The 57,671-nt window shown below is 68.0% G+C and carries 49 protein-coding genes and 1 pseudogene (2 of these 50 cut by a window edge); 29 read left to right on the forward strand and 21 right to left on the reverse strand.

Annotated elements, in window-relative coordinates; genetic code table 11:
• Positions 1 to 407, forward strand: the 3' portion of a protein-coding gene (locus V2S85_RS15165) for a VOC family protein (protein ID WP_330703681.1). The gene continues 1 nt to the left of window position 1, outside the view; 407 of the gene's 408 nt are visible here — the last part of the coding sequence; the start codon is cut by the window's left edge — 2 of its three bases fall inside, at positions 1 to 2; it ends in the stop codon at positions 405 to 407.
• Positions 404 to 694 (forward strand): antibiotic biosynthesis monooxygenase family protein, encoded by a 291-nt coding sequence (locus tag V2S85_RS15170; protein WP_330703682.1) that lies wholly within the window; start codon positions 404 to 406, stop codon positions 692 to 694. The genes V2S85_RS15165 and V2S85_RS15170 overlap by 4 nt, the downstream gene beginning before the upstream one ends.
• A 242-nt stretch (positions 695 to 936) precedes the next feature.
• Here the strand turns inward: V2S85_RS15170 and V2S85_RS15175 are convergent, their stop codons facing one another.
• The 3 genes from V2S85_RS15175 to V2S85_RS15185 all read right to left on the reverse strand — a co-directional run bounded on the left by V2S85_RS15175 (position 937) and on the right by V2S85_RS15185 (position 5,467).
• Positions 937 to 2,589: an FAD-binding protein gene (locus tag V2S85_RS15175; protein ID WP_330703683.1), complete on the reverse strand. Its 1,653-nt coding sequence runs from the start codon at positions 2,587 to 2,589 to the stop codon at positions 937 to 939.
• A gap of 307 nt (positions 2,590 to 2,896) precedes the next feature.
• Positions 2,897 to 3,790 (reverse strand): AraC family transcriptional regulator, encoded by an 894-nt coding sequence (locus V2S85_RS15180; protein ID WP_330703684.1) that lies wholly within the window; start codon positions 3,788 to 3,790, stop codon positions 2,897 to 2,899.
• 177 nt (positions 3,791 to 3,967) lie between these two features.
• Positions 3,968 to 5,467, reverse strand: a complete 1,500-nt coding sequence (locus V2S85_RS15185) for an acyl-CoA synthetase (protein WP_330703685.1) — start codon at positions 5,465 to 5,467, stop codon at positions 3,968 to 3,970.
• Positions 5,468 to 5,685: 218 nt separating this feature from the next.
• Between V2S85_RS15185 and V2S85_RS15190 the strand changes: the two genes are divergently transcribed.
• Genes V2S85_RS15190 through V2S85_RS15215 form a run of 6 tightly spaced genes read left to right on the forward strand, consistent with a single transcriptional unit; the run spans position 5,686 to position 12,991 of the window.
• Positions 5,686 to 7,929, forward strand: a complete 2,244-nt coding sequence (locus V2S85_RS15190) for a TonB-dependent receptor (RefSeq protein ID WP_330703686.1) — start codon at positions 5,686 to 5,688, stop codon at positions 7,927 to 7,929.
• Positions 7,930 to 7,945: 16 nt separating this feature from the next.
• A complete protein-coding gene (locus V2S85_RS15195; protein WP_330703687.1) occupies positions 7,946 to 9,178 on the forward strand; it encodes a cytochrome P450 in 1,233 nt (410 codons plus the stop codon).
• 14 nt (positions 9,179 to 9,192) lie between these two features.
• Positions 9,193 to 10,650 (forward strand): aldehyde dehydrogenase family protein, encoded by a 1,458-nt coding sequence (locus V2S85_RS15200; protein ID WP_330703688.1) that lies wholly within the window; start codon positions 9,193 to 9,195, stop codon positions 10,648 to 10,650.
• Between the two features lie 17 nt (positions 10,651 to 10,667).
• The gene (locus tag V2S85_RS15205) at positions 10,668 to 11,075 is read left to right on the forward strand and encodes a GFA family protein (RefSeq protein ID WP_330703689.1); all 408 of its coding nucleotides are present in this window, start codon (positions 10,668 to 10,670) and stop codon (positions 11,073 to 11,075) included.
• Positions 11,072 to 11,875 carry an SDR family oxidoreductase gene (locus V2S85_RS15210; RefSeq protein WP_330703690.1) on the forward strand — a complete coding sequence of 268 codons (804 nt, stop codon included), beginning with the start codon at positions 11,072 to 11,074 and terminating at the stop codon, positions 11,873 to 11,875. Before V2S85_RS15205 ends, V2S85_RS15210 begins: the two co-directional genes overlap by 4 nt.
• Before the next feature lie 12 nt (positions 11,876 to 11,887).
• On the forward strand, positions 11,888 to 12,991 hold the full coding sequence (locus tag V2S85_RS15215; RefSeq protein WP_330703691.1) for an NAD(P)-dependent alcohol dehydrogenase: 1,104 nt from the start codon (positions 11,888 to 11,890) through the stop codon (positions 12,989 to 12,991).
• 89 nt (positions 12,992 to 13,080) lie between these two features.
• Here V2S85_RS15215 and V2S85_RS15220 read toward each other — a convergent pair whose 3' ends face one another.
• Positions 13,081 to 13,716, reverse strand: a complete 636-nt coding sequence (locus tag V2S85_RS15220) for a TetR/AcrR family transcriptional regulator (protein WP_330703692.1) — start codon at positions 13,714 to 13,716, stop codon at positions 13,081 to 13,083.
• A 144-nt stretch (positions 13,717 to 13,860) separates the two neighbouring features.
• On the opposite strand from V2S85_RS15220, the gene V2S85_RS15225 reads away from it, so the two are divergent.
• The 8 genes from V2S85_RS15225 to yaaA all read left to right on the forward strand — a co-directional run bounded on the left by V2S85_RS15225 (position 13,861) and on the right by yaaA (position 21,518).
• Positions 13,861 to 14,622 carry an SDR family NAD(P)-dependent oxidoreductase gene (locus V2S85_RS15225; protein WP_008833185.1) on the forward strand — a complete coding sequence of 254 codons (762 nt, stop codon included), beginning with the start codon at positions 13,861 to 13,863 and terminating at the stop codon, positions 14,620 to 14,622.
• Positions 14,619 to 15,809 (forward strand): acyl-CoA dehydrogenase family protein, encoded by a 1,191-nt coding sequence (locus tag V2S85_RS15230; protein WP_330703693.1) that lies wholly within the window; start codon positions 14,619 to 14,621, stop codon positions 15,807 to 15,809. The genes V2S85_RS15225 and V2S85_RS15230 overlap by 4 nt, the downstream gene beginning before the upstream one ends.
• A complete protein-coding gene (locus tag V2S85_RS15235) occupies positions 15,796 to 16,869 on the forward strand; it encodes a phosphotransferase (protein ID WP_330703694.1) in 1,074 nt (357 codons plus the stop codon). Before V2S85_RS15230 ends, V2S85_RS15235 begins: the two co-directional genes overlap by 14 nt.
• Positions 16,866 to 17,657 (forward strand): enoyl-CoA hydratase/isomerase family protein, encoded by a 792-nt coding sequence (locus V2S85_RS15240; RefSeq protein WP_330703695.1) that lies wholly within the window; start codon positions 16,866 to 16,868, stop codon positions 17,655 to 17,657. The genes V2S85_RS15235 and V2S85_RS15240 overlap by 4 nt, the downstream gene beginning before the upstream one ends.
• A gap of 2 nt (positions 17,658 to 17,659) precedes the next feature.
• Positions 17,660 to 18,820: an acetyl-CoA C-acetyltransferase gene (locus V2S85_RS15245; protein ID WP_330703696.1), complete on the forward strand. Its 1,161-nt coding sequence runs from the start codon at positions 17,660 to 17,662 to the stop codon at positions 18,818 to 18,820.
• Complete coding sequence (locus V2S85_RS15250) at positions 18,820 to 19,812, forward strand: nitronate monooxygenase family protein (RefSeq protein WP_330703697.1); 993 nt, start codon at positions 18,820 to 18,822, stop codon at positions 19,810 to 19,812. Before V2S85_RS15245 ends, V2S85_RS15250 begins: the two co-directional genes overlap by 1 nt.
• Complete coding sequence (locus V2S85_RS15255) at positions 19,809 to 20,582, forward strand: enoyl-CoA hydratase-related protein (RefSeq protein ID WP_330703698.1); 774 nt, start codon at positions 19,809 to 19,811, stop codon at positions 20,580 to 20,582. Before V2S85_RS15250 ends, V2S85_RS15255 begins: the two co-directional genes overlap by 4 nt.
• Before the next feature lie 183 nt (positions 20,583 to 20,765).
• On the forward strand, positions 20,766 to 21,518 hold the full coding sequence (gene yaaA / locus V2S85_RS15260; RefSeq protein WP_330703699.1) for a peroxide stress protein YaaA: 753 nt from the start codon (positions 20,766 to 20,768) through the stop codon (positions 21,516 to 21,518).
• A gap of 12 nt (positions 21,519 to 21,530) precedes the next feature.
• On the opposite strand, the gene V2S85_RS15265 is transcribed toward yaaA, so the two are convergent.
• Positions 21,531 to 22,223, reverse strand: coding sequence for a hypothetical protein (locus V2S85_RS15265; RefSeq protein ID WP_419198205.1), 693 nt, complete (start codon positions 22,221 to 22,223; stop codon positions 21,531 to 21,533).
• A 70-nt stretch (positions 22,224 to 22,293) separates the two neighbouring features.
• Between V2S85_RS15265 and V2S85_RS15270 the strand changes: the two genes are divergently transcribed.
• A complete protein-coding gene (locus tag V2S85_RS15270) occupies positions 22,294 to 23,172 on the forward strand; it encodes a 3'-5' exonuclease (protein WP_330703701.1) in 879 nt (292 codons plus the stop codon).
• A gap of 7 nt (positions 23,173 to 23,179) precedes the next feature.
• Here V2S85_RS15270 and V2S85_RS15275 read toward each other — a convergent pair whose 3' ends face one another.
• From V2S85_RS15275 to V2S85_RS15300, 6 genes are all read right to left on the reverse strand, one after another.
• Positions 23,180 to 23,953, reverse strand: a complete 774-nt coding sequence (locus tag V2S85_RS15275; protein ID WP_330703702.1) for an energy transducer TonB — start codon at positions 23,951 to 23,953, stop codon at positions 23,180 to 23,182.
• Between the two features lie 15 nt (positions 23,954 to 23,968).
• Entirely contained in the window at positions 23,969 to 24,559 is a 591-nt protein-coding gene (locus V2S85_RS15280; RefSeq protein ID WP_330703703.1) for a biliverdin-producing heme oxygenase, read from the reverse strand.
• A 26-nt stretch (positions 24,560 to 24,585) separates the two neighbouring features.
• Positions 24,586 to 28,155: a TonB-dependent receptor domain-containing protein gene (locus V2S85_RS15285; protein ID WP_330703704.1), complete on the reverse strand. Its 3,570-nt coding sequence runs from the start codon at positions 28,153 to 28,155 to the stop codon at positions 24,586 to 24,588.
• Between the two features lie 148 nt (positions 28,156 to 28,303).
• Positions 28,304 to 29,293 (reverse strand): FecR family protein, encoded by a 990-nt coding sequence (locus V2S85_RS15290; protein WP_330703705.1) that lies wholly within the window; start codon positions 29,291 to 29,293, stop codon positions 28,304 to 28,306.
• A 93-nt stretch (positions 29,294 to 29,386) separates the two neighbouring features.
• On the reverse strand, positions 29,387 to 29,917 hold the full coding sequence (locus tag V2S85_RS15295) for an RNA polymerase sigma factor (RefSeq protein WP_330703706.1): 531 nt from the start codon (positions 29,915 to 29,917) through the stop codon (positions 29,387 to 29,389).
• A gap of 157 nt (positions 29,918 to 30,074) precedes the next feature.
• Complete coding sequence (locus V2S85_RS15300) at positions 30,075 to 32,234, reverse strand: TonB-dependent receptor (protein ID WP_330703707.1); 2,160 nt, start codon at positions 32,232 to 32,234, stop codon at positions 30,075 to 30,077.
• A 228-nt stretch (positions 32,235 to 32,462) separates the two neighbouring features.
• Here V2S85_RS15300 and V2S85_RS15305 point away from each other — a divergent pair, with 228 nt between their 5' ends.
• From V2S85_RS15305 to V2S85_RS15330, 6 genes are all read left to right on the forward strand, one after another.
• Positions 32,463 to 33,503 carry an ornithine cyclodeaminase gene (locus V2S85_RS15305; protein ID WP_330703708.1) on the forward strand — a complete coding sequence of 347 codons (1,041 nt, stop codon included), beginning with the start codon at positions 32,463 to 32,465 and terminating at the stop codon, positions 33,501 to 33,503.
• Between the two features lie 262 nt (positions 33,504 to 33,765).
• Entirely contained in the window at positions 33,766 to 35,016 is a 1,251-nt protein-coding gene (locus tag V2S85_RS15310) for an FAD-dependent oxidoreductase (protein WP_330703709.1), read from the forward strand.
• A 59-nt stretch (positions 35,017 to 35,075) separates the two neighbouring features.
• Positions 35,076 to 36,563 (forward strand): aldehyde dehydrogenase, encoded by a 1,488-nt coding sequence (locus V2S85_RS15315; protein WP_330703710.1) that lies wholly within the window; start codon positions 35,076 to 35,078, stop codon positions 36,561 to 36,563.
• A gap of 142 nt (positions 36,564 to 36,705) precedes the next feature.
• Positions 36,706 to 37,470, forward strand: a complete 765-nt coding sequence (locus V2S85_RS15320) for an SDR family NAD(P)-dependent oxidoreductase (protein WP_330703711.1) — start codon at positions 36,706 to 36,708, stop codon at positions 37,468 to 37,470.
• A gap of 120 nt (positions 37,471 to 37,590) precedes the next feature.
• On the forward strand, positions 37,591 to 38,325 hold the full coding sequence (locus V2S85_RS15325; protein WP_330703712.1) for an IclR family transcriptional regulator: 735 nt from the start codon (positions 37,591 to 37,593) through the stop codon (positions 38,323 to 38,325).
• Between the two features lie 107 nt (positions 38,326 to 38,432).
• Positions 38,433 to 39,725 (forward strand): MFS transporter, encoded by a 1,293-nt coding sequence (locus V2S85_RS15330; RefSeq protein ID WP_330703713.1) that lies wholly within the window; start codon positions 38,433 to 38,435, stop codon positions 39,723 to 39,725.
• 3 nt (positions 39,726 to 39,728) lie between these two features.
• On the opposite strand, the gene V2S85_RS15335 is transcribed toward V2S85_RS15330, so the two are convergent.
• Positions 39,729 to 40,223 carry an Lrp/AsnC family transcriptional regulator gene (locus V2S85_RS15335; protein ID WP_330703714.1) on the reverse strand — a complete coding sequence of 165 codons (495 nt, stop codon included), beginning with the start codon at positions 40,221 to 40,223 and terminating at the stop codon, positions 39,729 to 39,731.
• 98 nt (positions 40,224 to 40,321) lie between these two features.
• Here V2S85_RS15335 and V2S85_RS15340 point away from each other — a divergent pair, with 98 nt between their 5' ends.
• Positions 40,322 to 42,673, forward strand: a complete 2,352-nt coding sequence (locus tag V2S85_RS15340) for a GH92 family glycosyl hydrolase (protein WP_419198204.1) — start codon at positions 40,322 to 40,324, stop codon at positions 42,671 to 42,673.
• Positions 42,670 to 44,097, forward strand: a complete 1,428-nt coding sequence (locus tag V2S85_RS15345; protein ID WP_330703715.1) for a glycoside hydrolase family 125 protein — start codon at positions 42,670 to 42,672, stop codon at positions 44,095 to 44,097. Before V2S85_RS15340 ends, V2S85_RS15345 begins: the two co-directional genes overlap by 4 nt.
• A 10-nt stretch (positions 44,098 to 44,107) precedes the next feature.
• Here the strand turns inward: V2S85_RS15345 and V2S85_RS15350 are convergent, their stop codons facing one another.
• The 5 genes from V2S85_RS15350 to hutI form a co-directional block, all read right to left on the reverse strand.
• Positions 44,108 to 44,644 carry a HutD family protein gene (locus tag V2S85_RS15350; RefSeq protein WP_330703716.1) on the reverse strand — a complete coding sequence of 179 codons (537 nt, stop codon included), beginning with the start codon at positions 44,642 to 44,644 and terminating at the stop codon, positions 44,108 to 44,110.
• A 139-nt stretch (positions 44,645 to 44,783) separates the two neighbouring features.
• Positions 44,784 to 46,448, reverse strand: coding sequence for a urocanate hydratase (hutU, locus tag V2S85_RS15355; RefSeq protein WP_330703717.1), 1,665 nt, complete (start codon positions 46,446 to 46,448; stop codon positions 44,784 to 44,786).
• 1 nt (position 46,449) lies between these two features.
• Positions 46,450 to 47,262, reverse strand: a complete 813-nt coding sequence (gene hutG / locus V2S85_RS15360) for an N-formylglutamate deformylase (RefSeq protein ID WP_330703718.1) — start codon at positions 47,260 to 47,262, stop codon at positions 46,450 to 46,452.
• Positions 47,259 to 48,788: a histidine ammonia-lyase gene (gene hutH, locus V2S85_RS15365; RefSeq protein WP_330703719.1), complete on the reverse strand. Its 1,530-nt coding sequence runs from the start codon at positions 48,786 to 48,788 to the stop codon at positions 47,259 to 47,261. Before hutH ends, hutG begins: the two co-directional genes overlap by 4 nt.
• The gene (hutI, locus tag V2S85_RS15370; RefSeq protein ID WP_330703720.1) at positions 48,785 to 49,981 is read right to left on the reverse strand and encodes an imidazolonepropionase; all 1,197 of its coding nucleotides are present in this window, start codon (positions 49,979 to 49,981) and stop codon (positions 48,785 to 48,787) included. Before hutI ends, hutH begins: the two co-directional genes overlap by 4 nt.
• An 89-nt stretch (positions 49,982 to 50,070) precedes the next feature.
• Between hutI and V2S85_RS15375 the strand changes: the two genes are divergently transcribed.
• Positions 50,071 to 51,462: a formimidoylglutamate deiminase gene (locus V2S85_RS15375; RefSeq protein WP_330703721.1), complete on the forward strand. Its 1,392-nt coding sequence runs from the start codon at positions 50,071 to 50,073 to the stop codon at positions 51,460 to 51,462.
• A 2-nt stretch (positions 51,463 to 51,464) separates the two neighbouring features.
• On the forward strand, positions 51,465 to 52,172 hold the full coding sequence (gene hutC, locus V2S85_RS15380) for a histidine utilization repressor (protein ID WP_330703722.1): 708 nt from the start codon (positions 51,465 to 51,467) through the stop codon (positions 52,170 to 52,172).
• A gap of 110 nt (positions 52,173 to 52,282) precedes the next feature.
• On the opposite strand, the gene V2S85_RS15385 is transcribed toward hutC, so the two are convergent.
• Positions 52,283 to 53,281, reverse strand: coding sequence for a DUF7064 domain-containing protein (locus V2S85_RS15385; RefSeq protein WP_330703723.1), 999 nt, complete (start codon positions 53,279 to 53,281; stop codon positions 52,283 to 52,285).
• 220 nt (positions 53,282 to 53,501) lie between these two features.
• On the opposite strand from V2S85_RS15385, the pseudogene V2S85_RS15390 reads away from it, so the two are divergent.
• A pseudogene (locus tag V2S85_RS15390) lies at positions 53,502 to 54,206 on the forward strand (alkene reductase); the annotation flags it as partial.
• 130 nt (positions 54,207 to 54,336) lie between these two features.
• The gene (locus V2S85_RS15395; RefSeq protein ID WP_330703741.1) at positions 54,337 to 54,549 is read left to right on the forward strand and encodes a hypothetical protein; all 213 of its coding nucleotides are present in this window, start codon (positions 54,337 to 54,339) and stop codon (positions 54,547 to 54,549) included.
• Here V2S85_RS15395 and V2S85_RS15400 read toward each other — a convergent pair whose 3' ends face one another.
• The 3 genes in view from V2S85_RS15400 to V2S85_RS15410 are tightly spaced (at most 26 nt apart) and all read right to left on the reverse strand, a layout consistent with a single transcriptional unit that may run on beyond the window.
• Positions 54,550 to 55,488 (reverse strand): NAD-dependent epimerase/dehydratase family protein, encoded by a 939-nt coding sequence (locus V2S85_RS15400; RefSeq protein WP_330703724.1) that lies wholly within the window; start codon positions 55,486 to 55,488, stop codon positions 54,550 to 54,552. It abuts the gene before it with no gap.
• Position 55,489: 1 nt separating this feature from the next.
• A complete protein-coding gene (locus V2S85_RS15405) occupies positions 55,490 to 55,981 on the reverse strand; it encodes a cupin domain-containing protein (protein WP_330703725.1) in 492 nt (163 codons plus the stop codon).
• A 26-nt stretch (positions 55,982 to 56,007) separates the two neighbouring features.
• Positions 56,008 to 57,671: the 3' portion of a TonB-dependent receptor gene (locus V2S85_RS15410; protein WP_330703726.1), read on the reverse strand. It continues 541 nt past the right edge of the window; 1,664 of the gene's 2,205 nt are visible here — the last part of the coding sequence; its start codon lies off the right edge, out of view; it ends in the stop codon at positions 56,008 to 56,010.

Consider the following 57,671-nt stretch of genomic DNA (forward strand, 5'->3'; position numbering starts at 1 on the left):
TGGCCGAATTCACCTTCCATCACGGCGGTGTCTCGGTGCCGAGCCTGGACGAGGCGCTGGAGTGGTACGGCCGGGTGCTGGGCTTCGCGGTCGAGAAGCGGTTCTACATCGCCCCGGCGAAGGCGCACGCGGCGATGGTCCGCAAGGGCCCGCTGCGCTTCGAACTGTTCGAGGTCGAAGGCGCCGCCCCGCTTCCCGAGGAGCGACGCTTTCCCCCCAGCGACCTCAGGACACACGGCAACAAGCACGTCGCCTTCCGGGTCGAGGATCTCGAGGAATTCCTTGCCGAGATGGAGGGCAAGGCGGTGGACGTTGCCTTCGTCGTACGCGAGGCTTTCGGCAAGGGCTGCTTCATCCGCGACTGCGCGGGCAACCTGATCGAGTTCGTCGAGGAACCCGACGCATGATCCGTGAAATCGCCGCGATCACCATAGACCCCGCCCGCGCCGCCGAATTCGAAGCGGCGGTGGCGGCGGCAAGGCCGCATTTCGAGGCGGCCAGGGGCTTCGTCTCGTTCGCGCTGGAACGTTCGATAGAGCGCCCGGAATGCTATCGCCTGGTCGTCGGCTGGGAGAGCGTGGAGGCGCACATGGTCGATTTCCGGGGCTCCGGCGGCTTCCAGGCGTGGCGTGATCTGGCTTCGCCGTTCTTCGTGGGGCCAGTGGCGGTGGAGCATCTCGCCAGGGTGATCTGAGCCCGGTTCGCAAGCCGGGCCGCCATCCCGGTCCGGGGAACCTTATCGACAGTGATCGATAGGCGCATCCCGCGGCTTCCTTTCGATGGAACGATCACGCCCGTTCCCTGTCAGAAGTCTTTCGCCTGCCGCCCGACCTGACAATGCCGCCCGAACAAGACATCCAGCGCGGCGGGTTCACCGACGTCGTCAGCCTTGCCGCGGCCTGACCGCCTGACCCTGCCGCGCGCCCGGCAACCGGGTCAGTGGTTCGGAATATGCGCGCCGAGGTGCTTGCCGGCGATGTAGCCGAATGTCATCCCCGGCCCCAGCGTGCCGCCGGCGCCGCCATAGGCTTCTCCCAGCACTGCGGCCATGGCGTTGCCCGCCGCGTAGAGGCCCGGAATCGGATTGCCGCTCCAGTCGAGAACCTGCGCATCCGCGTTGGTCTTCGGGCCGCCCGCTGTGCCCAGCGCTCCGGATTCCATCTTGACCGCGTAGAAGGGGCCCTGGTCGATCATTCCCAGCGTGCGGTAGGGCGGATCGAATTCGGCATCGCCCCACATATAGAAATTGTCGTAAGTGTTGTCGCCGCGATTGAAGTCGTCGTCGTGGCCCTTTCGCACCATGTCGTTGAAGCGGGCGACGGTGGCGGTCAGGCCAGCGGGGTCGATCCCGGCCTGGATGGCAAGTTCCTCGAGCGTGTCGGCCTGCATCATGAACGAAGGCGTGGGGCCGCCCGGCGCGGTGTTGAAGGTCTGGTACTTGCTGCGATAGCGCTGGTCGATGACGAGCCAGTACGGCAGGTTGGCATAAGAATGGGTGCCGGCGTCGAAGGCGTGGAGCGCCTTGCCCATGGCGTTGTAGTTCGCCGCCTCGTTGACGAAGCGCTTGCCGGCGCGGTTGACGAGGATGGCGCCGGGCCGCGCGCGCTCGTCGGAGCCGAGCAGGTAGTTGGGCTTGGCGGAGCGATGCTGGGGCTGGAATTCCAGCACGCTCTGTTGCCAGAAGGCATGCTGCATGTTGCCCAGCTGCGCGCCGGCCTCGATCGCCATCAGCAGGCCGTCGCCCTCGTTCTCGGGCACGCTGACGGGGCCGGTCAAGGGGCCGCGCAGGAAGGTCTTCACCAGCGTCTCGTTCCATTCGAAACCACCCGTGGCGATCACCACGCCGCGCCTGGCGCGTACGCGAAAATCGCGTCCGCTGGCGTCCTCCGCGACGACCCCGATCACCCGGTCGCCGTCCTTGACGAGCTTGCGCGCGCGCTTCTCGAATTCCACCGGGATGCCGCGATCGAGCACCGCCTTGAACAGCGATCCCGCCAGCGCCTGGCCGAGCCCCCGATAATCGCCGGCCTCGCGTTCGGCGAGGGTGGCGTCGTCCAGGGTGCCGTTGATCGCCTCCATCAGGCTGCCGCGCACCGGATAGGCCATCTTGGTGGGGTTGACGCGCGTGGCCCACTTGCCGAGCCGCTCGAACGAAAACGCCTCGTTGTCCAGCGAGCGCCCGCCGTCGGGCTTGGCGCCGGGCATATAGGGCTGGTAATCGGGGAAATCGGCGTAGGCGTGGAAACGCACGGGGGTCTGGTCGGAGAAGTAGCGGATCATCTCCGGCCCGTTCTCCATGAATGCCATCAGCGTATCGGGATCGAGCGCGCCGGGCGCGAGTGCGTCGAGATAGGCGACGACATCCTCGTCGGATTCGTCGATCCCGGCCTCTGTCTGGTAATGGTTGCCCGGAATCCAGAGCATGCCCCCGGACATTGCGGTGGTGCCGCCGACCATCCCGGTCTTTTCCAGGATGACGACGTCCTTCGCACCGAAGTCATGCGCGGTGATCGCCGCCGTCATCGCCGCCCCGCCCGAGCCGAGGACGACGACATCGGCCTCCAGATCCCATTCGAAGTCTTCAGTCATCGCTATCTCCCGGCGTCCCAGGATCCTGTCTAGGTACCGGTCCGATGCCGTTACCCGCGATCCTGTGGTCCGGGACTGTAGGTTTCCGAGTAGAGGCGCAGCTACTCCGAAAAGTCCTAGGGCGGCCTCGCCGTGCCTGGGGGTCAGGCCATGGCTTCGCGGAGGCAGAATTTGCTCAAGGCGAGGCGCATGACGTCTCCCGCCGCCGGGCACCTCGCGGGCAAGGTGCGCGCACTCGCCGATTTTCTCTCCGCCCATTTTCCGGGGCACGGCCGAATGGGGCCGGGGCCGGCAGGGGGCTACGGCGTCAGGACAGCGATCGCCGGTTGCGGTAGCAGGACGGCGTCTCCCCGCAGAACTTGAGGAAGGCGCGGTTGAAGCTGCTCTGGCTGCCGAAGCCCAGCAGTTCGGCGATCACGTTCATGGGTGCGTCGGACTGCGCCAGCATCTGCTGCGCCCGCTCCAGCCGCGTTTTGAGCACGAACTGGTGCGGGGTCATGTTGGTCGCCTTGCGAAACACGCGGCACAAATGCGAAGGCGTGATCCCGGCGTCGGCAGCCATCTTTTCCAGGCTGTGCTCGGCCTCCGGGTGGCGGCGGATCGTGTCCATCATGTGGTGGATGCGGTAGGAGGAGAACGCCGAAACCGGAAAGTCCGCCGCCGTGGTGCGCGCCGGACCGCGCAGCATGTGTGCCTTCAGCGCATCGATCAACGAGGCCACGTAGATGTCTCGCGCGCCGGATTCCGGTTCGTACAACTCGGCCAGGATCTGCCGCGAGAGCGCCGAGCCCAGCGGGTCGTTGAAGGCGAAGCGCATGCGCGAGAACTGGTCGAGCACCGAGGCGGAGCGCAGTTCGTCGGAATCGATGCTGAGGGTGATGACGTCCAGTTCGCCGTCGACCAGCCAGCGGGTCTGCATCGTCGCGGGAACGATCGTCGCGGCGCCGGGATAGGCGGCATCGTCGCTCCAGCCGTCGCGGTCCCAGGTTCGCACGTTGGCCTTGCCGGCAAGCTGCACCACGAACAGCGGGTCCGGCAGGCCGGGCAGGGCGTAGCTTCCCACGAACTGCCGCCAGCGGCTGAAACGCCAGCGTCCATCGCTCGATTCCAGGCTGACCTCGGGCCCGCGCCGCAGGGTATCCGCGATGATCGCCTCGCCATGCCAGGCCGAGGGTGAGGCGATGTTGCATGCCGTGATCATCGCACCGCTCCGGCCGGAGGCGGCGCAACACATATCACGGCGGCGTCAAATGGGGCGTCCATCGGCATCCTTTTCCCGGTCCGGCAGTCATGGCTGCTCTTTCGATCCGGACAGGATACCGCAAAACCACTGCAGCGCCTTGTCAAAAATACGCATGGATTTTGCCGAATCCTGACATCATCGCGTCCTGAACTCGTCGATCAGCTTGCGCTTCATGAGCTTTCCGGTGGGTTCGCGGGGAAGTTCGTCGCGGAATTCGAAGGTCTTTGGGGTCTTCACGCCGCCTAGCGCGGCGCGCGTAAAGGCGGTCAGTTCCTCGGCGAGAGCGGGCCCGGTGCCGACCCCATCGGCGGGGCGAACGACGGCGAGGACGCATTCGCCCATCTCCTCGTGCGGTACGCCGATGACGGCGACGTCGGCGACCTTTGGGTGGGTTATCAGGTGGTTCTCGATCTCCTGCGGATAGATGTTCACCCCGCCCGAGATGATCATGAAACTGCGCCGGTCGGTGAGGAACAGGTAGCCGTCGGCATCGATGTGGCCGACGTCGCCCAGCGTCGCCCAGCCCCGGTCATTGTGTGCCGTGGCGGTCTTCTGTGGATCGTTGTGGTAGACGAAGGAGGGCCCGTCGGCGAAGTAGATGTCGCCGGTTTCGCCGGGGGGCAGTTCGCGGCCTTCGGGGTCCACAACCTTCACCTTGCCCAGAACCGCCTTGCCGACCGAGCCGGGCCGCCCCAGCCACTCGGCCGAGGATAGCGCGGTGATCCCGCAGCATTCGGTGCCCGAATAGTATTCGTGGACGATCGGCCCCCACCAGTCGAGCATCGCCTGCTTGACCGGCACCGGGCAAGGCGCGGCGGCATGGATCACCGCGCGCAGCGAGGAATGATCGTGGCGCGCGCGGGCTTCGGGCGGGAGTTTCAGCAGCCGCACGAAGTGCGTCGGCACCCATGTCGCGTGGGTGATGCGGTGGCTCTCGATGAGCGCGAGCGCTTCCTCTGCATCGAAGCGCTCCATGATGACCACGGTGCCGCCGAGCCGGTGGATCGTCATCGCCCAGCGCAGCGGCGCTGCGTGGTAGAGCGGCGAGGTGGAGAGGTACACGGTGTCCTCGCCCATGCCGTAGAGCGCGGTGCCCATCGTTTCCAGCGGCGTCGTCTCGTCCAGCGGGCCTTGCGGGAGCGGCGGCTTCACGCCCTTCGGACGGCCCGTAGTGCCTGAGGAATAGAGCATGTCGGTGCCCGCGCTTTCGTCCTCCACCGGGGTTTGGGGATAATACGTGATCGCGCTGCGCCAGCGGCCGGCATCGTAGCTTTCCACCCCGGGCGCATCGCGCAGGGCCTCGGCGGCGAGGGGGGCGAGGCGGTCGGAGTGGACCAGCAGGCGCGCGCCGGAATCGCGCAGGATATAGGCGATGTCGGCCGCGCCCAGCTTGGTCGAGATGCTGGTGAGGTAGAGCCCGGTGCGCTGCGCGGCCCAGGCGACGTCGAAGATCGCGCTCTCGTTGTCCATCAGCAGCGCCACCACGTCGCCGCGCTTCGCGCCCAGATGGCGCAGCAAGTGGGCGCCGCGATTGGCGGCGGCTTCCAGTTCGCCGTAGCTGACCGTCTCTCCCGTTGCCGGAATGACGAGGGCGGGGCGCTGCGCATCGCTGAGGGCGAAGGGCCTGGGGTGCATCGATGAAACCTCTCTCGGGCAAGTTCGGGCGCGGACTCTGTCGATCCGCCGTCGCCGCGACCTTGGGACGCAAGAGGGCACTGGCTCAAGGCGAGCGCAAGAAATGACAAAAACGGGATCAAGCCCGGTTAAAGCCATGGAGGCTCGCAGCGGCTAGTCATGGGGCAACCCGACGAAGCCCCTGAGATGAAAAACGGGGCGAGGGAGGAGAGGTACACATGAACATCACCAGAGCTGGAATCGCGTCCGTCATCCTGAGCTGCGGCGTTTCCAACATCGCGCTGGCGCAAGAGGTGACGCAGGCTCCGCAGGCCAGCGAAGCCGTTGCCGGAGACATCATCGTCACCGCGCAGCGCCGCTCGCAGTCGCTGCTCGACGTGCCGCTGGCGATCTCTGCATTGGGCGGTGATGCACTGGAATCAAAGGGAATTACCAACTCCGCCTCGCTGGCGACGGCGGTGCCGAACCTGCAGGTCAGCAGCTCGTTCGGGCGCACCCAGCCCAACTTCTCGCTGCGCGGCATCAGTGTGGCGAACGAGTTCAATTCCAACCAGGCATCGCCGGTCGGCGTCTACATCGACGACGTCTACATCGCTGCGCGCACCAGCCATGGCATGGGCCTGTTCGACCTCGACCGCGTCGAGGTGCTGCGCGGCCCGCAAGGCACGCTTTTCGGCCGGAATACGACCGGCGGCGCTATCAATTTCATCACGCGGCAACCGGCACTCAACGGCACTCAAGGCTACCTTCAGGCGGGCTACGGCAACTACAACACGTTCAAGGCGCAAGGCGCGGTCGAGACAACCATGGTCGAGGATGAACTCGGCCTGCGCATCGCCGCGAACTACGAAAAGGGCGACGGACAGATCCGCAACGTCTACCCCGGCGGCCGCGACGCCAACAGCGTGGACTCGCTGCAGGGCCGCGTCGCCCTGCGCGCCAAGCCCGGCAACGGCGCCGTCGACATCAAGATCCGCGCCTATGCCGGACGCGATCGCGGCACGCAGGCCACTCCGCTCGGCATCCCGAGCGAGCGCGCCGCATCGAACCTGGGCTTCTTCGAGATCAACGAGAACCGCGTCGGCCTCAGCCGCACCGATGCATGGGGCATCGCGGGCAACGTCTCGGTGGAACTGAGTCCCACGCTCACCTTCACCTCGATCACATCGTATGACGGCGGCAAACTCGATCTCGATCAGGCGGCGGATGGTTCGCCGAACGATGTGCTCGACATCAAGTGGCAATCCGGCTTCCGCCAGTTCAGCGAGGAAGCGCGGATCAACTACGAAGGCGATGCCCTGAAGCTGGTGGGCGGCCTGTTCTACGGCTGGGACCGCACCGTCACCGACAACCGCTTCAACATCGGCAGCGCGCTGGGCGCGGGCGTCGACGGCGGGTTCTTCCAGCATTACCGCCAGAGCCGCCGCTCCTACGCCGCGTTCCTTCAGGGCGACTACGACCTGACCGACAAGCTCGTCCTCACGCTGGGCGCGCGCTACACCTGGGATCGCGGCCAGTACCGCGACGGCTACGCTTTCCTCTTCGCGGGCGGCGTGGACGATGCGATGACGCCGATCGCCTCCACCGTGCCGTGCAGCGGCGCGCCGGGCACCTGCGCCTACGACCCCAACGCGCGCTTCAACCTCGACGGCAAGAACAACGCGCTCACCGGCCGTGCGGCGCTGAGCTATACCTTCGACAACGGGCTGCTGGTCTATGCCAGCTACAGCCGCGGCTATCGTTCGGGCGCGTTCAACGGCGGCAGCTATACCTCCTCGGCAGGCGTCAACTATGTCGAGCCCGAGCGCGTCAATGCCTACGAGGCGGGCGTGAAGGGTCGCCTGCTGGGCAACATGCTGACGCTGTCGGCGGCCGGGTTCTACTACGACTATACCAACCAGCAGGTGCAGGACTTGCGCGCCGGGCCGGTCAACTTCCTCGTCAATGCGCCCAAGGCCGAAGTCTACGGCGGCGAGATCGAGGCGACACTGCGCCCCGCGCCCGGGTTCACCATCAACGCTTCGGGCGGCTATCTCCACGCGACCTACAAGGAACTGTCGCTGCAGGGCGTCGACCTGTCCGGCAACGCGCTGCCCTTCGCCCCGCGCTGGACCGCGCAGTTCGGAGTGGACTGGAAGGTGTTCGACACCGGGCGCGACAGCGTGACGTTTTCGCCCTCGGTCAACTACTTCAGCCGCCAGTACTTCTCGCCCTTCAACACCACCGATGTTGCGGGCACGGGCCAAGTCAATTCCGAGTTGCAGCAAGGCGCCTATGCCAAGGTCGATGCGGCGCTCGTCTGGCAGCATGACAACATCGAACTGCGCGGCTGGATCAACAACGCCTTCAACCGCAAGGTGCTGGCCTATGGCCTCGACCTTCGCGGCGCGGGCTTCAACTACAACCTGCTCGTCCCCGCCGCGCCGCGTACCTACGGCGTGACCGCGCGCGTCAGCTTCTGAGCGGGAGCCTCGCGTCATGACCGAAGCTCTCACCTCCCCGGACCTGAAGGACCCCGACCTCTATCTGGACCGGGCGCCGCATGACGTGTTCGACCGGCTGCGCACCGCGCAGCCGGTCTACTGGAACCCCGAAAAGGATGGGGCGGGTTTCTGGTCGCTCACCCGCTATGCCGATATCGTCGAGGTATCGCGCAATCCGGCGCTGTTCTCGTCCGCCAGCGAGAACGGCGGCCACCGCATCTTCAACGAGAACGAGGTGGGCCTGACGGGGGCGGGGGAATCGGCGATCGGGGTGCCGTTCATCTCGATCGACCCGCCCATGCATACCCAGTACCGCAAGTTCATCATGCCTGCCGTAGCCCCGGGTCGCCTTGCCGGGATCGAAGAGCGCATCCGCGAACGCTGCCTTGCGCTGGTGGACAAGATCCCGCTTGGCGAGCCCGTCAACATCGTGCCGCTGCTCTCCGCGCCGCTGCCGCTGCTGACGCTGTGCGAGCTGTTCGACCTACCCGCCGACATGTGGGTGAAGCTCTACGACTGGACCAACGCCTTCGTCGGCGAGGACGACCCGGACTTCCGCCAGAGCCCCGAGGCGATGGCGACGATCCTCGGCGAATTCATGGCCTTCTGCGCCCGGCTGTTCGAGGAACGCCGCGCCGCGCCGGGGCAGGATCTCGCCACGCTGCTGGCGACGATGGAGGTGAACGGCCAGCCCGTCACCTTGCGCGAATTCACCGGCAACATGATCCTCGCGCTGGTCGGCGCCAATGAGACGACGCGCAATTCGCTGAGCCACAGCGTGGTCGCCTTCGCCGAGAACCCCGATCAGTGGGACCGCATCCGCGCCGAGCCTGACCTTCTGAAGAACGCCGTGCGCGAGATGGTACGGTACGCCAGCCCGGTCATGCACATGCGCCGCACCGCCATGGCGGATACCGAGATCGGCGGGCAGGCCATCGCCAAGGGTGACAAAGTCGTCATGTGGTATATCGCCGCCAACCGCGACGAAAGCGTGTTCCCCGATCCGCACCGCTTCGATGTGGGGCGCGGCAATATCCAGCACTTGGGCTTCGGCACCGGGCAGCATGTTTGCGTCGGCTCGCGGCTGGCGGAGATGCAACTGCGCGTCGCCTTCGGCATTCTGGCGGAGCGGGTGGCCGGCTTCGCGGTCCAGTCGCCGCCGCGCCGGTTCCGGTCCAATTTCATCAATGGCCTCAAGAACCTCGACGTGGTGCTGACGCCAGCGTGACAGGAGAAACGACTTTGCTTGGTTTCGACGGTCTGGAACTTCCCGATCTGGTGCTCACGGCGGGCGGGGACCGGCTTGCCACTGAGGCGACGCTGCCCGATGTGGACCCGTGCTCGGAAAAGCCGTTCGCGGATATCCCGGTGGCCTCGGCCTCGCAGGTCGATCAGGTGGTGGAGGCGGCATGGCAGGCTTTCCGCGCGCCCGCATGGCGCGGCCTTGCCCCGCTGGCGCGCGAGCGGCTGCTGCACAAGCTGGCCGATGCGATGGAAGCCGACCTGCCGCGCCTCGCCGCGCTGGAGGCGCTCGATACCGGCAAGCCCGTCAGCATTGTCGAGGCTGTGGACATTCCCGCCGCGATTTCCTGGCTGCGCGCCTATGCGGGCTGGCCGTCGAAGCTGGCGGGGAGGGCAGGCACCTTGTCCGCAACGCCGGGCGACTATCACGTCTATTCGCGGCGCGAACCGATCGGCGTCGTCGCCGCTATCACGCCGTGGAATTTCCCGCTGGTGCTGGCGATGTGGAAGGTCGCCCCGGCCTTGGCGGCGGGCTGCACCGTCGTCCTGAAGCCTGCGCCCGAAACCCCGCTGAGCGCATTGCGGCTGGTCGAACTGGCGCGCGTCGCGGGGCTTCCCGAAGGCGTGCTCAGCCTCGTCACCGGCGACGGTGCGACCGGCGCGGCGCTGGCCGCGCATCCGCGTATCGCCAAGGTGGCCTTCACCGGATCGACCGCGACCGGACAGGCGATCCTCGCGGCCTCGGTGCCGGACCTCAAGCGCGTGACGCTGGAGCTGGGCGGCAAGTCGCCCTCGATCATCTGCGCCGATGCCGATCTTGCTTCCGCCATCCCGCAGGCGGCGATGGGCTGTTTCTTCAACTCAGGCCAGGTCTGCTACGCGGGCACGCGGCTCTACGTCCACCGCGCGGTCTACGACGAAGTGCTCGAAGGCATCGCCGCCGTCGGCAGCGCCCAGAAGCTGGGGCCAAGTGCAGACCGCGCCAGCCAGCTAGGCCCGCTCATCAGCGCCCGCCAGCACGCGCGCGTCACGGGCTTCGTCGAGCGGGCGAGGGCAGCCGGGATCGAGGCGATGCCCTCCGCCGCCGCGTTGCCCGAGCGCGGCTTCTACCATACGCCCACCGTGCTGCGGAATGTCCCTGCCGACGCCGAAGTCATGCGTGACGAGGTGTTCGGCCCGGTCCTCGCCACCGCGCCGTTCGACGATATCGAGGAAGCCATCGCGCTCGCCAACGACAGCGCCTTCGGCCTCGCCGCGCATGTCTTCACCCGCGATCTGGCCACCGCGCACCGGGCCTCCGCCGCGCTGGAGGCGGGCACTGTCTTCGTCAACTGCGTGATGCTGGCCGACCCGGCCTTCCCCTTCGGCGGCATGAAGATGTCGGGCATCGGGCGCGAAAACGGCAGCGAAGTGCTCGACGCCTATCTGGAACCCAAGTCGGTGGTGATGGCGCTGTGATCGAGCTTGGGACGAACGTGACCCACTCCGGCAGCTGCCTCTGCGGGCAGGTGCGCTATGCCTTCGAGGGTGAGCCCTTGCTCGCCGCCGTGTGCCACTGCCGCCATTGCCAGCGCCAGTCCGGCAGCGCCTTTTCGCTGGTCATCGCGGTGACCGACGCGGCCTTCTCCCAGCAGGGCGAGACGCGGGTGTTCGAGGATATGGGCGACAGCGGCCAGCCCGTTTCGCGCCACTTCTGCGGCACCTGCGGCTCGCCCATCGTCTCGATCGCGGGCGCGCTGCCGGGGCTGACGCTCATCAAGGGCGGCACCCTCGACGAACCGGGGCGCTGGACGCCCGCCCTCGAAGCCTACTGCGATGGCAGCCTGCCATGGCTCCCCCCCGTGGCCCCCGAGCGCCACGCCCGTTCCAATATCGGAGAATGACCATGCCCAGTGCCCTGTTCGACCTGACCGGCAAGACCTGCTGGATCACCGGCGCCGCCTCGGGCATCGGCCGGGAGACGGCGCTGACGCTCGCCCGCCAGGGTGCTAGCGTAATCGCCAGCGACCTCAACCTCGAAGGCGCTGAGGCGACGGCGCAGGCGTGCGGCGATGCGCTGGCACTGGCCCACGACGTAAGCGCCGAAGCCGCCTGGGCCACCTGCGCCGCCGCGGTGAAGGACCGCTTCGGCAAGCTCGACGTGCTGGTGAACAATGCGGGCATCATGATGTCGCGCTCGTTCTCGGAAGCCCCGGTGGAGATCCTGCGCCGCCAGAACCGCATCAACGTGGAGAGCGTCTACCTCGGCATGCAGACCGTCGAGCCGCTGATGAAGGCGGCCATCGCGCAGGGTGCAGCAGGGGCTTCGATCATCAACGTCGCCTCGATCTACGGCAAGGTCGCGGGTGCGCAGTTCGCCGCCTACAGCGCCACCAAGGGCGCGGTGCGGGCGCTCAGCAAGGCGGTCGCCTACGAGTGGGCGAGCGCGGGCATCCGCGTGAACTGCGTGCTGCCTGGCCCGGTCCAGACCAACCTCGGCGCCGACTGGGAGCCGCCGGTGGATGCACAGGGCAATCCGATCCCGCCCGAAGTCGCGCTGGCGGCCTGGGCGTCGCTGATTCCGATGAAGCGCCTCGGCGTGGCGAGCGACATCGCGCCGATGATCGCCTGGCTTGCGAGCGACGCCGCCGCCTTCGTCACCGGCGCCGAATTCACCGCCGACGGCGGCTACACCGCAGCCTGAGGGAGCCCGAGCATGCACACCACCGCCGCCATCGCACGCGAGGCCCACGGCGACTTCACCGTCGAGCCGGTCGATATTGCCGAGCCCCGCACGGGCGAGGTGCGCGTGCGGATCGCGGGCGTCGGCCTGTGCCACACCGATCTGATCGCGCGCGACCAGTTCATCCCGATCCCGCTGCCCGCCGTGCTCGGCCACGAAGGCGCCGGGATCGTCGAGGCGGTGGGCGAGGGCGTCACCAAGGTCGCGGTCGGCGACCGGGTGGTGCTGGGCTTCTCCAGCTGCGGCCACTGCCCCCGCTGCGAAGAACACCTGCCCTCCTACTGCCGCGAGTTCCCGGTTCTGAACTACGCCGGCGCGCGGGGAGACGGCAGCACCGCGATCAGCATCGACGGCGCGCCGGTGTCGACCAATTTCTTCGGCCAGTCGTCCTTCGCCGCCCATGCCGTGACGCACGAACGCAACCTCGTGAAGATCGAGGCCGAGGACGTGCCGCTCGAACTGCTGGGGCCATTGGGCTGCGGATTCCAGACGGGAGCGGGCGGGGTGATGCGCTCGCTGGCATGCCCCGCGGGATCGAGCATCGCGATCTTTGGCGGCGGCCCGGTGGGGCTGGCCGCCGTCATGGGCGCGGTGGTGCAGGAATGCGCGACGATCATCCTCGTCGAACCCTTCGCCGCCCGCCGCGCCATGGCGCTGGACCTTGGTGCCACTCACGTCATCGATCCGGCTGAGGGCGATGTCGGCGCCGCGATCCGGGCGATCCTCCCCGATGGCGTGGAGTTCGCCTTCGAGACCAGCGGGCGCGAGGCCGTCGTCGAAACCGCGCTGGCATCGCTGTCCAGCCACGGATTGCTCGGCCTCGTCGGCGTGCCGCCCCGGCCCGAGAGCAGCCTGTCGATCAACCTCGCTTCGCTCATCACTTACGGCCATCGCATCCACGGCATCGTCGAGGGCGACAGCGACCTCCAGACCTTCATCCCGCAACTGGTGGAGCTTTACCGCGAAGGCCGCTTCCCGTTCGACAGGCTGATCCGCACTTACCCTCTCGCGCAGATCAACGAGGCGGTCGCCGCGCAACTGAGCGGCGAATGCATCAAGGCGGTGTTGATCCCCTAGAGCGCGCGATGCCGCCACATCCCCTCGTCATTGCGAGCGTAGCGAAGCAATCCAAGGGGAATGACGAGGGTGGGGGGATGCTCAGGGCGTCAGGAACGCGGTGCGATGCCCCGCACCAATACGTCGACCATCGTGGCGGCCAGCGCCTCGGCGCTCTGTTCGCCTTGCGCGGCGTACCACTGCCCGGGCCAGTTGAGCGCGCCCGCCAGCGTGAAGGCAGTCATCCGCACGTCGAGCGGCGCGATCGAACCGTCCGCGACGCCCGCCGCGACCAGATCGCGCATCGCCTGGTCGATCCGCCGCTTGAGCGCCCGGAAATGCGCGCGGCCTTCCTCGGACAGCACGTTGTCGTCGGTGCGCACCACGCAGCGGCCGAAATCGTCCATGTTGATTTCGGCATAACGCCGCAGGAAATGCGTGAGCCGCGTCAGGCCGTTGCCCGGTTCGCGCTCGGCTTCCGCCGCCGCCTCCTGCAGCAGTTCGAGGCCGCGCGTGATGCATTCCAGCAGCACCTGCTCCTTGTTGCCGAGGTAGCGGTAGATCGTCGGCTTGCTGATGCGCAGGCTGGCGGCGACCTCGTCGAGCGAGGCGGCCTGGAAACCGCGTGCGTTGAAGGCCCGCACGGCGGCGCGCAGCACGGCCTCGCGCTTCTGGTCCTTCTCGCGAAGGCGGTCCTCGGGCGAACGGAACGGGGAATCGATGAAGTCTTGCTCAGGTGTCGTCACGGCTTTTCCTTGTCTGGCGACATTGACAAGAAACGCGTCGTTATGCAACGTACTGATGAGTACATAAGAAACCAGTGAGTTTCATGAGTCTACCGGAGACGCGATTCGCGCTGGTTCGGCGGGCGGTTTGGAAAGGGATTCCTGATGAAGATCGAAGGCGTGGCGGCAATCGTGACCGGTGGCGCATCCGGCCTTGGCGCGGGCACCGCGCGGCGGCTGGCGGCGGCGGGGGCGAAAGTGACCCTGTTCGACCTCAACGCCGAACTGGGCGCTGCCACCGCGCGCGAGATCGGGGGGCACTTCGTATCGGTCAACGTGACCGACGAGGGCGCCGTCGAAGCCGCGCTGGAAGAGGCCGAGGGGCTGAACGGCAAGGCGCGCATCCTCGTCAACTGCGCCGGCATCGGCCCGCCCGCCAAGGTGATCGGACGCGACGGCAAGGCGATTCCGCTCGCGGATTTCTCGAAGATCGTGACGATCAACCTGATCGGCAGCTTCAACGTCCTGTCGAAGTTCGCCGCCCGCCTGCACGATGCCGATCCCATCGGCGAGGAGCGCGGGGTAATCGTCAACACCGCCTCGGTCGCGGCCTATGACGGTCAGATCGGGCAGGCGGCCTATGCGGCGTCGAAGGGCGGCATCGTCGGCCTGACGTTGCCGGTGGCGCGTGAATTCGCCCGCTACGGCATCCGCGTGATGACGATCGCGCCGGGCATCTTCTGGACTCCGCTGCTCGCCACGCTGCCGCAGGAAGCGCAGGATTCGCTGGGCAAGCAGGTGCCGTTCCCCAGTCGTCTGGGCCAGCCCGACGAATACGCGCAGCTGGTCGAGAGCATCGTCACCAACCCGATGCTCAACGGCGAGACGATCCGCCTCGACGGCGCGATCCGGATGGCCCCGAAGTGAGCGGCGTACCCGGCGCCGGTCCCGAACTGACCGCCGAGATCGCCGCGAAAGTCGAAGCCTTCGTGCGCGATGTCGTCGCGCCTTACGAGAAGGACCCGCGCCGCGATCACCACGATTGTCCAGCTGAGGAACTGGTCGCCGAACTGAAGGACAAGGCGCGCGAGGCCGGAGTGCTGACGCCGCACATCCTGCCCGACGGCCGCCACCTGACCCAGCGCGAGACGGCGGTGGTGCTGCGCGCCTCGGGCCTCTCGCCGCTCGGCCCGCTGGCGCTCAACACCGCCGCGCCGGACGAGGGCAACATGTACCTGCTCGGCAAGGTGGGAAGTGCGGCGATCAAGGAGCGGTTCCTGAAGCCGCTGGTGGAAGGGCGCGCGCGCTCGGCCTTCTTCATGACCGAACCGGCGGACGAGAACGGCGCCGGGTCCGACCCTTCGATGATGCTGACGACCTGCCATCTCGACGGCAATCACTGGGTCATAAATGGGCGCAAGGCGTTCATCACCGGCGCGGAAGGCGCGCAGGTTGGCATCGTCATGGCGAAGTCCACGGACGGCGCCTGCATGTTCCTGGTCGATCTGCCCGACCCGGCGATCCGCATCGAGCATGTGCCCAACACCATCGATTCCTCGATGCCCGGCGGCCATGCCGTGGTCGCCATCGAAAACCTGCGCGTGCCTGCCGACCAGATGCTGGGACAGTCGGGCGAGGGGTTCCGCTATGCGCAAGTGCGCCTCGCGCCCGCGCGGCTGTCGCACTGCATGCGCTGGCTGGGCGCCTGCATCCGCGCCAACGCGATCGCCACCGACTATGCCAATCGCCGCATGGCCTTCGGCAAGGCGCTGATCGACCACGAAGGCGTCGGCTTCATGCTGGCCGACAACCTGATCGACCTGAAGCAGAGCGAACTCATCATCGACTGGTGCGCGGACGTGCTCGACGCGGGCGAAGCGGGCGGTACCGAAAGCTCGATGGCCAAGGTCGCGGTGTCCGAGGCGCTGATGCGGGTGGCGGATCGCTGCGTGCAGGTGATGGGCGGGCAGGGCGTGACCGCCAACACCATCGTCGAGCAGGTGTTCCGCGAAATCCGCGCCTTCCGCATCTATGACGGCCCCACCGAAGTCCACAAGTGGAGCCTCGCCAAGAAGATCAAGCGGGACTGGAAGATGTCACATGAGCAGCACTGACGCCGCCGCCAATGCCGGCTCCGGCGCCGTGCGCGAAGGCTATCGCTTCGACGAGGCGCGGCTGGCGGCGTGGATGGACGCGCATGTCGAGGGCTTCGCAGGGCCGCTCACGGTCGAGCAGTTCAAGGGCGGGCAGTCCAACCCGACCTACAAGCTGGTCACGCCGGGCCGCGCCTACGTGCTGCGCCGCAAGCCGCCGGGGCAGGTGCTGAAAGGCGCCCACGCGGTGGAGCGCGAGGCGCGGGTGCTGTCGGCGTTGGGCGCGACGGGTTTCCCCGTGGCGCACGTCCATGGCCTGTGCCTGGACGAGAGCGTCATCGGCAGCTGGTTCTACGTGATGGAGATGGTCGAGGGCCGCATCTTCTGGGATGCGACCTTCCCCGATGTCCCGCGCGAGGAGCGCGCCGCCTACTTCGCCGCGATGAACGAGACGATCGCCGCGCTGCACCGGATCGAGCCGGATGCGGTGGGGCTGGGCGACTACGGCAAGCCGGGCAATTACTTCGAACGCCAGATCGCCCGCTGGTCGCGCCAGTATCTGGAGGACACCGAGGCGGGGCGCGATCCGGGCATGGACCGGCTGATCGAATGGCTCCCGACCGCGATTCCGGCGGGCGACGAGACGCGCATCGTCCACGGCGACTTCCGCTGCGACAACATGATCTTCGCGCCTCACGAACCGCGCGTGCTGGCGGTGCTGGACTGGGAACTCTCGACGCTGGGTCATCCGCTTGCGGACTTCGCCTATCACGCGATGATGTTCCGCATGCCGCCCGATATCGTGGCGGGGCTGGGCGGCGCGGACATCGCGGCGCTAGGGATCCCGAGCGAGGCCGAATACCTTGCCGCCTATTGCCGCAATGTCGGCCGCCCGCCGATCTCGGAGCAGGACTATGCGTTCTGCATCGCGTTCAACTACTTCCGGCTGGCGGCGATCTTCCACGGTATAAAGGGGCGGGTAATCCGGGGCACGGCGGCGTCCGAACACGCCCGTGAACGCGCCGCCAGCCTGCCGCGCATCGTCGCGCTGGCGGTGGAAAGCATGGAGGCCTGCCTGTGAGTGAAACACCTGTCGTCCTGTTCGAGGTGACCGAGGGCGTGGCCCGCGTCACCCTCAACCGGCCCGAGGCGGGCAATGCCATCGACCTTGCCATGGCGCGCGCCTTGGCCGAGATCGCCATCCGCTGCGAGACCGACACTGCCATCCGCTGCGTGGTGCTCACCGGCGCGGGGCGGCTGTTCTGCGCGGGCGGCGACGTGGGGCTGTTCAAGTCCTCGGGCGATCATGTCGATGCGCTGCTCAGCGAACTGGCGGGCACGCTGCACATGGCGCTTACCCGCTTCGCGCGCATGGCCAAGCCGCTGCTGGTGCTGGTCAATGGGCCGGCGGCGGGGGCTGGCCTCAGCCTCGCGATCGGCGGCGACGTGGTGCTCTGCGCACGTTCGGCGCACTTCACCGCCGCTTACGGTACGCTCGGCCTCACGCCCGACGGCGGCATGAGCTGGTGGCTGCCGCGCCTCGTGGGCCTCCGCAAGGCGCAGGAGATCATCCTCACCAACCGCCGCATCAAGGCCGACGAGGCCGAGGCGATCGGCATGGTCACCCGCACCGTCGATGACGAGGCGCTGGCCACCGAGGGCGACGCGCTCGCCGCCCGGCTCGCCGATGCCGCCGTGGGCGCGCTCGGCGCGGCCCGCGCGCTGCTGCGCCAGAGCCTCGAAACCAGCCTCGACGCGCAGCTGGAACGCGAAGTTGCGGCGATTACCCGGTCGGGCGCCGCACCCGAATGCCGTGAGGGCCTTGCCGCCTACTTCGAAAAGCGCTCTCCCAACTTCAAGGATCTGTGACCATGGCCGAAGCCTATATCGTCGAAGCCGTCCGCACCGCAGGCGGGCGCCGCAACGGCAAGCTCGCGGGATGGCACCCTGCCGACATGGCGGGCGAAGTGCTGAACGCACTGGTGGACCGCGCCGGGCTGGACCCGGCGGTGGTCGAGGATGTCATCCTCGGCTGCGTGACGCAGGCGGGCGAACAGGCCTTCGCCTTCGCGCGCAATGCGGTGCTGGCCTCGAAGTTGCCGGTCAGCGTGCCCGCCGTCACCATCGATCGTCAGTGCGGTTCCTCGCAGCAGTCGGTGCAATTCGCCGCGCAGGCGGTCATGTCCGGCATGCAGGACGTGGTGATCGCAGCAGGCGCGGAGAGTATGACGCGCGTGCCGATGTTCTCCAACACCGCCTATCACGCCAAGGAAGGCGTCGGCGTCGGCCCGTTCAGCCCGCGCATCCAGCAGCGTTTTGGAGTGGAGAGCTTCAGCCAGTTCGGCGGAGCGGAGATGATCGCCGCCAAATACGGCTTCGACCGCGAGACGCTCGATCGCTTCGCGCTGGAAAGCCACCGCCGCGCCGCCGCCGCTACGCAGGCAGGTGCGTTCGAGCGCGAGATCGTGCCGCTCGATGTGGACGGCGTGCCCCACGTCACGGACGAGGGCATCCGCTACGACGCGACGCTGGAAAGCATCGGCTCGGTCAGGCTGCTGCAGGAGGGCGGGGTGATCTCCGCCGCCAACGCCAGCCAGATCTGCGACGGCGCCTCGGGCGCGCTGGTGGTGTCGGAGCGGGCGCTCAAGGACTACGGCCTTACCCCGATCGCCCGCATCGTCGACATGGTGGTGACGGCGGGCGATCCGATCATCATGCTGGAGGAACCGATCCCGGCGACGCAAAAGGCGCTCAAGCGCGCCGGACTGCGGATCGAGGATATCGACCTCTACGAAGTGAACGAGGCCTTCGCGCCGGTGCCGCTGGCATGGCTGCAGGCGCTGGGCGGCGATCCTGACAAGCTCAACGTCAACGGCGGCGCCATCGCGCTCGGCCATCCGCTGGGCGCGAGTGGCACCAAGCTGATGGCGACGCTGATCCATGCTCTGAAGGCGCGCGGCAAGCGCTATGGCCTGCAGACCATGTGCGAAGGCGGCGGCATCGCCAACGTCACCATTCTGGAGGCCCTGTGATGACCCTGCGCACGCGCTTCACCGATCTGGTCGGCATCGAGCATCCCGTCGTTCAGGGCGGCATGATGTGGGTGGGCCGCGCCGAACTGGCGGCGGCGGTCTCCAACGCGGGCGGGCTCGGCATCCTGACCGCGCTGACCCAGCCCACGCCGGGCGACCTGCGCCGCGAGATCGACCGCTGCCGGGCCCTGACCGACAAGCCCTTCGGCGTGAACCTGACGATCCTGCCCTCGGTTTCGCCGCCGCCTTATGCCGAATACCGCAAGGCGATCATCGACAGCGGCGTCACCATCGTCGAAACCGCAGGTCACCGCCCGCAGGAGCATGTCGAGGATTTCAAGGCGCACGGCGTCACCGTGATCCACAAGTGCACGGCCGTTCGCCACGCGCTCTCGGCCGAGCGGATGGGCGTGGACGCGATCTCGATCGACGGCTTCGAGTGCGCGGGCCATCCGGGCGAGGATGATATTCCCGGCCTCATCCTGATCCCGGCGGCGGCCGACAAGCTGACGATCCCGATGATCGCCAGCGGAGGCTTCGGCGACGGGCGCGGCCTTGCCGCCGCTCTGGCGCTGGGGGCGGATGGCATCAACATGGGCACCCGCTTCTGCGCCACGGTGGAAGCGCCAATCCACGAGCGGGTGAAGCAGTTCATCGTCGACAACGACGAGCGCGGCACGAACCTCATCTTCCGCAAGTTCCACAATACCGGCCGCGTCGCGAAGAACAGCGTGTCCGATCAGGTGGTGGAGATTTCTGCCCGCGACGGCGCGGTGTTTGAGGATATCCGCCCGCTGGTCTCGGGCGCGAAGGGGCGCACGGCGCTGGAGACGGGCGATCTCGACGCCGGGCTCGTCTGGGCCGGGCAGGTGCAGGGGCTGATCCACGACATCCCGACGTGCGCGGAACTGATCGGGCGGATCGTGCACGATGCGGAAAGCATCATCGTCTCGCGGCTGGCGGGCATGGTCGCGAAGACGGTGACCGCATGAGCGAACTTGTCACCGTCACGCGCGAAGGGCCGCTGACGATCATCACCATCAACCGGCCCGAGGCAAGCAATGCGCTGAATGCCGATGCCCAAGTCGCGATGGACGCGGCCTTCGGTTCCTTCGCGGCGGACGACGACCAGTGGGTCGCCATCGTCACGGGGGCGGGGCCGAAGGCGTTCTGCGCCGGGCACGACCTCAAGCAGCAGGCGGCGGGCGGGGAACTGGTGTCGCCGCCCAACGGCTTCGGCGGGCTGACCGGGCGCAAGGGGCTGAACAAGCCGGTGATCGCCGCCGTCAACGGCGTGGCGATGGGCGGCGGCTTCGAACTGGCGCTGGCTTGCGACATCGTGGTGGCGGCGACCCATGCAGCGTTCGCGCTGCCCGAGGTTCGCGTCGGGCTGGCGGCGCTGGGCGGGGGTATCCAGATCCTGCCGCAAGTGGTCGGCGCCAAGCACGCGATGGGCATGCTGCTGACCGGACGGCGCGTCTCGGCGCAGGAAGGCCACGCGCTGGGCTTCGTCAACGAGGTGGCCGAAGGCGATGTGCTGGAAGCGGCGCGGCGCTGGGCGGAGCAGATCCTCGGCGGCAGTCCGATGGCGGTGCGTGCCACCAAGGAAGCGGTCGCGCGGGGCCTGTCCGCGCCTTACGATCAGGCCTTCGCCGAACAGTGGAACTATCCCGCGATGCGGGCGATGATGGCCTCCGAGGACTACGTGGAAGGCCCGCGCGCCTTCGCCGAAAAGCGCAGGCCGGAGTGGAAGGGGCGCTGAAATTTCGTTTGGAACTCACCATCCATCGTCATTGCGAGCACAGCGAAGCAACCCAGGGCAGCCTTACACCGCCCTGGATTGCTTCGCTGTGCTCGCAATGACGATGCGCGTGTCAGACGGCTCACATCGACCTGCGCCTCGGCGGGTTTGACGCGGGGGCCTGCCGGCTTTACCGGACGGCCCATGATCGCTCTGCTCTCACCCGCCAAGACGCTTGATTTCGACCGGACCCTGCCGCCGCTGGACGCGACGAGGCCGCACTTCGTGGAGGAGGCGGCCAGCCTCGCCAAGTCCGCCGCGAACCTGACGCAGAAGCGGCTCGGCGAACTGATGCACATCTCTCCGCGCCTCGCCAAGTTGAACGCCGACCGCTTCCGCGATTTCCCCGAACTGCCCGAGCGGCAGGCGCTGTTCGCCTTCGCGGGCGATGTCTATACCGGCTTCGACGTGGACACGCTGGACGAGGCGGGGGTGATCTTCGCGCAGGACCATCTGCGCATGCTGTCCGGGCTTTATGGGCTGCTGCGCCCGCTCGACACGATCCGCCCCTACCGCCTCGAAATGGGCACTCGCTGGGCTCCGCGCCAGAAGAAGCTGACCGACTGGTGGGGAGACCGCATCGCTGCCCTGCTGCGCGCGCAGGTCGAGGAAGAGGGATCGGGCGTGGTGCTCAACCTCGCCAGTCAGGAATATTATGCCGCCGTCGAGGGCAAGCTGGACGGCATCCGGGTGATCGAGGTGGAATTCCGCGAACCCGGCCCCAACGGTCCCCGCTTCGTAAGCTTCAACGCCAAGCGCGCGCGCGGCATGATGGCGCGCTGGATGTGCGAGCATCACGTTTCCGACATCGATGCGATGCGCGCCTTCGACAGCGACGGCTATAGCTTCGATGCGGCCGAGAGCGGGCCCGACCGCTGGCGCTTCATGCGCGGCTGATCCGCGAGGCCGTCAGTTGCCGGCGGCCTGTTCCTGGGCGAGCAGGTGCTTCCAGCGATTGTCGAGGGCGCCCTGCGCCGCGCCGCCACGGGGACGCGACAGCAGCGATATGCCGCGCAAGGTGATGCTGTGCCCGCCCAGCCAGCGCCCGGAGATGCTGTAGCCGATCTCATAGAGCGCGACGTCCTCGTGCGATGTGCCATCTACCAGGAAGCGGGTGGTGACGAGAACCGGCAGCTTCTCGTCGCCGCGGCTGTTGTCCGGTAGCTTCGCCGCGTTGCGGGCCTTCTTGAGCGCGCTTTCGAACCATGCCGCCTCGATCCGGGGCTCGCCGGTGGTCTCGGCCGCCGACAGGCCCAGCGCGGCCGGAAAGGCGATGCGCTGGCTCTGCACCGACTGCTCGGCGGAGGCGGTCTTGAGGGCCAGGGTGTCGTCGTCCGCTCCGGTGGCGGTCAGCACCAGTGTTGCCGCCCTGGCCGAGGCGCGGCGGTCATCGGCGGTCCTGCTCGCCTCGGTGTCGCTGCGCTGGCTCCAGCTGTTCCACAGTGTGAGCCCGGAAATGGTGACCGCGATGACGGTCAGCACTTCGCCCAGGGTGATCCAGCGGCGGCGGATGGCGGCGGCTTCGTCCGCGCGGGCCTCCGCCTTGGCTTCGGCCTTCGATGCGGTTTCGGGAGAATCGTCAGTCACGGCGACCGGTTCGATCACTTGCGGTCCCCGGCGTCAAGCAGGTGCGGCACTCGCCCGAACGCCCTCGGCTTGCTAGGGGAGCGACATGACTTCGCCAGATATGTGCCCTGACACGCCCGTTCCCGCCGATCCCGCCGCGCCCGATTTCGTCGTGGTCGATGTCGAGACCGCCTGTTCGCGCGTCAGCAGCATATGCCAGATCGGCATCGTCGGCTTCCGGCAGGGGCGCGAGGTGTTTTCCTACGAGACGCTGGTGGACCCGCGCGACGAATTCTCGCCGTTCAACGTCGGCATCCACGGGATCACCGCCAGCGATGTGATCGGGGCACCCTGTTACGGCGAGATCCACGCGGCGGTGGCGGATCACCTCGGCGGGCGGATCACCGTTGCCCACTCGTGGTTCGACAAGGGCGCGCTCGCGGCGGCCTGCCGGGTGAGCGAGCGGCCGATGATCGAGACGCGCTGGCTGGACAGCGTGCGGGTGGCCAAGCAGGCCTGGCCCCAGTTGCCGAGCCACCGGCTCAACGTGCTCGCCAGCTTCCTGGGGCTGGAGCACCGGCACCACGATGCGCTCAGCGACGCCCGCGCCGCCGGCATGGTGATCCTGCGGGCGATCGAGGAGACCGGCATGGACCTCGAAGGCTGGATGGCGACGCCTTCGCGCACCCGTCCCAAGGCGCCGGTGGCGGCTACCTCGGGGCCGCTCGCCGGGCAGCGCGTGGCGGTGCTGGGCGAGGCGCGGGACGGACCGCTGGCGCAATGGGCCGCCGCCGCCGGGGCGCGGATCGTCGGCTCGGTGGGGACGACGACGACGATGCTGGCGGTCGCGACGAAGCATCCCTACGGCCGCTGGGTCGAGGCGAGTCCGCCTTACCGCAAGGCGCTCGAACTGCGCGAAGCCGGCCGACCGATCGAAATCGTCACCGAATCCATGCTGCGTGCACGGCTGAAGGGGCCGGCATAGCCACGCGCTATCCGATGTAGAATTCGACCGGGACGGTCAGTTCCAGCGGGGCGGGGCGTTCGTCCGGGATCGCCGGCAGCGGCTGTGCCCGGCGGATGGTGTCGAGCGCCGCGCGGTCCAGCAGTGCGGCCCCGGACGAGCGGACCAGATCGGCGGCGAGTACCTTGCCGGCCCTGTCCATGCGGAAGCGGACGAAGACCGTCCCCTCGTCTCGGCGGGCGCGGGCGGCCGGGGGATAGCGGCGGTACTTCTCCAGATGGGCGAGCAGCCGGGCCTCCCAGCTTTGCGCGGCGTTGTTCGCCATGCGCGGGGCCGGCGGCGCGGGCAGGGTCCGGGGCGCTGTGGTCTGCGGCACCGGGGCGACCGGGCGCGCGCTTTCGGCGCGCGGCTCGACTTCTACCGTCAGCGCGGCCGGCTGCGGGGTGATGAGCGGTGCAGGTTCCGGCACCGGCTTGCGGGAATCGGGCTTGCGCTGTTCCTGCTCGACCTGGCGTGGCCCGTCCGGGATGTCCTCGCTGGGCTCGTCGGGGGCGGCGAGCGGCTGCAGGACGGCGACCAGCGCCTCGTCGGGGGTGACCGCCGGCGCGATCGCGTGCCAGGTGAAGAAGGCACAGGCGAGCACCAGCGCCGCAACGGAAGCGGTGCCGCCGAGACCGAACAGGCGCGCGCGCCAGTCGGTCGGCCGGTCTCCGTAGCGCGGCGCATACCCGGCCGGGCCCGCTGCCAGGGGCTCACCGCCGGACGCGCCCGGCCGGTGGTGGAGGCGCCGGTCTTCCTTCACCGCCGCACCCCGGTTTCAGGCGATGCCGGCATCGATCAGCACCTGCACGCGGGCGAAGGCGGCGCGGGCGCCGTCCTCGACACGCGGCTCGTCTTCGGGCGCAAGCTCGGCAGCGTCGAGCGCCGCCGTGAAGGCGCGCCAGTGCGCCGCCGGTCCCTCGGGCGCGGGGGCGAGATGGCGGGCGCCGAACGTGTCGGAGAGGCCCAGCTTCGCCGCGTCCTTGCGCAGCAGCGCCGCGCCCATGTTGGAGCCTTCCGCCACGTAGAGCCATCCCAGCGCCTCGGGCACCGGGATGGTGCCCGCCGCGAATACCGGCCCGTCAGGGGCCGCCTGCGCCGCGATGCCGAGGTCGGCAAGGTCGGCCGCGATCAGCTGCAGGCGCTGGCGTGCCTCCAGCCCCGGCAGCAGCCCGCGCAGCTGCGCGTCGCCGTAGAGCGCCGCAATGTCGCTGTGGAAACGGTACTGCATCGCCGCGAACCGGCCATAGCGCGCCCGGTCGGTGAAGGAGGCGGCCTCCATCACCGAGCGGTCGACGCCCTCGTGCACGTCATGCGTGATCGCCTTCAGCCGCCGGGCGCGGGGAAGTTCGATCGTTGCGTTGGTCATTGCCGTCTCCATGATTGGCGGGAAGGTCAGAAGCGATAACTGATGCCCAGCGTCAGCCCGTGGACCTCGGCCGAGTTGCGGGCGCGGCGTCCGTTCACGACGTCGTAAGTGCCGGTGTAGTCCTGGTACGAGAAGATCGGCTGGGGGAACGGCCCGAATTCCTCGAGGCCGGGGATCAGGACGTCCTCATAGCCCACGACCGTCCGCACGGTATAGGACTTGCCGACGCCCGAGCGGGCATCGTCGAAGCGGAAGTCCTTGCCGGCGAAGCGGGCATAGCTGTATTCCGCGCGCAGCGACCAGCGGCTGCCCATCGCCACTTCCGCGCCTGCGCCGATCGTCCAGCCCTTGCGCGTCTTCCTTGCGCTCTCGGTGAAGGAGGACTCGGTCATGTAGCCGTAGGGCCCGTCGGGGTAGAGGTTGTCGGGCGAGGCGGTATCGATGTACTGGGTGCGCTGCTGCTTCTCGCGCAGGAACGCCACGCCGCCGATGCCGTAGAACAGCGCCCGGCCGGTCTTGAAGCCAAGCCTTGCGCGGGCGGTGGCCATCCATTCGAAGTCGTACTTGGTGGCCGCCTGCGCTTCCTGGTCGGGGGCCATGTTGTAGTAGCCGTTGATCGTGTTCTGCACTTCCTGCGCGATGGCATAGCGCGTCGTCGAATTGCGCATCCGCGTGAAGTTTGCCTCGAACCCCGCGACCCAGTCGCCGCCGAGGTCGAAGTCGTAGCCGGCAAGGCCGCCCCACTGCATGTCGCCGTGGTTCACGTCGGCGCTTTCGGTGACCGATATGGCATCGGCGACGCCCGCCGCGTCGGTCGTGCGGCCCTTGCTGACGACCTGCCCGTAGCCGGTGGTCACGCCGAGGTGGAAGCCGCTCCAGTCGCCGTCGAAGCCATCGGCCGCGCTCTTGCCCGAGAGGTAGGCCTCCATCGCATTGCCGCTCGCCGCATCGGAGCGCTGGCGGCGTGGACCGCCCAGGCTGCCGGTGAAGCCGACGCGGAAAGTGCGGCCGGGCGAGGGCATCAGGCCCAGCGTCAGCGCGTCCATGTAGTAGCGGTCGGTCACGTTATCGATGCCGAACTCGACGCCGAAGCGGTCGTCGATGCGGAAATCGCCGAAGAGGTCGAACAGGTCGTAAGGCTGCCAGTCCACCGTCGTCATCGAGCCGCCGAAAGTATAGACGGTGGCGTCGCGCTTGCCCATGTGGGTGTAGCGCGTGCCCAGGTGCAGCCGCTCGTCGAGCAGCCGGGTGCCGAGCGTCACCGACAGGCTCTCACGCGGGGGGAGCTGCGCGGGCACGTAGCTGTTGCTGGTGCCGCCGCTGCGGCACGAATGGGCGGTGTCGCAGAACTGCTGGTAGGTCAGCAGCGAGCCGCCGACTTCGGCATAGACCTTGCCCATGTCGTAGCGCAGCGACAGTTCCGCGCCCTGGAAGGCGGCGCTGTCGATGTTGACCACCGACGTCAGGCCGTCGCTGACGCCGCGCGTCAGGTAGTTGTCGATGTGGTTGGCATAGTAGCTGACGCGCGCCTGCAGCAGGTCGTCGGCGGCCAGCAGCCCGTCGGCCTGGTAATTGATGCCGACTTCGGTGTTGCGCGCGCGTTCGGGGCGGGCCGGATTGTCGGGGTCGGGATAGAACGAGAAGCCGGTGGTGGATTCGAACAGGCTCGGCGCGCGCAGGGCCTCGGCATAGCGGGCGAAGACCTGCAGGCCCGGCACCGGCTCCAGCGTCAGCGACACGATCGGCGAGACGCCGCTGTTCTTCTCGTGGTTGTGGCCGGTGGCATAGTCGCGATCGGGCGCCGAACTCGTACTGATGTTGACGAGGTTGTAGTCCTGCGATTCCACCGTGATGTAGCGCAGCGAGGCGGCGAAGGTCATCCAGTCCGCCGGCTTCAACTCGCCAGAGACATAAGCGCTGTATTCGTTGCGCCAGCCGTTGCGCGGCTCAAGGAAGCTCGCGTAGTCGGCGTTGTCCTTGTAGTCCTCCCAGCCCTTGGGCGGCTTGATCCGCTCGCGGGTATAGGAACCGCCGTAGCTCAGCGTCGCCGCGCCCAGCGGCGTGGCGAAGGCGCTGTCGTTCCACAGGCGCAGGCCCCAGCGGTTCGACTGGCTCTGATAGGCGACATCCTGGTTGAGGATGGTGCCGGTGCCGAAGTTGTAGCGGTAGAGCGTGGCGATGCTGGTGAAGTTGTCGGTCGCCCAGGCATCCGCGTGCAGGTCGATCAGCCCCCCCTCGGACGGGTTCCAGCGGAACCGGGCGGTGTAGGTGTTGACTTCGGTGCGGCTCGGCGGGGACTGCATGGCGCCTCCGAAGCGGATGATCTGCGAGGGCATCATCTCGGCGAAGTCGCTCTCGTAGCGCATGTACGAAAGGTCGAGCGCGGTGTCGTCGGTGGGCCGCACGATCGCGCGCAGTAGGATCGAGGTGTTGTCCTGCGAGGTGCTGAGCACTTCCTCGCCCAGATTGTAGCGCTGCAGCACGCCGCCCGTGATGCTGGTGCCGCCGGGGGGCACGGTGCCGTGCTCGCCGCCGAAGTAGTTGCCGGTCTTGCGGCGGGCATAGGCGGCGACGAGGTCGAAGCTTTCGAAGCGGTGTGCGGCCGCCACGCTGAAACTGTAGCCGTTGAGATCGAGCAGGCCGGGCCGGTCGAAGCGGTCGGCGGTGCCGCCGCCGGTGCCCAGCGCGCCGACTTCGGGCGGATCGACGTTGTTGCCCTGCAGCCCGGCCCTGACGCGGATGCCGAAGTTCTCGTCCGGCGCGACGAGGTCGTTGACGCTGACAGTATTGGCGCGCACCACCCCGCCGGTGGCGCCGACGCCGTCGGCCGCCGCGCTCGGGCCCTTCTCGATGGTGACGCTGCCCATCAGGTCGGGGTCGAGGTAGCTGCGCCCGGCGACGCCCGAATAGCCGCGATAGACGGTGGACTGCTGGAGCGATCCGTCGATCACCACCGGCACGCGGTCCATCCCTTGCATGCCGCGAATGTTGACGTCGAGCGCGCCCGAATTGCGGTTGTCGCCGTTGAGCACGCCGGGAATGCCGCGCAGGAAGTCACCCGGCGAAGTGCCGCGGTTCTGCGCGATCTGCTCGGCCGAGATATAGGCGGTGCTCTGGGCCGAGCGGTAAGGCCGGTTCGCGGGGTCGAGCGATCCCTCGCCGCCGCGCGCGGTGCCGGTTCCGGCGGCGTCGTCCGCGCCCGCGACGCGCAGGGTGCCGAGCTGGACCGTGCCGGCGGCGGCCTGCGGCGCGCGCTCCAGCGTGTAGACGCGCGGGGCGGTCTGGCGGAAGGTCAGGCCGGTCCCCGCCAGCAGGCGTGACAGCGCCTGGGTCGGGCTGAAGCGGCCCTTGATCCCGGCGGTGCGGCGGCCCTCCGTCAGGGCGGCGTCGTAGAGGATCTGGACGCCGCTCTGCTCGGCAAGGGTATTCAGCGCGTCGGCAAGCGCGCCCGGCGCGATCTCGGTGCCGCGCGCGGACTGCGCCAGGGCAGGGCTGGCGGAAAACGCGACGGCGGCGAGCCCGCTGCCGGCAAGGAGGAATGCGCTGGCGGCGGTGTGCAGGCGGCGCGGGCGGGTGTACCGGAACTTCGAAATCACGTCTTGCTTCCCCCGATCTTCGGAACATCGAGGTTTTCGCTAATGCGATGCAACCTCAATAATGAAGACTGCGGGCAGGGCAATATGGAAACCGGCGGCCGCGAATTTTTCTGCGCGGACCGTTTCGGCCAATATTTCAGGCGGCATTTCAGGCGTGGATCAGGATCATGCCGTCGGTCAGGCGGGTCGAACGGATGCCCAGCGTGCGCTGGATGACGTCGAGCGCGCCGAGCGGATCGCGCACGTCGAACGTCCCGCTGACCGTGCGCCGGGCCAGTTCGCCATCGACTACGCCGATATATCCGCGATGATAGCGTGCCAGTTCGGCGACCACTTCGCCGAGCGGCCGCCTGACCACCCGGATCCTGCCGCGCGTCCAGGCGTCCGCGTCGGCCACCGCGACGGCGCGGGGCGCGCCGAGCCCCGCATCGCCGTAATCCAGCCCCTGGCCTTCGCGCACGGTCGCCCACCGCGCGCCCAGCGCCACCCGGACGCTGTGCTCGCTGACCACTACGCGGGTATCTGCATCGGCGCGCCGGACGATGAAGCGGGTGCCGAGCGCGGTCGTCGTCCCGCCGTCCGCCGTGACCGAGAACGGGTGCGCGCGGTCGGGCGCCACCTGGAACGCGGCCTGCCCGCGCAGCAGCGTGACGCTGCGGCCATCTTCGGAAAAGGCGATGGCGCTGCCGGTATCGAGCGTCGCGCGGGAGCCGTCGGGCAGGACCACGGCGCGGATTTCGCCGGTCGCGGTCATCGCGTCGGCGCGCAGCCTGACCGGCAGGTCCGCGCCCAGCACGAGCAGCGCCGCGACACCGGCGGCGATCGCGCCGCCGCCCCACTTGCCCCAGGCGGCGCGGCGCGCGGCGGGGGCGCGCGCGGTTCGCGGCGAGGGCTGGGCGGTGGGCTTGGGCCGGAGCGGCGGCAATTCGGGCGCGGGCGATGCCGCGTCGATCCGGCTTATCCCCGCCCACAGCATCTCGGCGCGGGCATAGGCGCGCGCGTGCAGCGGATCGGCGGCCAGCCAGTCCTCCATCCGCGCCGCATCGGCCGCGCTCATCGCGCCGCCCTCGCTTTCGGCGAACCAGGCGGCGGCTTCGCGGTTGATCGTCCGGGACGTCGTTTCCCGAGGCATCGTCATTGTCTCTCCGACCATCGGGAGCGGGGCGTCATGGCCCTTGCTCCCATGTCTATGACGCCGGGCGTCGTGGAATGGAAACGGCCGAAGGCGAATTCATGCATCGGCGGCGCCATCATCGTCGTCTTCGTCGAGCCGGTCGAGGCAATGCGCCATGGCCTGCGCGATGTGGCGGTTGACCATCTGGCGGCTGATGCCGAGCCGCTCCCCGATCTGTGCGCTCGACAGTTCCTCGAACCGGCGCATGTAGAGGATCTCGCGCGTGCGCGCGGGCAGTTCGCCCAGCACGTCGCGCAGCCGGTCCAGCGCTTCCCGGTCCAGCACCGCCCGGTCGGCGCCGGGGCTGTCGTCGGCAACATGCTCCGGCACGGTCCCGCCTTCGAATACCGCGTCGTGCCGGTGATCGGCGCGAAGGCGATCACGCGCGAGGTTGGTGGCCAGCCGGAACAGGTAGGCGCGCTTGTTGAGGATCGGCGGATGATCGTCCACCCGCTGGACCTTCAGCCAGAGCGTCTGCGTGACGTCCTCCGCCGCCGCCCAGTTGCGCACGATGCGCTCCACCACCCGCAGCAGCGTCTGCCGCTCGCGCAGGATCAGCAGGGACAGGGCGGAGGCATTCGTCTTCACCGGCGCGAACGGGCCGGAAAGGCATCGCCGGAGGATACGAGGGAGGACATCGCCCAGGTGGGCGTCATGGCGGATGACCTTGGTGGGCGAGTTCCCCCGGCTCGTATTTCAAACGATAATGAATATCAACAGCAATATGGAGGGAAGGGCCCCTTCCTCAGAATTCCCGCGAGAGCGTCAGGCGCCAGTTGCGCGGATTGCCCGGCGTCACGCGGTCGATGCCGCCGGTGTCGGGAAAGTAGCGCTTGTCCAGCAGGTTCGCGACCGTCAACTGCACGCCCCACCCCTCGAGCCGGTACGACAGGCCGGCATCGACCAGCGTGTAGGCCGGCAACCACAGCAGCACCGATCCGTCCTCGCGTATCGAATAGATGTCGCCGTTGCGCTTGCTGTTGTAGCTCACGCCCAGGCTCGCGCCCAGCCCGGCCAGCGGCCCGGAAGGCACTTCGTAGCGCGCGAAGGCCCCGATATTGTGCTTGGGCACGTTCGACAGCGGCGCGCCGACGGTGAAGAAGTTGTCCTTCGTCACCTTGGCATCGACATAAGTATAGGCAAGGTCGAGGCTCAGCCCGGTCACGGGCTGCCAGTGCAGTTCGGCTTCGACGCCGCGCGCCCGCTGTTCGCCGGTGACCACCGAGAAGTCCAGGTAGACCGGGTCCGAGGTCGTGACGTTCTGGCGGGTCAGCTGGTAGATCGCCAGGCTTCCGCTCAGGCGGCCGCCGTCGGGCGCGAACTTCACGCCCAGCTCGATGTTCTTGCCCCTCTCTGGCGGGACAGGGCCGCCGATCGGATTGCCGTCCTCGTCGAAGCCCACCACCTGCTGGCTATAGAGCTGCGGCAGGAAGGACTTCGACCAGCTGGCATAGGCGTTCACGCCGTCCGTCAGGTTGACCGTGGCGCCGATGCGCGGGCTGAACGCGTGGTCCTTCTGGCCGGAGGCTTCCGCCCAGTCGTAACGCCCGCCCAGCGTCAGGGTGACGAGGTCGCCGAACTTGAGGTGGTCCTGCAGGTAGATGCCCGTCTGGTGCGCCTTGCTGCCACCCGGAGCGCCCTGCACGGAACTGGTATCGTAGGGTGCGTCATAGTCGGGATCGAGGATGCTCAGCGGGAAATGGGTCGGATCGTAATCGCCCGCGCTGAAATAGCGGCTACGGTTCTGCCGATAGTCGATGCCGGCCAGCCATTCGTGGGTGATGCCGGCCGTCCTGAACTTGCCCTTGAGGCGCGTGTCCACCGCGAGATCCTTGTCGGTGGCACTGTAGGGCCCATAGTAGTAGCGGCCGATGGTATCGGTCGGGGTGTCCGAATAATTGCCTTCGTCGTCGATGAACCCGGCGGCGAACATCCAGCGGTTCCAGTATTCCTTGCGCCGGGTATAGCGCAGCGTCTGCGAGACGCTCAGCCCCTCGCCGAAGCGGTGGTCGAAGATGTAGCCGACCTGGATGCGGTCGCGATTGTTGACGACCCGCTGGTCGCCGCCGTTGTTGATCGAGAAGTCCTCCGGGATCGCCACCGCTCCCGGCAGCACCGTGCCGTAGGCGGGGACCGGCGAGATCGGGTTGTCGTGGTCGCGCTGGTAGCGCCCCAGCACCGTCAGCGCCGTTTCGGGGCCGGGCCGCCAGGTGATCGCGGGGGCGACGAAGATCCGGTTGATCCCGGAATTGCGCACGAAGCTGTCCGAATCGCGATAGGTCAGGTTCACGCGCGCCAGCAGCGTGCCGTCGCCGTTCAGCGGCGCGTTCGCGTCCACCGTGCCCTCCGCCAGGTTCCACGATCCGGTGGAGGCGGTCACCTTGAGGAAGGCGTCCTCGCGCGGGCGCTTGCTGACGAGGTTGATGAGCCCGCCCAGCGGCGCCTGCCCGAACAGCATCGACGCCGGACCCTTGAGCACTTCCACCTGCTCGACGGCGGAAAGCTCCTGGTTGAAGCCGACGCCCGCCTCGTTGACGAGGCCGTCGAGATAGACGCTGCCGTAAGCGGCGTCGAAGCCGCGAATGGTATAGGCATCGTAGAACCCGTAGGTCGTGCTGCGCGATACGCCCGCGACCGTGCGCAGCGCTTCCGACAACCGCGTGACGCCGCGCGCCTCGATGTCGCTGGCTGAGACGACGGAAATCGCCTGCGGCGTTTCCAGCAGCGGAATGTCGGCCTTCCCGGCGACGACCGGCTTCTCGAGGTGGGTTCCGGTCACGAGAATGGTCTCGCGGTTGTCCGGCGCCTCGCCCGAAGCCTCAGGTGACGCCTGAACCTGGGCCTGGGCCGTCGAACCCAGGGCAATGGCCGGTACCGATAATCCGGCGACGATGAAGCGCTGCATCTCTTATCCCCCATGCATGAATTTCGGTCCCGTTACCTATAATGCGACTTAATTGCAATATAGCGGAAACATGAATGACTTTCCGGGCGGGGAGAGGGGCCATGAGGGCGATGCGCAATCTGTCGCATCGCGATTGGCAAATTGCGCAACAAGGCGCGCGTCTGCCGCCAACTTGGCCATCGCGCGTGCAATGCTGCGAACCATACGATCGGCGCAAAGGAGATCGGCATGGTACAGTACGTCGGAATTTCGCAGATGCGCCGCATCGTCGAGCAGGTGGGGATCGAGACGATCCTGCGCCGGATGGTGGACGAACTGGAGGGCGATTATCGCCGCTGGCCCGCGTTCGAGTGCGAGCCGCGCCTTGCCAGCCATTCCAAGGGCGGCGTGATCGAACTGATGCCCACCAGCGACGGCGAGCAGTACAGCTTCAAGTACGTCAACGGTCATCCCGAGAACTGGCGCAAGGGCCTGCAGACGGTGGTGGCGCTGGGGCTGCTCTCCGATGTCGAGACCGGCTACCCGCTGTTCCTGTCCGAGATGACGATCCTGACGGCGCTGCGCACCGCCGCGATGTCGGCGCTGGCGGCGAAGCATCTGGCGCGGCCGGGTTCGCGGCGCATGGCGCTGGTGGGACTGGGCTGCCAGTCGGAATTCCAGGCCATGGCCTTCGCCGCGGTGCTGGGCGTGACCGACCTCAGCATCTACGACATCGACCCGGCGGCGACCGCCAAGTTCGTCGCCAACATGCGCGGGCGCGGCTTCTCGATCGAGCAGGCCGCCGACGCGGGCAGCGCGGTGCTGGGCGCGGACATCATCACCACCGTCACCGCCGACAAGGCGCACGCCACGATCCTGTCGGGCAACATGGTCGGCGGCGGCGTCCATCTCAACGCGGTGGGCGGCGACTGTCCCGGAAAGACCGAACTCCAGCGCGAGATCGTCGCCGGCGCCAACGTCTTCGTCGAACTGACCGAGCAGACCCGCATCGAAGGCGAGATCCAGCAGATGCCCGCCGATTTCCCGGTCACCGAACTGTGGGAAGTGATCGCCGGCCGCAAGCCGGGTCGCGGCAGTGCCGAGGAAGTGACGCTGTTCGATTCGGTCGGTGTCGCGATCGAGGACTTCTCGGCGCTGCGGCTGCTGCGCAAGCTGGCGCAGGAGACCGGGCATCACGACGAACTCGACCTGCTGCCCGATCCCGCCGATCCGCGTGACCTGTTCGGCGTGCTCGCGCTGGAGCGCGCGCCGCTCGCCGCGGTGGCCTGAGCGCTGCTCTTTCACGCATCCGCGTGAACCCATCGGCGTCCGGCCCTCTTTCCTTGCGGGAAGGGGGCCGGTTTCGTTTCGTGTCCTGTCCCCGCTTGGACCCGTGGCCCGATCCAGGATTGGATGTTTGCGGGGGAAGCGCGGCGCGACAGTCTCGCCATGTCATCGAATGATGCCTTGCCGGACGGTCGGCAGGGGCAGCAATATGATCTCTGAATATGGATTATTGAATTTAGATATGTGAACAAAAAAGGGGGCAGACATGAGCGGACAGGTACTCGATCGGCGGGCATTCCTCGGGGCGGCGACCACTGCCGCGGCGGCGGCGATAGCCGCGCCGGGAGGCGCCGATGCGGCGACTGGGCGTAGTTCAGGTGTCGATGTGGTCATCGTGGGTGCCGGTGTGTTCGGCACCTGGACCGCATGGAAGCTCCGCCAGGCGGGTGCCAAAGTCCTGCTCGTCGATGCCTGGGGACCGGCGCATGCGCGCGGCACTTCGGGCGGCGAGACGCGGCTGATCCGCACCGAATATCGCGGCGATCCGCTCTACACGCGCTGGGCCTGGGAATCGCTGGCGGACTGGAAGGCGCTCTCGGCCCGGCACGAAATGCCGCTGTTCCACGCCACCGGCGCGCTTTACCTCTACCCCCACGTCGATGAACTGATCGGCAGGAGCGCGGCGCTCCACGCGCAGATGGGCATCCCGATGGAGCGGATCACGCCCGCCGAACTGGCGCGGCGCTGGCCGCAGATCGATACCTCGGGCATCGCCGTGGGCCTGCTGCAACCGACCATGGGCCCGCTCATGGCCCGCCGCTCGGTGCAAGTCCTGCGCGATGATTTCGTAGCTGCCGGAGGAACTTACCGGCAGATGGCGGTGGCCCCTCCGGTGGTGAAGGGCGGCCGCCTCGAAGCCATCACCAGCATCAGGGGAGAGACCGTCGCGGCCGACAAGTTCGTCTTCGCCTGCGGACCCTGGCTGCCCAAGCTGTTTCCCGAAGTGGTCGGCGCGCGCATCGTACCGGTCCACAAGGACGTGTTCTTCTTCGCGCCCGAAGCCGGGGACGCCCGCTTCGCCCCGCCCAACCTGCCGGCCTGGGTCGACGTCAGCAGCCCGGACCTGCACTACGGCTTCCCCGACATCGAGGCACGCGGCTTCAAGATCGCGCTCGACCGCAATGGCGCGGTGATCGACCCCGACCAGGGCGACCGCACCGTCAGCCCCGAGGCGATCGCCCAGGTCCGCGCCTACTTGCGCCGCCGCTTCCCCGACCTCGCCGACCGGCAACTCGTCGAGCAGCGCGTCTGCCAGTACGAGAACACCCACGACGGCAATTTCCTGATCGACCGCCACCCCGAAGCCGACAACCTCTGGATCGCCGGCGGCGGCAGCGGCCACGGTTTCAAGCATGGCCCCGCCATCGGCACATACATCACCGCGTTGATCGATGGCGCGCCGCCGGAATCGCGTTTTCTGCTCGCCTCGCATCGGGAGCATGACGGCAGGGCTTGATAAAATCCATAAATATGGACAAATGAATCCAGAAATAGAGACTCGTAAGGAGAGGATTCTTGACGTCCGAACTGATTCCCCAGACCTTCGACAAGCTTTTCATCGGCGGTCGCTGGGTTTCGCCCGTGGATGGCGGCGTGCGCGGCAGCATCGATCCCGCCACCGGTGAGGCATGGGCCGAGGTCGCCTATGGCGGCATCGCCGACATCGACCTGGCTGTCGCCGCCGCGCGTGAGGCTTTCGAAGGGCCGTGGCGGCGCATGGCGGGGTGGGAACGCGCGCAGATCATGCGCCGCTTCGCCGACCTCTATGCCGCCCATGTCGAGCAGCTCGCCACGATCGAGAGCCGCGACAATGGCCGCGCGATCCGCGAATCGCGCCTCGATGTCGGCATGCACGCGCAGTATTATCACTGGTACGCCTCGCTGGCGGACAAGATGGGCGGGCGCACGATCCCGATGGACGACAGCGTCCATGCCTTCACCACGCGCCTGCCGGTCGGTGTCGTCGGCACCATCACGCCGTGGAACGTGCCGCTGATGGCGGCGGCGTGGAAGCTCGGCCCGGCGCTCGCGGCGGGCTGCACCGTGGTGCTCAAGGCGGCCGAGCAGACCCCGGCCTCGTCGCTGGCGCTGGGCCGGCTGATCGAGGCGGCGGGCTTCCCGGCGGGCGTCGTCAACATCGTCCCCGGTGACGGCCCGGTTGCGGGCGCGCACCTCGTCGCCCACCCCGGCGTCGACAAGATCGCCTTCACCGGCGAGGGCGAGACCGCCAAGACCATCATCCGCAACGGCGCCGAAACGCTCAAGCGCTTCAGCTTCGAACTGGGCGGCAAGGCGCCGCACATCATCTTCGCCGATGCCGACGTCGACCAGGCGCTCAATGCGGCTACCGGTTCGGTCTGGACGCTGTGCGGGCAGAGCTGCGCGCTGGGCTCGCGCGTACTGGTGGAGCGGCCGATCTACGACCATGTCGTCGAGGAATTCCGCAAGCGCGCCGCGCGCGTGCGGGTCGGCATGCCGCTCGATCCGGCGACGCACATGGGGCCGCAGGCGCATCTCCAGCAGTTGGAGAAGACGCTCTCCTACATCGATATCGGCAAGGCCGAAGGCGCCGAACTGGTCACCGGCGGCGCGCGCGTGGAGCGTGATGGCCTGTCGGGCGGCTACTTCGTCGAGCCGACCGCCTTCGCCGCCGTCGATCCCAATATGCGCATCGCGCAGGAGGAGATCTTCGGCCCCGTCGCCGCGCTGATCCCGTTCGACGGCGAGGACGAGGCCGTCGCGATCGCCAACGGCACCCGCTACGGACTGACGGCAGGGCTGTGGACCGGCGACGTCGGCCGCGCGCACCGGGTCGCCAACCGGATCGAGGCGGGCATGGTCTGGGTCAACACCTACCGCTACATCCGCTGGTCCACCCCCTACGGCGGCCTCAAGGCCAGTGGCTGGGGCCGCGAGAACGGCATCGAATCGCTCGATTCCTACCTCGAGACGCGGACCACCGTGATCTCCACCACCGGCAAGTTCGCCGATCCCTACGCCTGAGAATAGCCCACCCTCGTCATTCCCGCGCAGGCGGGAACCCATCTGATGGTGGTGCGGAAGGCACTTTCACGAGATGGATCCCCGCCTGCGCGGGGATGACGAACACGTCTTCAAGTCAAAGTTCCAAAAAGAGGAGAGGCCAATGCGCCTTGAAGGAAAGCTTGCCGTCGTCACCGCCGCCGCATCGGGCATGGGCCGCGCGGGTGTGGAGCGCTTCGTGCGCGAAGGCGCGAAAGTCGCGGCGATCGACATCAACCCGGACGCCCTTGCGGCACTCGTCGCCGAGTTCGGCGCCGACAAGGTGAGCGCCCACGTCGCCGACCTGTCGAGCGCCGAGGACGCGCGTCGTTCGATCCACGAGGCGGCCGAGGCGCTGGGCGGGATCGACATCCTGTGGGCCCATGCCGGGATGCCGGGACCGGCATCGGTCGAGGATCTCGATCTGGAGGCGTTCGACCGCACCATCGCGCTCAACGTCACGTCTGCGGCGCTGGGGGCCGGCACCGCTGCGCCCTATATGCGCAAGCGCGGCGGCGGGGCGATCGTGTTCACCGCCTCGATCTCGGGCCTCGTCGGCTCGATGATGAGCCCGATCTATTCGGCCGCCAAGTGGGGCGTCGTGGGGCTCACCAAGTCGTTGGCGCTGGCGATGGCGGCGGATGGCATCCGCGTCAACGTGGTGTGCCCCGGCCTTGCCGACACGCCCATGAAGCAGGGCTTCACCGGCCGCAGCGGCGATCCGGCCGAGGCCGCCGCGAACGAGGCCAAGCTGGTCGCGGCGGTGCCGATGGGCCGCCTCGTCCAGCCGGGCGAGGTCGCCGACGCGGCGCTGTGGCTGGTCTCGGACGAGGCGAGCTTCGTGACCGGCGTGGCGATCCCGGTCGACGGCGGCTTCACGGCGCGCTGACGATGTGGGGCCCGTCCCATCAGGGCCTTTCGCTTCGGGCGCCGGTTTGGCAATACCGGCCCGCGCCCGAAGCACTTCAGGCGGGGACATGGGCTTCACTTTGGCGGACGATTGCAGACGATGCTGGTAAGACAGGCAGCCAACGCGCTGGAAATCCTCGAATACTTCGCCCGGCGCCAGCGCCCGGCGAGCGCGGCGGAGATCGCCATCGACTTGCAGTGGCCGCGTTCGAGCACCTTCAACATCGTCCAGACGCTGGTGGCCAAGGGCTATCTCTACGAGCCGCGCGCGCGGGGGAGCTACTATCCGACGCCGCGCTGGGGGGTGATGGCCGAGGCGGTCGGGCAGGCCGAGCCGTTGCCGACGCCGTTCCTGGCGCTGGCCCATGCGCTGCTGGAGGCGACCGGCGAGACGACGGTGATCGCGGCGGCGGCAGGGACGGAGGCCGTCCACATCCATGTCGAGGAATCGCGCCATTCGGTGCGCTACTTCGCCAAGGCCGGGGACCGGGTGCCGATCCATGCGAGTTCGGCGGGCCGGGCGCTGCTGGCGCAGATGACGCCGGGCGAGCGCGACAAGCTCTACACCCGCGTCGATTTCGCGCGGTTCTCGGGCACCACGCCGCTTTCGGCGGCGGCGATCGAGGCCGAACTGGCGGCGGCGCAGGGGCGCGGGTGGCACCAGTCGAACGCCGAGTACACGCCCGATCTGGCGGGTGTGGCGCTGCCGCTGCCGGGGCCGCGCCGGCTATCGATCGTGGTGGTCGGGCCGGTCTCGCGCTGTCTCGACCAGCGCGCGGCGACGGCGGCGATCATGCAGCGCCACATCGCCGCACTGCCCGCCATCGACGACTGAAGCATACGGCCACGCGGCGGCGCAGTCCCGGACGTGATCCGGGGCGCGATGGCGCGTGCGCGTAACAGACCGGAACACGTCCGCATGAGCGGCGGAAAGGGAGAGGCATGAACAACGATCCGGGGACGATCCTCGACGAAGGGCCGATGCACCGGCTGCAGGTGACGGTGGTGGCGCTGTGCATCGCGCTGACCGCGCTCGACGGCTTCGACGTGCTGGCGATCAGCTTCGCCGCGCCCGGCATCGCCGCCGAATGGGGCATCGATCGCGGCGTGCTGGGGGTGGTGCTGTCGATGGAACTGCTGGGCATGGCGCTCGGCTCGGTGCTGATCGGCAACCTGGCCGACCGCATCGGCAGGCGACCGACGATCCTGGGCTGCCTTGTGGTGATGACCGCGGGGATGCTTTGCGCGGCTTTCGCGGCCGACCTCACCATGCTGTCCGCGACGCGCTTCGTAACCGGTCTGGGCATCGGCGGGATGCTGTCCTCGACCAGCGCGATGGTGGCCGAATTCTCCAGCGCGCGGCGGCGGGGGATGAACCTGTCGTTCAACATCGCGGGCTATTCGGTAGGGGCGATCCTGGGCGGGATGCTGGCCTCGCTGCTGCTCGCCGATGCCGGGGACTGGCGGCGGATCTTCCTGCTCGGCGCGGGGATGACGGCGGTGCTGCTGCCGGTGGCGGTGTTCGCCTTGCCGGAATCGATCGGCTCGCTCGCCTCGCGGCGGCCGGTCGATGCGCTGGCGCGGATCAACGCGGTGCTCGCGCGGCTTGGTCGGGCGCCGCTGGGCGTGCTGCCGCAGCCGCAGAGCCACGCCAAGCCCTCGATCGCGACGCTGTTCTCGCCGGACTACTTGCGCCCGACGGTGTTGCTGACCTTCGCCTATTTCGCGCAGATCATGCTGTTCTACTACGTCCAGAAGTGGGTGCCCAAGATCGTCGTCGACATGGGCTTCACCGCCGCCGAGGCGGGGCGGGTGCTGGTATGCGCCAACGTGGGGACGCTTTCGGGCGCGGTGGCGATCGGGCTCGCCTCGCAGAAACTGCCGATGCGCCCGACGCTTGCGGCGGTCATGGCGATCGGGTTCGGGGTGATCGCGCTGCTGGGGGTGGTGCCGCAGACCTTGACCGCGCTTTCGCTGGTGGTCGGGGTCGCGGGGTTCTTCATCAACGCGGGGGTGGTCGGCCTCTATCCGGTGGTGGCCGGGGTGTTCCCGGCGACGATCCGCGCGAGCGGCACCGGCTTCGTGATCGGCGTGGGCCGGGGCGGCTCAGCGCTGGGTCCGGTGATCGCAGGCGCGCTGTTCGCGGGCGGCGGCTCGCTCGAACTGGTGTCGCTGGCGATGGGGGCGGGCGGCCTCGTCGCGGCGGCGGCGGTCCTGGCGCTGCCGCGACGGTGAGCCTCAACTCAGCGAGCGCAGCAGGATGCTCGTCTCGCTGTTGAGCACGCCGTCGATCGAGCGCAGTTCGCGCAGCACGCGGTCGAATTCGGGGAGGTCCGCGGCCTGGATCTCGGCCACCAGATCCCAGGCGCCGTTGGTGGTGTGCAGCGCGCGGATCTCCGGAATGCCGCGCATCAGGCGGATCACGGCGGCGGTGGAGCGGCCTTCCACCTCGACCATGGCGATGGCGCGCACATGCCGCCCGGCACTCTCGCGCGCGCGCACGGTGAAGCCCAGGATCGCGCCGGTATCGAGCAGGCGGTCGAGCCGCGCCTGCACGGTCGCGCGCGAGACGTCGAGGATCTGCGCCAGCTTGGAGATCGGCGCGCGTCCGTCCTCGCGCAGGAGCGCGATGAGCTGGCGGTCGAGAGTGTCGAGATCGGTCAGGATTCGCTCCGTCGGACTTGGTCTTGCCGGGTGACCATAGGAAAGCCGCGCGGCCCGGTCACCCGCCATGAGGGGCAAGGTCGGCCGTGCCGGTGGGTAAGTCTTTGACCTTGCGCCGGGGCCGGCATCGCGTATCGACTGACGCGGTGAAGGCACAGAGGTCGAGAGTGAAGCTGAACCATCGTCTGCTGGCCCCCCTGGCGCTGGTATCGCTAGCGATGGCACCGGCGGTAATGGCGCAGCCGGAGCCGCAGCCCGCACTCGTCGATCTGGCCAATCCGCTGATGGGAACCGATTCCAGTCCCGAGCTGTCCCATGGCAATACGTATCCGGCGGTAGTCGTGCCCTGGGGCATGAACGCCTGGACGCCGGCTACCGGCAGGGCGGGCGACGGCTGGATCTACACTTACGGCGCACGCCGTATCAACGGCATCCGCCAGACGCACCAACCGAGCCCCTGGATGGGCGATTATGGCGCCTTCTCGCTGTTCGCCGAAACCGGTCCTGTGCGCGTCGGAGAGGATGATCGCGCGTCCTGGTTCGACCACAAGGCGGAGGAAAGCCACCCTTACGCCTACCGGGTCTACCTGGCGGACTACGACGTCACCGCCGAAGTCGCGCCGACCGCGCGGGCGGCGCAGTTCCGCTTCACGTTCCCCGCGAGCGAGGAGGCCCATATCCTGCTCGATGCCCATGCCGGCGGCGCGATGGTCCGGATCGATCCGGAGCATCGGCGCATCCTCGGCTATGTGCGCAACAACAAGGGCGGGGTTCCGGGGAACTTCGCCAACTACTTCGTGGCGCGGTTCGATCACGATTTCACCGTGAGCCGGACCTGGGAGGGCAACGGGAGCACGCTGGGCGACGCGGCGAGCCGGGAGGGCGACCATGTCGGCGCCGTCGTCACGTTCCGGACGCGGGCGGGCGAGCAGGTCGGCGTCCAGGTCGCATCCTCGTTCATCAGCCCCGAGCAGGCGCAGCGCAACCTCGATGCCGAAATCGGCACCGATGGCTTCGAGCAGACCCGCGCGAAGGCGAGGCAGGCGTGGGAAAGCGAGTTCCAGCGCATCGCCGTCGACGATCCCGATATCGACAATCGCCGCACCTTCTACTCGGCGCTCTACCGCATGCTGCAGTTTCCGCGCGTGTTCCACGAGATCGACGCGGCGGGCAGGAGCTTTCACTACAGCCCCTATGACGGGCAGGTCCACGAAGGGCCGCTCTATACCGACACCGGTTTCTGGGACAGCTGGCGCGCGGTGTTCCCGTTCCTGGCGCTGATGTATCCCGAGCGCGACGGTGAGATCATGCAGGGCCTTGCCAATGCCACCCGTGAATCGGGCTGGCTTCCCGAGTGGGCGAGCCCGGGGCACCGCGACATGATGATCGGTTCGAACTCGGCGATCGTCATAGCGGATGCCTATGCCGCCGGGGTGCGCGGGTTCGACGTCGATACGCTCTACCAGGCGATGGTGCGCAATGCGACGACCTCGGCGGGGCGACCCATCGACCGCGAGGGGCGGGTGCTGCGCGCGGTGGGCCGCGAAGGGATCGAGCTATACGACCGTCTGGGCTACGTGCCCTACGACGCCGGGATCCCCGAAAGCGCGGCGCGGACGCTGGAGTATGCGACGGCGGACTTCGCCCTGTCGCGCCTCGCCGGGATGCTCGGCAAGGCGGCGGATGCCCGGCGCTATGCGCGGCGGGCGCAGAACTATCGCAAGCTGTTCGACCCGCAGACCGGCTGGATGCGCGGGCGCAACCGGGACGGCTCGTGGCAGGCGCCGTTCGATCCGTTGAAGTGGGGCGATGCCTTCACCGAGGGCAATGCGATGCAATACAGCTGGTCGGCGGTGCAGGACGTGCAGGGGCTGATCGACCTGATGGGCGGCGAGCACCGTTTCGTCGATCGTCTCGACGGCGTGTTCACCACCCCGCCGCGCTTCGATGCAAGCTATTACGGGCAGGTGATCCACGAGATCCGCGAGATGCAGGTGGCGGACATGGGGCAGTATGCCCACGGCAACCAGCCGGTCCAGCACATGATCTACCTCTACGACTGGGCGGGCGCGGCGTGGAAGGCGCAGGCCCACGCGCGCGAGGTGATGCGCCGCCTCTATTCCGCCACTCCCGACGGCTATCCCGGCGATGAGGACAACGGGCAGACCTCGGCATGGTACGTGTTTTCGGCGCTGGGCTTCTATCCGGTGACGCCCGCGGTCGGCGAATACGCGATCGGCAGCCCGCTGTTTCGCCGCGTGCGCCTGACGATGCCGGGCGGTCGCATCCTGACGGTGGAGGCTGAGGGTAACGGGCCCGGCAACGTCTACATCCAGTCGGCCAGCCTGAACGGCCAGCCGTGGAACCGGCCCTGGCTCTCGCGGGAGGCGCTGCGGGCAGGGGGCGTCCTGCACTTCGTCATGGGCCCTCGGCCCAACCCCGCGTGGGGCGCTGCCAGCGCCGATGCGCCCTATTCGCTCAGCCGCCCCCATCGAACCGAGGATATACTGCAAAGATGACCTTCCAGCGCCGTGAAATGCTGGCCGGAGCGGCGATGCTGACGCTCTCCGCAGTCGCCTTGCCGCGCGGTGCCAGCGGTGCCGAAGGCTTTCCTGACAAGCGCCCCGCCAAAGCCGACCGCCGCTTCGCCAGCGCGGCGGTGGAGGCGGAGATCGCGCGGGTGCAGGCCGGGCTGGGCGATCCCGAACTCGCCTGGCTTTTCGGCAATTGCTATCCCAACACGCTCGACACCACGGTGCGGATGGGCGAGGTCGAGGGCAAGCCCGATGCCTTCGTCATCACCGGAGACATCGCCGCGATGTGGCTGCGCGACAGTTCGGCGCAAGTGCAGGCCTACGTACATCTGGCGGCGCAGGACGCCGACTTGCGCCGCCTGTTCCACGGCCTGATCCAGCGGCAGGCGCGCTGCATCCTGATCGATCCCTACGCCAACGCCTTCATGCAGGATCCCGGTGCGCGCTCCAGCCTTTCGGCCGTCTCCGACCGGACCGAGATGAAGCCCGGCGTCGCCGAGCGCAAGTGGGAGGTCGATTCGCTATGCTACCCGATGCGGCTCGCCCATTCCTACTGGCGCGCCACGCGGGACGCGGCGCCGTTCGATGCGCTGTGGTCCGCCGGAGCTGCGCGCGCGGTGGCGACCTTGCGTGAACAGCAGCGCAAGGACGGGTCCGGCCCCTACCATTTCCAGCGCCGCGACACCTCGCCGACCGAGACGCTGATGTTCGGCGGCTACGGCGCGCCCACGCGCAAGGTGGGGTTGATCCACTCGATGTTCCGGCCCTCGGACGACGCCTGCCTCTATCCTTTCCTGATCCCGTCGAACCTGTTCGCCGTCGCGGCGCTGCGGATGCTGGCGAGGATCCACCAGGAAGCGCGCGGCGACGGCGCGGCGGCGCAGGACTGCGCGGCGCTGGCGGACGAAGTCGAGGCCGCGCTTCGGGCATGGGGGCGGATGGACGACGGGCGCGGCGGTCAGGTCTGGGCCTACGAGGTCGATGGCTATGGCAACACGGTGTTCATGGACGATGCCAACGTCCCCAGCCTTTCCGCCCTGCCGCTGCTGGGCGCGGCGGACCGTGCCGATCCGCTCTACCGCCGCACTGCTGCGCTGGCGTGGTCGGGGCGCAATCCGTACTTCTTCGAGGGACGGGCCGGGCAGGGCATCGGCGGGCCGCATGTGGGCATGGACATGATCTGGCCGATGTCGATCATCACCCGTGCCTTATGCAGCGACGACGACGCGACGATCCGTCAGTGCCTCGCCTGGCTCAAGGCATCGCACGGCGGCACCGGCTTCATGCACGAGAGCTTTCACAAGGACGATCCCAAGCGCTTCACGCGGCCCTGGTTCGCCTGGGCCAACGGCCTGTTCGGCGAACTGATCCTGGATCTGGAACGGCGCCGGCCGCGCCTGCTGCGGTAGCGCCCGGGGTTCAGTCCGGCACGAAATCGACGAACAGGCCGGCGCCGGCTGCGGTTACGGACCCTGCAAAGCGGATGCAGTCGAGCCGGCCGAGCGCGCTGCCCGATACGGTCTGTGCTTCCAGCGCGACGAAGAAGCCGGTGCCCGTGCTGGTGGCGAGGTCTCCTGCGGCAAGGCGCGTCATCGTGCAGGCGCAGTGCCCGCTCCGGACCATCGCGTTGAGGTCCAGCACCGGCTCGCCCAGCGGCTCGCCATGCACCGCGACGCCGCCGCCGAAGGGGAAGGGCGGGCTCCCCGGATCGAGCCGCACGGCGATGCCGGGGCCGGTCAGCGCCAGCGATCCGGCGATCACCGCGAGCGTGCGGTCGACGCCGTCGAAGGCCGAGAATGGTCCGGCCTGTTCGACGCGCGCCATGCTGAGGCGCCACAGGAAATCGCCCATCCCCGCGCCGGATGGGAAGACAGCGATCTCTCGCGTGGTGCAGCCGCCGTTCTTCCATGGAACCTCGGGGCAGTCGGCGGCGCGGATGATGCGGGTGATGGTCATGGTATCTTCGTTCCGTTGGCGACCGGTTTTGGCCGAGGGGGCTTCGACAGGCTCAGCCTGAGCGGAATTTAAAGCTGTTCTATCAAAACCGCTCAGGCTGAGCTTGTCGAAGCCCCTCGCGCCGGGGCGCTTAGGCCCCCTAAAGGATGCCCGGCAGGTCCAGCCCCTTTTCCACCGCGCAGTCCCGCGCGATCTCGTAGCCCGCGTCGGCATGGCGCATGACGCCGGTGGCCGGGTCGTTCCACAACACGCGCGCAAGCCGCGCCGCCGCCTCGGGCGTGCCGTCGGCCACGATCACCATGCCCGAATGCTGCGAGAAGCCCATGCCGACGCCGCCGCCGTGGTGCAGCGACACCCATGTCGCGCCGCTGGCGGTGTTGAGCAGGGCGTTGAGCAGCGGCCAGTCCGAAACCGCGTCCGAGCCGTCCTGCATCGCCTCGGTCTCGCGGTTGGGCGAGGCGACGGAGCCGCTGTCGAGGTGGTCGCGGCCGATCACGACCGGGGCCTTCAGCTCGCCGTTGGCGACCATTTCGTTGAAGGCGAGGCCGAGGCGGTGGCGATCGCCCAGACCGACCCAGCAGATGCGCGCGGGCAGGCCCTGGAAGTGGATCTTCTCGCGCGCCATGTCGAGCCAGTTGTGCAGGTGCGCGTTGTCGGGCAGCAGTTCCTTCACCTTGGCGTCGGTCTTGTAGATATCCTCCGGATCGCCCGAAAGCGCGGCCCAGCGGAACGGCCCAACGCCCCGGCAGAACAGCGGACGGATATAGGCGGGCACGAAGCCGGGGAAGTCGAAGGCGTTCGCCACGCCCTCGTCCAGCGCGACCTGGCGGATGTTGTTGCCGTAGTCGGTGGTGGGAACCCCGGCCGCCTGGAAATCGAGCATCGCGCGCACATGCTGCGCCATCGATGCCTTGGCGGCCTTGGCGACTGCCTCGGGTTCGCGCTCGCGGCGCTCGATCCATTCGGCGACGGTCCAGCCTGCGGGGAGGTAGCCGTTGATCGGATCGTGGGCGCTGGTCTGGTCGGTCAGCAGGTCGGGGCGAATGCCGCGCGCGTAGATTTCGGGCAGCAGCTCGGCGGCATTGCCCAGAAGGCCGACCGAGACGGGCTTTCCATCCGCCTTCGCCTGCTCGATGATGGCCATGGCCTCTTCGATGGTGGCGGCGGACTTGTCGAGGTAGCCGGTGCGCAGGCGCATCTCGATCCGGCTGGGCTGGCACTCGATCGCAAGGCACGATGCGCCCGCCATGACGGCGGCCAGCGGCTGCGCGCCGCCCATGCCGCCAAGGCCCGCTGTCAGCAGCCATTTGCCCGAAAGGTCGCCGCCATGGTGCTGGCGGCCCATCTCCACGAACGTCTCGTAAGTGCCCTGAACGATGCCCTGCGTACCGATGTAGATCCACGAACCGGCGGTCATCTGCCCGTACATGGCAAGGCCGCGCTTATCGAGTTCGTTGAAATGCTCCCAGTTCGCCCAGTGGGGCACGAGGTTGGAGTTGGCGATCAGCACGCGCGGGGCATCGGCGTGGGTGCGGAACACGCCGACCGGCTTGCCCGACTGCACCAGCAGCGTCTCGTTGTCTTCCAGCCGCTGGAGCGTCTCGACGATCCGGTCGTAGCTCTCCCAGTCCCGCGCGGCGCGGCCGATGCCGCCGTAGACCACGAGTTCCTCCGGACGCTCGGCGACGTCTGGGTGGAGGTTGTTCATCAACATGCGCAAGGGCGCTTCGGTGAGCCAGGACTTGGCGGAAAGCTGCGTGCCGGTGGCGGGCTTGATGACGCGGGTATTGTCGATACGGGTCATGTCAGGCGTCCTGAAGGGCGAAGGCGCGGGCGGCCTTCATGATCTGGGAAAGGGTCTCGGAGATCGCGGCGGCGCGTGCCGGATCGAAGGCGGGGGGCCAGTTGGCCTCGCTGGGCACCTCGGGTTCGTCCATGTAGCCGCGAATGGCGAGTTCCATCTGGATGGCATGGACGCCCTTGTCGGGCTGGCCGTAATGCCGGGTGGTCCAGCCGCCCCGGAAGCGGCCGTCGAGGACGTGGCTCTCGCCCGATTGGGCGCAGATGCCTTCGACGGCGGCCGCCAGCGCGGGATCGCAGGTCTTGCCGCCGTTGGTGCCGATGTTGAACTGCGGCAGTTCGCCGTCGAACAGGCGCGGCACATGGCTGCGGATCGAGTGCGCGTCGTAGAGCACCACCCGGCCATGGACGGCGCGCAGCCGGTCGATCTGGGCCTGCAGCGCGGCATGGTACGGATCGAACCAGAGCGCGCGGCGGCGGGCGATCTCGGCCTCGCCCGGCGCTTCGCCTGAATAGAGCGGCTCGCCGTCGAAGGTCGTGGTCGGGCACAGTTCGGTCGTCGCCTGCCCCGGATAGAGCGAGGCGCCCGAAGGATCGCGGTTGAGGTCGATCACGCTGCGCGAGATGCGCGTGCTGACGAGCGTTGCGCCCAGATCGGCGGCGAAAGCGTAGAGGTCGCCCACCCACCAGTCGGCATCGCGTCGCGCCAGCCATTCGGACGCGAAGAAGTGCCCCTCGTCGGCAAGCTGGGTGCCGACGTGGGGGAAGGCGACAATAAGGGGGGCGTCGCCTTCAGTGATCCTGAGCCAGTCGCTCACGCCACACCGGGGAGGCTGTCGCCTGCCGCAGCGAGCAGCGTACCCGAACGGATCAGCAGGTTCGCGGCTTCCATGTCCGGGTGGAAATGGCGGTCGTCCTCCAGCGTCGGCACCTGTTCGCGCAGGGTCGCGCGGGCGGCCTCAAGCGCATCGCTGGACGCGAGCGGGGCGTGGAAATCCACCCCCTGCGCGGCGGCGAGCAGTTCGATGCCCAGCACGGCGGTCGCGTTCTCGGCCATGTCGAGCAGGCGCCGCGCGCCGTGGGCGGCCATCGAGACGTGGTCTTCCTGATTGGCCGAAGTCGGGATCGAATCCACGCTGGCCGGATAGGCGCGCTGCTTGTTCTCGCTGACGAGCGCCGCAGCGGTCACCTGCGGGATCATGAACCCCGAATTGAGGCCGGGGCGCGGCGTCAGGAACGCGGGCAGGCCGGACAGCGCCGGGTCCACCAGCATGGCGATACGGCGCTCTGCGATCGAGCCGATCTCGCAGATGGCCATGGCGATCATGTCGGCGGCGAAGGCGACCGGCTCGGCATGGAAGTTGCCGCCCGAAAGCGCCTCGTCGGTCTCCGGGAAGATCAGCGGGTTGTCGGAGACGCCGTTGGCCTCGATCTCCAGCGTGGTCGCGGCCTGGCGCAGAATGTCCAGCGCGGCGCCCATGACCTGCGGCTGACAGCGCAGGCAGTAGGGATCCTGCACGCGCGCGTCGTTCTCCAGATGGCTGGCGCGGATGGCGCTGCCGGTCATCAGGCCGCGCAGGGCATCGGCAACCTCGATTTGACCCCGATGACGCCTTAGCGTGTGGATGCGCGGATCGAATGGGGTGTCGGACCCCTTGGCCGCCTCGGTCGAGAGCGCGCCGGTGACGAGCGCGGAGCGGAACAGCAGTTCGGCCTCGAACAGCCCGGCCAGCGCATTGGCGGTGGAGAACTGGGTGCCGTTGAGCAGCGCCAGGCCCTCTTTAGGCCCCAGTTGAGTGCTGGTGAGTGCCGCTCTGTCCAGCGCCTCGGCGGCAGGCAGGCGTTCGCCTTCGTAGAAGATTTCGCCCACGCCGATCATCGTCGCGGCCATGTGGGAGAGCGGGGCAAGGTCTCCGCTCGCACCGACCGAGCCCTGCGACGGCACTACCGGGGTCAGCCCCTTGACCAGCATCGCCTCCAGCAGCGCCACCGTCTCTGGCCGCACGCCCGAGGCGCCCTGCGCCAGACTGGCGAGTTTCAGCGCCATCATCAGCCGGATCACCGGCACCGGCGAAGGCGCGCCCGTGCCCGCCGCGTGGCTCAGCACGATGTTGCGCTGGAGCGTGGCGAGGTCTTCGTCGCCGATCCGCACGCTGGCGAGCTTACCGAAGCCGGTGTTGATGCCGTAGACCGGCGCGCCCTTCGCCAGAATGCGCGAGACGGCGGCAGCGCTTTCCGCGACGCGCGGCGCGCAGGCCGGGTCGAGCGTGACGGGGGCACCGCGATAGATCGCGCGCCAGTCCGCCAGCGGGATGTCGCCGGGGGTGAGCAGGACAGGATTCATTGACCACTCCAGATGCGGGCATGGAGCGGATTGAACCCCATGCGATAAACCAGTTCGGCGGGACGTTCGACGTCCCAGATGGCGAGATCGCAGCGCTTGCCCGCCTCCAGCGTGCCGCGATCGGTCAGCCCGAGGGCGCGCGCGGCATGGCGGGTGACACCGGCAAGACATTCGGCCACGGTCAGGCGGAACAGCGTCGCGCCCATGTTCATCGTCAGCAGCAGCGAGGTGAGCGGCGAGGTGCCGGGGTTGCAGTCGGTCGCCAGTGCGATCGGCACCCCGGCGGCGCGCAAGGCGGCGACCGGCGGCAGCTTCGTCTCGCGCACGAAGTAATAGGCGCCCGGCAGCAGCGTGGCGACGGTGCCCGATGCGGCCATGGCGGCGATCCCGGCCTCGTCGAGATGTTCGAGGTGATCGGCGGACAGCGCCCCGTGCCGCGCCGCCAGCGCCGCGCCGTGGAGGTTGGAAAGCTGCTCGGCATGAAGCTTAACCGGCAGACCATGGCGCGCGGCGGCGGCGAACATCCGTTCCGTCTGCGCCGGGGTGAAGCCGATGCCCTCGCAGAAGGCGTCGACCGCATCGGCAAGGCCGAGCGCGGCGACCTCGGGCAGCACTTCGTCGCAGAGCAGGGCGATGTAGCCGTCCGCATCGTCCGCGAACTCAGGCGGCAGGGCGTGCGCGCCGAGGAAGGTGGTGGCGATCGAGACTGCGCGCTCCTTGCCCAGACGGCGGGCAGCGCGCAGCATGCGGATCTCGCTGTCGCGGTCGAGGCCGTAGCCGGATTTCACCTCCACCGTGGTTGCGCCTTCCGCCATCAGCGCGTCGAGGCGGGGCAGGGCGGCGGCGACGAGATCGTCCTCGCTCGCGGCCCGGGTGGCGCGCATGGTGGAGACGATACCGCCCCCGGCCCGCGCGATCTCCTCGTAGGATGCGCCGCCCAGGCGCATCTCGAACTCGGCCGCGCGGTCGCCGCCGTGGATCAGGTGGGTGTGGCAGTCGATCAGGCCCGGGGTGATCCAGCGGCCCTCACAGTCGACGATCCGCTTCGCATCAAGGGCCGGAGCCTCCGCGGCAGGCCCGGCGTAAGCGATCATGCCGTCCTTTGCCGCGATTACGCCATGGTCCACCGCGCCCACGCCTTCACCCGTCATCGTAGCGAGCCGGGCGCCTTTCCAGACGGTGTCGTACAGCATGATTCCGTGGCCCTCGTTTGCCTCGTCCATTGTGATTGCACCGTTCAAATTTAATGTATAGACAAAAAATCGAAGCAAGGAGCAGATTCATGTCGGCAAGGTCGGACGGCTCGCACAGGTCATTGTTTTTCGAGCATTGTCTGCTGCCTGAAGGCTGGGCGCGGAATGTCCGCGTCACGCTGGAGCAGGGCCGGATCGTCGCCGTCGACGCAGGTGTCGACGCAGGTGCGGAGCCCTCGCCCGGTGACGAGCGGCACGCCTGCGCGCTGCCGGGAATGCCCAACCTGCACAGCCACGCCTTCCAGCGCGGCATGGCGGGCCTTGCCGAGCGGCGCGGGCCCTCGAACGACAGCTTCTGGACCTGGCGCGAGATCATGTACCGCTTCGTCCAGCGCATGACCCCGGACGACGTGCGCGCCATTGCCGCGATGGCCTATGTCGAGATGCTGGAAGGCGGCTTCACCCGCGTCGGCGAGTTCCATTACCTCCACCACGACCGCGAGGGCCGCGCCTTCGCCGACGTCGCGCAGATGAGCGCGGCGGTGCTGGCGGCGGCCGGGGACACCGGCATTGGCATGACGCTGCTGCCGGTGCTCTACAGCTACGCCGGGTTCGGCGCGCAGCCGCCAGCCCCCGCGCAGGCGCGCTTCATCAACGATCTGGATCGCTACGCGCGGTTGCTCGAAGGCGCTCAGGCCCATGCCCGCGCGCTGCCTGATGCCGTGGTCGGTGTGGCGCCGCATTCCCTGCGCGCCGTTTCGCCCGATCAGCTGCGCGATCTCGAACCGCTGGCGAAAGCCCGTCCGGTCCACATCCACATCGCCGAGCAGGTGAAGGAAGTGGACGACTGCCTCGCATGGAGCGGCCGGCGCCCGGTCGAATGGCTGCTGGACAACACCGAAGTGGACGCGCGCTGGTGCCTCGTCCATGCCACGCACATGACGGAAAGCGAAACCGTTGCCGCCGCGCGCAGCGGCGCGGTGGCGGGACTCTGCCCGATCACTGAGGCGAACCTCGGCGACGGGCTGTTTCCGGTGGAGGGGTTCCTGCAGGCGGGTGGCCGCTACGGCATCGGCAGCGATTCCAACGTCCTGATCGACGCGGCCGAGGAACTGCGCCTGCTCGAATACGGCCAGCGCCTGACCCGCCGCGCGCGCAACGTCATGGCCCGGGAGAGCGGGCGCTCCACCGGCGCGGATCTTTACGCAGGCGCGCTGACGGGCGGGGCGGCGGCATTGGGCGTCGAGGGCGGCATCGCGGTAGGCCTGCCTGCAGACATCGTCAGCCTGAACCTCGACCATCCGGCCATGATGCACCGGGCGGGCGATGCGATAACCGACAGCTTCGTCTTCGCCGCCGGGCGCTCGGCCATTGACTGCGTGTGGCGCCATGGCGACAAGCTGGTGAGCGAAGGGCGCCATCACGCCCGCGACCGGGTGGTGCGCGACTATGCCAAGGTACTGGAGACACTGATCGCGTGAGAATGCCCCTTCATGAACGCATTCGATCGGATTTCGAGGGCCGCATCCTCGGCGGCGAACTGGCTCCCGGAGACCGCCTGCCCATCGAGCAGGAACTGATGCAGGAATACGGCTGTTCGCGGATGACCGTGAACAAGGCGCTCTCGGCGCTCGTCGCGGCGGGGCTGATCGACCGGCGCAAGCGTGCGGGGACGTTCGTGGCGCGGCCCAAGGTCCATTCGATGGTGCTCGACGTGCCCGACATCGCCGCGCAAGTGCGCGAGCGCGGGCAGGATTATGCTTTTCGTCCCCTCAAGCGCAGGGTGCGGCCGCCAGGAGAAGATGAGGAGGAAGTGCTGCTCGCAGGAGGCGGTGCACTGGTCCACATCGACGGCCTGCACCTCGTCGATGGCGCGCCGCTCGGGGTGGAGTTCCGTCTGGTGAGCGCTCTGGCCGTACCGGAGATCGTCGGCGCCGACCTCGACGCCGTTCCTCCGGGGACATGGCTGCTACAGCACGTCCCTTGGACGGAAGCGGAAACGCGGATTTCCGCCGTCGCCGCCTTGGGCGAGGAGGCAGAGTGGCTCGGCGTTGCAGCCGGTACGCCCTGCCTGTGCGTGGAACGCCGGACGTGGCGGGGGGCAGAGCGAATCACGTACGTGCGCCAGTTGTTCCTTGGCGATGCCTACGACATGGTGGCGCGCTTCGGGCCGGGCGCTTCGGGTCGATAGGATCATTTCGGCCCACCACTGCACTCAATCAGACATGATCTGGCCGGCATCAGCGCCGGGCCGGGAATGGCTATCGGAACCTTATCTGATGAGCGAAGGGCAGGTATTTCTCAGCCAAGGCCCAATGCCATATCCCTGTGCCATGGCAGTCGCATGCCGCATTCCACAAGGCCATAGCCTTCTACACCATCGGACCGGGTGAATTTGGCTATGTGTTCGACAAGGGTGTAGCCATCCGCAGGCAGGAAGCAGCGGAAGAGCGGTATGCCGGAATAGCTTACCTCCCTGCCATGGGCATCGCGTAGCCGCCAGTGCGTTTCTCTGACGGTGAACTCGTCGGTATCGAAAGTAACGAGATCCTCAGTCTCCACGATCGGCGTCCAGTCGGTACCGTCATGCCACATGCTCATGTAGCTGTGCCTGCCGCCGGCGACGCCGTGGATGCCGATCGCGGCGGTTTCGTCCGTGAAGATCGGCCAGGCGACACGGTAATGCTCCATGCTGCCCCAGTCGCGGATACCGGCGGCGATGTCACGCCCGCCGGTGCCCTCGAAAGTGTGCCGATCGCCGCCGCGCAGGGTGACGGTGCCGGTAACGAAGCAACTGCCTTCAAGATGGGCGTGGGCATGGGCTGCGGCGAAGTTGTCCTTGTCGTCCTGGCCGAAGCCGATTGCGTCCATCAACGGGTGCATCGCCCGCCAGGTCAGGTCGAACGCAAACTCGGCGGTTTGGAAACGGATGCGAGCGACCTTGAGAGGCTCGAGCGACTCCAGCGTCATGCCCCCGACCGACACGCCGCCGGCCAGCCGGTTGGCCGGACAGGACAGGTTGGCGTTGTAGCGTGCGAAAAGCGGTTTGCCGTCCATGAAGAACACCATCCAGCTATTCGCGCTCCTCGACCCTTCCATGAATCCGGCACGGATCACGCAGCCGATACCGTTCTTTGGGTCATAGGCGTTGAAATAGAAGCTCTGGTTCCAGAGCCGGCGCCCTTCGGCGGGCAGGTATCCTTCGAGGGTCTCCCAATCTGAACGATGCATGGTCTCTCCCACCGCGCCCGCATTCGAAGGTCGAATCCCTTGGCGCGAATCCATATGGTACGTTTGCATATTATATCCATCAGAATGGAGTGGCTATTGTAAAGTCTCGATGGCTCCGGTCCGCGGATAATGTGTTGTGCGTCTGCACATATCGATTTACATATGGTAATCATACGCACTATATTCTTGGGCGTCGATAAGCAGGATACAGAGAGCCAGCATGCCGTCCGCCACTTCGCTGTTCACGCCTGTCAGCCTGGGTCGTCTGAATCTGCCCAACCGTCTCATCATGGCGCCGTTGACACGCGCGCGCGCCACCAAAGAGAGCGTGCCTACCGCCATGATGGCGCGCTACTACGCGCAGCGCGCGGACGCCGGACTGATCGTCAGCGAGGCGACTGCGGTCGATCCGCTCGGCATGGGTTGGTATCGCGTGCCCGGCATCTGGACCGATGAGATGGTGGCGGGCTGGAAGGCGGTGACGGATGCCGTTCACGCGGCAGGTGGCAGGATCGTGTCCCAGCTCTGGCACATGGGACGGTTGGTGCTGCCGGACTACATTGGCGGCCAGGCACCGATCGGCCCTTCGCCGATCGCGGGGGAGGGGATGACCTTTGCGCCTCGCCCTGACGGCGATACCGGGCTGTTCCTGCCGATGAAACCTTATGCGATCCCGCGCGAGATGACGCAGGCTGATATCGACGGTGTCGTCGCCGCCTATCGTCGCGGTGCGCGCAACGCCATGCGTGCGGGCTTCGACGGGGTCGAGGTGCATGGCGCCAACGGCTATATCATCGATCAGTTCCTGCAGTCGAAATCGAACCTGCGCACCGATGATTACGGCGGCGGCGTGGACAACCGGCTGCGCTTTCTGCGCGAAGTGCTCGCCGCCGTCGCTGAGGAGATCGAGCCGGGACGGATCGGCCTGCGCATCAGTCCCACGAGTGAACGCAAGGGGATGGGAGACGCCGATCCGGCCGCGCTCGCGCGCGGGATCGGCAGAGCGGCGCGCGAGGCCGGGCTGGCCTATATCCACCTCATCGAGCCGATTGCCTCGGGCTTCATGGAGGCACCGGACAAGCCGGTGCTCGACGATCTGCCTGCGCGAGGCTTTCGGCGGCAGCGTGATTCAGAACGGCAGTTTCGACGCCGAAACCGCCGCGCGCTTCGTTGCCGAAGGCAAGGCCGACGCGATCTCCTTCGGGCGGCCCTACATCGCCAACCCCGATCTGGTGACGCGGTTTCGGCATGGGCTTCCGCTTGCCGAGGCGAACTTCGACTATGCCTATGTCGGCGAGGAGAAGGGCTACACCGACTATCCGGCCTTTGCCGGATAATCAGGAGGCGGGCCGCACCCACGAGGCGGCGGGGCGGTCCGTCTGTGCGGCGTAGGCGGGGTTGCGACAGTCCTCCAGGATATTGAGCCGGGCCTGATCGGGCGTCCAGCCCAGTTCCTCGCGTGCGCGCGGGCTGCGCTGGCGGCTGCATGAACACAGCACGATCCCGCCGAGCCCCTTGCCCCAGATTTCGCAGGCTTCCTCCACCGTGACGCTGCGGGTGGGGCCGCCCAGATTCCGGGCGATCTCGGCGGCCATCACGCCGTAGCTGACCTCGCCCGCCACCGCGAAGTAGAGAGCGCCTGCGCGGCCCTTCTCGATGCACAGGCGATAGAGCTGTGCCAGATCCTCGACATGGACGTTGGAATAGACGTTGAGGCCCCGGCCGACATGGCACACCGCGCCGGTCGTGCGCGCGGAATGATAGAACTGCGCGATGATCTGGCAGCCGCCGTTGCCCCAGATGAGTGGCGGGCGCACCACCATCGCCCGGACCCCGCGGGTGGCGGCATCACGCACGATCTGTTCGGCGGCGAGGCGCGGGGCGATCTGGCGGCGGGGGACGAAAGGCTCGTCCTCGGCGAAGCTGCGCTCGTCCCAGTCGCCGCCGGTGGGGATCGACATGACGCTGGTACCGCTGGTGAACACGAAGCAACGGTCGGTGCCTTCCAGCGCATCAAGCATGGCGGAGACGAGGCGATATTCCTCGTCCAGCATAAGCTGCGCGGCCATGATGACCGCGTCGAAGCCGTCCACCAGCGCAGGGACGGCTTCGATGTCGGCAAGGTCGCCGTGTACCGGCTGCGCGCCATCTTCGGCAACGGTGCATGCCCCGGCTTCGTTACGTGCGAAGCCGTAAACCGCATGGCCGCCGGAGACGAGGTTGCGCACCACATGGCGGCCGAGATAGCCGGTGGCGCCGAGGACAAGGACTTTCATCTCAGTCGAACAGTGTCGCCAGATCGAGTTTGGCGAACTCCTCGGGCGTCAGGCGTTCACACGCCTTGAACAGCCGGGTGCGCAGCATCTGCGTGGTGCCGTCGGGGAAGTGATTCTCCAGCAGCCGGTCGTTGCCCTTGCCGCCGATCAGCGTGGTCAGTAGCGTGGCGCCCTTGTCCTTCGTGATGGGCTGGTGGGTCTCCTCGCCGATCTCGAAGGCGATGTCGCCCGCCTGGAAGCAGTAGTCGTCGTAGAACCACTCGCCCTCCAGCGTATAGGCGGTGGCGGCGCAGTGGTGGCCGTGGACGGGCGTGGTCACCCACGGGCCCATGCGGTAGTTCATGACGACGATGTTCCACTCCTCGTCCACCTGCAGCACCCGCCATTCTGAATTGGGAATGGGGCCGTAGGGCAGCGAGGGAATGTCGTCGCTGCGGATGTGCTCGGTCATCTGCCGGGCCTTGTTCACCGCCTGATTCAGAGTCTGGGTCATTGTCATGGGAACCTCTCCTCTCGTTGTCAGAAGCTGAAACCGATGCTGGCGCCGTACGTGCGCGGCGCGCCGACCGAGCCGGCAATCCCGAACGCCGATGTCGGCAGGTCGAGATAGTATTTCGCCTTGGCAAGGTTCTCCACGAAGGCGCGCAGCTTGAGCCCGTCCGGCCGCTGCACCAGCGAGGCGCTGGCGGTGACCATGTGGAACGAATCCTGACGGCTGAGCCCCAGCGGTCCGCCCGCGCCCGCGAGGAAATCGTAGCTGCCGGTATAGCGATCGGCCACGGCGAGGATCGCGTCGTAGTCCTCGCTTAGTGGAATCGTGTAGTCCACCGCTGCGGAGAACGACCATTCGGGCGCGCGGGGCAGGCGCGAGCCGGAGAGGTCGGCGACGCCGTTGACCATGCCGGGGCCTCCGGTCGGTGTCGGGCAGCCCGGGTATCCCGGCGAGGCATAGGCCTTGGGGCAGAAGATCGCCGCCGAAGTGTAGCTCTTGAACTTCGCGTCCAGCCAGGTCGCGCCGCCGCTGATGGTGAGACCCGTGACAGGCTCGGCCGAAGCGGTCAGTTCAAGGCCGTAGACCCGCGCATTCGCCGCATTCTCTGCGCGTACACCGCCGCTCGCGGCATCGACGAAGCTGACCTGGATGTCCTTGTAATCGTAATAGAACCCGGCGGCGGCCAGCTTCAGGCGGCGGTCGAACAGCGCGGTCTTGGCGCCGACTTCATAGCTCGTCAGCTTTTCCGATTGCAGCGGCACCAGCGGGTTGAGGGCAGGGGTGTTGTAGCCCCCGCTCTTGGCGCCCCGGCTGAAGCTGGCGTAGACGGTCCCGTCGGACAGTTCGTAGGACAGCACCGCGCGCGGGGTGAAGTCCTTGAACACGTCCTTCTGGCGGAACTGCGCGGTGGCGCCTGGCGCGAGGACGGCGGTGGGGTCGTTGGTGACCCGCAGCTTCTTCTCGTCGATGTTGTAGCGCCCGCCGAGCGTCAGCTTCAGCTTGGGCGTGATCGCATAGTAGAACTCACCATAAGGCGAGATCGAGCGCAGATCGACGCGGGAATGGTTGATCCCGCCTTGAAAGCTGCCGAAGGCATCGCCGAAGAACTGGCCGAGCAGAGTGTCGCGGTCGATCTCTCCGCTGACGCCGAGCAGAAAATTGAACGGGCCGTCGAAGTCGGTGCGCACGAAGCTGTCGTGCGTGAAGGTCCAGCCATATTCCTCGGCGCGGGTGCGGAACAGGTCTCCGGCGGCGAAGTCCTGATCGACGAAGACCTTGTAGGAAAAGTCGCGATATCCGGTCACGCTGACCACGGAGAACCCCTCGCCCTCGTACCGCAGGTTGAGGGTGCCAGCCGTGTAGGAGATCAGCGTGTCGCGCGATCGGGTCTGGTCTACTTCGTAGAAGCCGCCCGGCGCGGGCAGGTTCTCGCCATAGACCGCGCAGGCGAGGCACTCGGGCGCGCCGGTCAGGCGCCGCCGGGCAATCGGATCGCTGACCTGCCGTGAATATTCGACCGCCAGCACCGCCGAGAACGGCCCTGCCGGATTGTATCCCAGCTTGCCGCGCACTGTGGCATTGCGATAGCCGCCCAGCCTGTCGCCATTGGCAACATTGGTGACGTAGCCGTCGCTATAGGCGTACTTGCCTGCCACGCGCACCGCGAAGTCCTGCGAGAGCGGCACGTTGA

It is taken from the genome of Novosphingobium resinovorum, from assembly GCF_036352595.1.
Taxonomy (GTDB): Bacteria; Pseudomonadota; Alphaproteobacteria; order Sphingomonadales; family Sphingomonadaceae; genus Novosphingobium; species Novosphingobium resinovorum_B.

Coding starts and splice junctions, on each gene's coding strand:
- V2S85_RS15235 (WP_330703694.1), top strand. CDS start 15,796: ATGAGCAGCACTGACGCCGCCGCCAATGCCGGCTCCGGCGCCGTGCGC.
- V2S85_RS15280 (WP_330703703.1), bottom strand. CDS start 24,559: ATGACCAACGCAACGATCGAACTTCCCCGCGCCCGGCGGCTGAAGGCG.
- yaaA (WP_330703699.1), top strand. CDS start 20,766: ATGATCGCTCTGCTCTCACCCGCCAAGACGCTTGATTTCGACCGGACC.
- V2S85_RS15320 (WP_330703711.1), top strand. CDS start 36,706: ATGCGCCTTGAAGGAAAGCTTGCCGTCGTCACCGCCGCCGCATCGGGC.
- V2S85_RS15185 (WP_330703685.1), bottom strand. CDS start 5,467: ATGCACCCCAGGCCCTTCGCCCTCAGCGATGCGCAGCGCCCCGCCCTC.
- V2S85_RS15330 (WP_330703713.1), top strand. CDS start 38,433: ATGAACAACGATCCGGGGACGATCCTCGACGAAGGGCCGATGCACCGG.
- V2S85_RS15255 (WP_330703698.1), top strand. CDS start 19,809: ATGAGCGAACTTGTCACCGTCACGCGCGAAGGGCCGCTGACGATCATC.
- V2S85_RS15300 (WP_330703707.1), bottom strand. CDS start 32,234: ATGCAGCGCTTCATCGTCGCCGGATTATCGGTACCGGCCATTGCCCTG.
- hutI (WP_330703720.1), bottom strand. CDS start 49,981: ATGCTGTACGACACCGTCTGGAAAGGCGCCCGGCTCGCTACGATGACG.
- V2S85_RS15250 (WP_330703697.1), top strand. CDS start 18,820: ATGACCCTGCGCACGCGCTTCACCGATCTGGTCGGCATCGAGCATCCC.
- V2S85_RS15180 (WP_330703684.1), bottom strand. CDS start 3,790: ATGATCACGGCATGCAACATCGCCTCACCCTCGGCCTGGCATGGCGAG.
- V2S85_RS15190 (WP_330703686.1), top strand. CDS start 5,686: ATGAACATCACCAGAGCTGGAATCGCGTCCGTCATCCTGAGCTGCGGC.
- V2S85_RS15170 (WP_330703682.1), top strand. CDS start 404: ATGATCCGTGAAATCGCCGCGATCACCATAGACCCCGCCCGCGCCGCC.
- V2S85_RS15290 (WP_330703705.1), bottom strand. CDS start 29,293: ATGACGATGCCTCGGGAAACGACGTCCCGGACGATCAACCGCGAAGCC.
- V2S85_RS15195 (WP_330703687.1), top strand. CDS start 7,946: ATGACCGAAGCTCTCACCTCCCCGGACCTGAAGGACCCCGACCTCTAT.
- V2S85_RS15375 (WP_330703721.1), top strand. CDS start 50,071: ATGTCGGCAAGGTCGGACGGCTCGCACAGGTCATTGTTTTTCGAGCAT.
- V2S85_RS15270 (WP_330703701.1), top strand. CDS start 22,294: ATGACTTCGCCAGATATGTGCCCTGACACGCCCGTTCCCGCCGATCCC.
- V2S85_RS15400 (WP_330703724.1), bottom strand. CDS start 55,488: ATGAAAGTCCTTGTCCTCGGCGCCACCGGCTATCTCGGCCGCCATGTG.
- V2S85_RS15305 (WP_330703708.1), top strand. CDS start 32,463: ATGGTACAGTACGTCGGAATTTCGCAGATGCGCCGCATCGTCGAGCAG.
- V2S85_RS15385 (WP_330703723.1), bottom strand. CDS start 53,281: ATGCAAACGTACCATATGGATTCGCGCCAAGGGATTCGACCTTCGAAT.
- V2S85_RS15350 (WP_330703716.1), bottom strand. CDS start 44,644: ATGACCATCACCCGCATCATCCGCGCCGCCGACTGCCCCGAGGTTCCA.
- V2S85_RS15245 (WP_330703696.1), top strand. CDS start 17,660: ATGGCCGAAGCCTATATCGTCGAAGCCGTCCGCACCGCAGGCGGGCGC.
- hutC (WP_330703722.1), top strand. CDS start 51,465: ATGCCCCTTCATGAACGCATTCGATCGGATTTCGAGGGCCGCATCCTC.
- V2S85_RS15310 (WP_330703709.1), top strand. CDS start 33,766: ATGAGCGGACAGGTACTCGATCGGCGGGCATTCCTCGGGGCGGCGACC.
- V2S85_RS15325 (WP_330703712.1), top strand. CDS start 37,591: ATGCTGGTAAGACAGGCAGCCAACGCGCTGGAAATCCTCGAATACTTC.
- V2S85_RS15225 (WP_008833185.1), top strand. CDS start 13,861: ATGAAGATCGAAGGCGTGGCGGCAATCGTGACCGGTGGCGCATCCGGC.
- hutU (WP_330703717.1), bottom strand. CDS start 46,448: ATGACCCGTATCGACAATACCCGCGTCATCAAGCCCGCCACCGGCACG.
- V2S85_RS15175 (WP_330703683.1), bottom strand. CDS start 2,589: ATGACTGAAGACTTCGAATGGGATCTGGAGGCCGATGTCGTCGTCCTC.
- hutH (WP_330703719.1), bottom strand. CDS start 48,788: ATGAATCCTGTCCTGCTCACCCCCGGCGACATCCCGCTGGCGGACTGG.
- V2S85_RS15215 (WP_330703691.1), top strand. CDS start 11,888: ATGCACACCACCGCCGCCATCGCACGCGAGGCCCACGGCGACTTCACC.
- V2S85_RS15345 (WP_330703715.1), top strand. CDS start 42,670: ATGACCTTCCAGCGCCGTGAAATGCTGGCCGGAGCGGCGATGCTGACG.
- V2S85_RS15405 (WP_330703725.1), bottom strand. CDS start 55,981: ATGACCCAGACTCTGAATCAGGCGGTGAACAAGGCCCGGCAGATGACC.
- V2S85_RS15335 (WP_330703714.1), bottom strand. CDS start 40,223: ATGGCGGGTGACCGGGCCGCGCGGCTTTCCTATGGTCACCCGGCAAGA.
- V2S85_RS15210 (WP_330703690.1), top strand. CDS start 11,072: ATGACCATGCCCAGTGCCCTGTTCGACCTGACCGGCAAGACCTGCTGG.